The organism is Arthrobacter sp. TJ-265 (assembly GCF_058269135.1).
Map to the genome: position 1 here is coordinate 1,122,486 of NZ_JBZCND010000001.1, position 57,540 is coordinate 1,180,025.

54 protein-coding genes, 4 tRNA genes and 1 pseudogene (2 of these 59 running past the window's edge) are annotated in these 57,540 nt (G+C 70.3%); 33 read left to right on the plus strand and 26 right to left on the minus strand.

The genetic code is table 11. The features are described from left to right. The 17 genes from AC4D2E_RS05395 to AC4D2E_RS05475 all read right to left on the minus strand — a co-directional run. A protein-coding gene (locus AC4D2E_RS05395; protein WP_104165239.1) for a fumarylacetoacetate hydrolase family protein crosses the window boundary here: on the minus strand, window positions 1-51 show its 5' end (the start). 1,149 nt of this gene lie to the left of the window's left edge; only the first 51 of its 1,200 coding nucleotides appear in the window; its start codon is at window positions 49-51; its stop codon lies off the left edge, out of view. Beyond that, window positions 48-1,535: an aldehyde dehydrogenase (NADP(+)) gene (locus AC4D2E_RS05400; protein WP_490951883.1), complete on the minus strand. Its 1,488-nt coding sequence runs from the start codon at window positions 1,533-1,535 to the stop codon at window positions 48-50. Before AC4D2E_RS05400 ends, AC4D2E_RS05395 begins: the two co-directional genes overlap by 4 nt. A gap of 20 nt (window positions 1,536-1,555) precedes the next feature. Next, window positions 1,556-2,860 (minus strand): enolase C-terminal domain-like protein, encoded by a 1,305-nt coding sequence (locus AC4D2E_RS05405; protein WP_104165236.1) that lies wholly within the window; start codon window positions 2,858-2,860, stop codon window positions 1,556-1,558. Between the two features lie 33 nt (window positions 2,861-2,893). Next, window positions 2,894-4,174 carry a TRAP transporter large permease gene (locus AC4D2E_RS05410; protein ID WP_490951884.1) on the minus strand — a complete coding sequence of 427 codons (1,281 nt, stop codon included), beginning with the start codon at window positions 4,172-4,174 and terminating at the stop codon, window positions 2,894-2,896. 10 nt (window positions 4,175-4,184) lie between these two features. Beyond that, on the minus strand, window positions 4,185-4,799 hold the full coding sequence (locus AC4D2E_RS05415) for a TRAP transporter small permease (RefSeq protein ID WP_490951885.1): 615 nt from the start codon (window positions 4,797-4,799) through the stop codon (window positions 4,185-4,187). Next, window positions 4,796-5,845, minus strand: coding sequence for a sialic acid TRAP transporter substrate-binding protein SiaP (locus AC4D2E_RS05420; protein WP_258069684.1), 1,050 nt, complete (start codon window positions 5,843-5,845; stop codon window positions 4,796-4,798). Before AC4D2E_RS05420 ends, AC4D2E_RS05415 begins: the two co-directional genes overlap by 4 nt. 29 nt (window positions 5,846-5,874) lie before the next feature. Beyond that, a complete protein-coding gene (locus tag AC4D2E_RS05425; RefSeq protein WP_490951886.1) occupies window positions 5,875-6,933 on the minus strand; it encodes an Ldh family oxidoreductase in 1,059 nt (352 codons plus the stop codon). Between the two features lie 53 nt (window positions 6,934-6,986). Further along, window positions 6,987-7,286, minus strand: a complete 300-nt coding sequence (locus AC4D2E_RS05430) for a DUF8462 domain-containing protein (RefSeq protein WP_490951887.1) — start codon at window positions 7,284-7,286, stop codon at window positions 6,987-6,989. Between the two features lie 1,095 nt (window positions 7,287-8,381). Continuing rightward, a complete protein-coding gene (locus AC4D2E_RS05435) occupies window positions 8,382-10,508 on the minus strand; it encodes a 3-hydroxyacyl-CoA dehydrogenase NAD-binding domain-containing protein (RefSeq protein ID WP_490951888.1) in 2,127 nt (708 codons plus the stop codon). After that, entirely contained in the window at window positions 10,505-11,743 is a 1,239-nt protein-coding gene (locus tag AC4D2E_RS05440) for a thiolase family protein (protein ID WP_490910512.1), read from the minus strand. Before AC4D2E_RS05440 ends, AC4D2E_RS05435 begins: the two co-directional genes overlap by 4 nt. 106 nt (window positions 11,744-11,849) lie before the next feature. Further along, window positions 11,850-13,157 (minus strand): HRDC domain-containing protein, encoded by a 1,308-nt coding sequence (locus AC4D2E_RS05445; protein ID WP_490951889.1) that lies wholly within the window; start codon window positions 13,155-13,157, stop codon window positions 11,850-11,852. A 66-nt stretch (window positions 13,158-13,223) separates the two neighbouring features. Beyond that, window positions 13,224-13,850, minus strand: coding sequence for a DUF3000 domain-containing protein (locus tag AC4D2E_RS05450; RefSeq protein ID WP_490952326.1), 627 nt, complete (start codon window positions 13,848-13,850; stop codon window positions 13,224-13,226). A gap of 62 nt (window positions 13,851-13,912) precedes the next feature. Further along, entirely contained in the window at window positions 13,913-14,992 is a 1,080-nt protein-coding gene (locus tag AC4D2E_RS05455) for a threonine aldolase family protein (RefSeq protein WP_490951890.1), read from the minus strand. Window positions 14,993-14,999: 7 nt separating this feature from the next. Beyond that, complete coding sequence (locus AC4D2E_RS05460) at window positions 15,000-15,707, minus strand: SDR family NAD(P)-dependent oxidoreductase (protein ID WP_490951891.1); 708 nt, start codon at window positions 15,705-15,707, stop codon at window positions 15,000-15,002. After that, window positions 15,704-17,068 carry a DUF6421 family protein gene (locus AC4D2E_RS05465; RefSeq protein WP_490951892.1) on the minus strand — a complete coding sequence of 455 codons (1,365 nt, stop codon included), beginning with the start codon at window positions 17,066-17,068 and terminating at the stop codon, window positions 15,704-15,706. Before AC4D2E_RS05465 ends, AC4D2E_RS05460 begins: the two co-directional genes overlap by 4 nt. A gap of 229 nt (window positions 17,069-17,297) precedes the next feature. Next, complete coding sequence (gene msrB, locus AC4D2E_RS05470; RefSeq protein ID WP_104165219.1) at window positions 17,298-17,723, minus strand: peptide-methionine (R)-S-oxide reductase MsrB; 426 nt, start codon at window positions 17,721-17,723, stop codon at window positions 17,298-17,300. 14 nt (window positions 17,724-17,737) lie between these two features. After that, window positions 17,738-18,226, minus strand: coding sequence for a hypothetical protein (locus tag AC4D2E_RS05475; RefSeq protein ID WP_490909444.1), 489 nt, complete (start codon window positions 18,224-18,226; stop codon window positions 17,738-17,740). A gap of 97 nt (window positions 18,227-18,323) precedes the next feature. Between AC4D2E_RS05475 and AC4D2E_RS05480 the strand changes: the two genes are divergently transcribed. Next, on the plus strand, window positions 18,324-19,592 hold the full coding sequence (locus tag AC4D2E_RS05480) for an alpha/beta hydrolase family protein (RefSeq protein WP_490909443.1): 1,269 nt from the start codon (window positions 18,324-18,326) through the stop codon (window positions 19,590-19,592). Here AC4D2E_RS05480 and AC4D2E_RS05485 read toward each other — a convergent pair. Next, window positions 19,576-20,016 (minus strand): SufE family protein, encoded by a 441-nt coding sequence (locus AC4D2E_RS05485; protein ID WP_490909442.1) that lies wholly within the window; start codon window positions 20,014-20,016, stop codon window positions 19,576-19,578. The genes AC4D2E_RS05480 and AC4D2E_RS05485 overlap by 17 nt on opposite strands. After that, window positions 20,013-20,930: a sulfurtransferase gene (locus AC4D2E_RS05490; protein ID WP_490909441.1), complete on the minus strand. Its 918-nt coding sequence runs from the start codon at window positions 20,928-20,930 to the stop codon at window positions 20,013-20,015. The genes AC4D2E_RS05485 and AC4D2E_RS05490 overlap by 4 nt, the downstream gene beginning before the upstream one ends. Window positions 20,931-21,181: 251 nt before the next feature. Here AC4D2E_RS05490 and zapE point away from each other — a divergent pair, with 251 nt between their 5' ends. Next, window positions 21,182-22,216, plus strand: a complete 1,035-nt coding sequence (zapE, locus tag AC4D2E_RS05495; RefSeq protein WP_490909440.1) for a cell division protein ZapE — start codon at window positions 21,182-21,184, stop codon at window positions 22,214-22,216. Window positions 22,217-22,317: 101 nt separating this feature from the next. Here the strand turns inward: zapE and AC4D2E_RS05500 are convergent, their stop codons facing one another. The 5 genes from AC4D2E_RS05500 to AC4D2E_RS05520 form a co-directional block, all read right to left on the minus strand. Continuing rightward, a complete protein-coding gene (locus AC4D2E_RS05500; RefSeq protein WP_490951893.1) occupies window positions 22,318-22,569 on the minus strand; it encodes an antitoxin in 252 nt (83 codons plus the stop codon). 165 nt (window positions 22,570-22,734) lie between these two features. Next, a tRNA-Gly gene (locus tag AC4D2E_RS05505) sits at window positions 22,735-22,808 on the minus strand. Between the two features lie 29 nt (window positions 22,809-22,837). Then, window positions 22,838-22,909, minus strand: a tRNA-Val gene (locus tag AC4D2E_RS05510). A 33-nt stretch (window positions 22,910-22,942) separates the two neighbouring features. After that, window positions 22,943-23,013: transfer RNA gene (locus AC4D2E_RS05515), tRNA-Cys, on the minus strand. Between the two features lie 52 nt (window positions 23,014-23,065). Beyond that, window positions 23,066-23,139: transfer RNA gene (locus AC4D2E_RS05520), tRNA-Gly, on the minus strand. A 195-nt stretch (window positions 23,140-23,334) separates the two neighbouring features. Between AC4D2E_RS05520 and AC4D2E_RS05525 the strand changes: the two genes are divergently transcribed. The 5 genes from AC4D2E_RS05525 to rpe all read left to right on the plus strand — a co-directional run bounded on the left by AC4D2E_RS05525 (window position 23,335) and on the right by rpe (window position 28,127). Then, a complete protein-coding gene (locus AC4D2E_RS05525) occupies window positions 23,335-24,210 on the plus strand; it encodes a cytochrome (RefSeq protein WP_104165208.1) in 876 nt (291 codons plus the stop codon). Between the two features lie 93 nt (window positions 24,211-24,303). Then, window positions 24,304-24,921 (plus strand): peptide deformylase, encoded by a 618-nt coding sequence (def, locus tag AC4D2E_RS05530; protein WP_104165207.1) that lies wholly within the window; start codon window positions 24,304-24,306, stop codon window positions 24,919-24,921. Beyond that, window positions 24,918-25,862, plus strand: coding sequence for a methionyl-tRNA formyltransferase (gene fmt, locus AC4D2E_RS05535; RefSeq protein ID WP_490951894.1), 945 nt, complete (start codon window positions 24,918-24,920; stop codon window positions 25,860-25,862). The genes def and fmt overlap by 4 nt, the downstream gene beginning before the upstream one ends. After that, window positions 25,859-27,430, plus strand: coding sequence for an RsmB/NOP family class I SAM-dependent RNA methyltransferase (locus tag AC4D2E_RS05540; protein ID WP_490951895.1), 1,572 nt, complete (start codon window positions 25,859-25,861; stop codon window positions 27,428-27,430). Before fmt ends, AC4D2E_RS05540 begins: the two co-directional genes overlap by 4 nt. 34 nt (window positions 27,431-27,464) lie before the next feature. After that, a complete protein-coding gene (gene rpe / locus AC4D2E_RS05545) occupies window positions 27,465-28,127 on the plus strand; it encodes a ribulose-phosphate 3-epimerase (RefSeq protein ID WP_104165201.1) in 663 nt (220 codons plus the stop codon). Between the two features lie 41 nt (window positions 28,128-28,168). On the opposite strand, the gene AC4D2E_RS05550 is transcribed toward rpe, so the two are convergent. After that, window positions 28,169-28,876 carry an acVLRF1 family peptidyl-tRNA hydrolase gene (locus tag AC4D2E_RS05550; protein WP_490951896.1) on the minus strand — a complete coding sequence of 236 codons (708 nt, stop codon included), beginning with the start codon at window positions 28,874-28,876 and terminating at the stop codon, window positions 28,169-28,171. Between the two features lie 95 nt (window positions 28,877-28,971). On the opposite strand from AC4D2E_RS05550, the gene AC4D2E_RS05555 reads away from it, so the two are divergent. From AC4D2E_RS05555 to nusB, 13 genes are all read left to right on the plus strand, one after another. Beyond that, a complete protein-coding gene (locus AC4D2E_RS05555) occupies window positions 28,972-30,441 on the plus strand; it encodes a replication-associated recombination protein A (protein ID WP_490951897.1) in 1,470 nt (489 codons plus the stop codon). Window positions 30,442-30,728: 287 nt separating this feature from the next. Further along, complete coding sequence (rpsD, locus tag AC4D2E_RS05560) at window positions 30,729-31,355, plus strand: 30S ribosomal protein S4 (RefSeq protein WP_043445565.1); 627 nt, start codon at window positions 30,729-30,731, stop codon at window positions 31,353-31,355. A 158-nt stretch (window positions 31,356-31,513) separates the two neighbouring features. Continuing rightward, a complete protein-coding gene (locus tag AC4D2E_RS05565) occupies window positions 31,514-31,888 on the plus strand; it encodes a DUF948 domain-containing protein (RefSeq protein WP_490951898.1) in 375 nt (124 codons plus the stop codon). Window positions 31,889-31,912: 24 nt separating this feature from the next. Beyond that, window positions 31,913-32,194, plus strand: coding sequence for a hypothetical protein (locus AC4D2E_RS05570; RefSeq protein WP_258069683.1), 282 nt, complete (start codon window positions 31,913-31,915; stop codon window positions 32,192-32,194). A gap of 172 nt (window positions 32,195-32,366) precedes the next feature. Further along, entirely contained in the window at window positions 32,367-35,045 is a 2,679-nt protein-coding gene (alaS, locus tag AC4D2E_RS05575) for an alanine--tRNA ligase (protein ID WP_490951899.1), read from the plus strand. A gap of 8 nt (window positions 35,046-35,053) precedes the next feature. After that, window positions 35,054-35,671: a Holliday junction resolvase RuvX gene (ruvX, locus tag AC4D2E_RS05580; RefSeq protein ID WP_490951900.1), complete on the plus strand. Its 618-nt coding sequence runs from the start codon at window positions 35,054-35,056 to the stop codon at window positions 35,669-35,671. After that, window positions 35,668-36,921 carry an endolytic transglycosylase MltG gene (gene mltG, locus AC4D2E_RS05585; protein ID WP_490951901.1) on the plus strand — a complete coding sequence of 418 codons (1,254 nt, stop codon included), beginning with the start codon at window positions 35,668-35,670 and terminating at the stop codon, window positions 36,919-36,921. The genes ruvX and mltG overlap by 4 nt, the downstream gene beginning before the upstream one ends. After that, window positions 36,922-37,803, plus strand: a complete 882-nt coding sequence (locus AC4D2E_RS05590) for a shikimate dehydrogenase (protein ID WP_490951902.1) — start codon at window positions 36,922-36,924, stop codon at window positions 37,801-37,803. 32 nt (window positions 37,804-37,835) lie between these two features. Beyond that, window positions 37,836-39,044, plus strand: a complete 1,209-nt coding sequence (aroC, locus tag AC4D2E_RS05595; protein WP_104165187.1) for a chorismate synthase — start codon at window positions 37,836-37,838, stop codon at window positions 39,042-39,044. Then, window positions 39,044-39,670 (plus strand): shikimate kinase, encoded by a 627-nt coding sequence (locus AC4D2E_RS05600; RefSeq protein WP_490951903.1) that lies wholly within the window; start codon window positions 39,044-39,046, stop codon window positions 39,668-39,670. Before aroC ends, AC4D2E_RS05600 begins: the two co-directional genes overlap by 1 nt. Next, window positions 39,660-40,754, plus strand: coding sequence for a 3-dehydroquinate synthase (gene aroB, locus AC4D2E_RS05605; RefSeq protein WP_104165183.1), 1,095 nt, complete (start codon window positions 39,660-39,662; stop codon window positions 40,752-40,754). Before AC4D2E_RS05600 ends, aroB begins: the two co-directional genes overlap by 11 nt. Before the next feature lie 133 nt (window positions 40,755-40,887). Beyond that, window positions 40,888-41,451 carry an elongation factor P gene (efp, locus tag AC4D2E_RS05610; protein WP_104050627.1) on the plus strand — a complete coding sequence of 188 codons (564 nt, stop codon included), beginning with the start codon at window positions 40,888-40,890 and terminating at the stop codon, window positions 41,449-41,451. Then, window positions 41,448-41,858, plus strand: coding sequence for a transcription antitermination factor NusB (gene nusB / locus AC4D2E_RS05615; protein WP_104165182.1), 411 nt, complete (start codon window positions 41,448-41,450; stop codon window positions 41,856-41,858). Before efp ends, nusB begins: the two co-directional genes overlap by 4 nt. 180 nt (window positions 41,859-42,038) lie before the next feature. Here the strand turns inward: nusB and AC4D2E_RS05620 are convergent, their stop codons facing one another. Continuing rightward, window positions 42,039-43,316 (minus strand): PrsW family intramembrane metalloprotease, encoded by a 1,278-nt coding sequence (locus AC4D2E_RS05620; protein WP_490951904.1) that lies wholly within the window; start codon window positions 43,314-43,316, stop codon window positions 42,039-42,041. 102 nt (window positions 43,317-43,418) lie between these two features. On the opposite strand from AC4D2E_RS05620, the gene pyrR reads away from it, so the two are divergent. The 13 genes and pseudogenes from pyrR to AC4D2E_RS05685 all read left to right on the plus strand — a co-directional run. Further along, window positions 43,419-44,000, plus strand: a complete 582-nt coding sequence (gene pyrR / locus AC4D2E_RS05625) for a bifunctional pyr operon transcriptional regulator/uracil phosphoribosyltransferase PyrR (RefSeq protein ID WP_490952327.1) — start codon at window positions 43,419-43,421, stop codon at window positions 43,998-44,000. After that, a complete protein-coding gene (locus AC4D2E_RS05630) occupies window positions 43,997-45,022 on the plus strand; it encodes an aspartate carbamoyltransferase catalytic subunit (RefSeq protein WP_490909425.1) in 1,026 nt (341 codons plus the stop codon). The genes pyrR and AC4D2E_RS05630 overlap by 4 nt, the downstream gene beginning before the upstream one ends. Further along, a complete protein-coding gene (locus AC4D2E_RS05635; RefSeq protein ID WP_490951905.1) occupies window positions 45,019-46,398 on the plus strand; it encodes a dihydroorotase in 1,380 nt (459 codons plus the stop codon). Before AC4D2E_RS05630 ends, AC4D2E_RS05635 begins: the two co-directional genes overlap by 4 nt. Then, the gene (locus AC4D2E_RS05640) at window positions 46,386-46,982 is read left to right on the plus strand and encodes a PH-like domain-containing protein (RefSeq protein ID WP_490951906.1); all 597 of its coding nucleotides are present in this window, start codon (window positions 46,386-46,388) and stop codon (window positions 46,980-46,982) included. Before AC4D2E_RS05635 ends, AC4D2E_RS05640 begins: the two co-directional genes overlap by 13 nt. Beyond that, window positions 46,979-48,217: a glutamine-hydrolyzing carbamoyl-phosphate synthase small subunit gene (carA, locus tag AC4D2E_RS05645; RefSeq protein WP_490909422.1), complete on the plus strand. Its 1,239-nt coding sequence runs from the start codon at window positions 46,979-46,981 to the stop codon at window positions 48,215-48,217. Before AC4D2E_RS05640 ends, carA begins: the two co-directional genes overlap by 4 nt. Continuing rightward, window positions 48,217-51,525: a carbamoyl-phosphate synthase large subunit gene (gene carB, locus AC4D2E_RS05650; RefSeq protein ID WP_490909421.1), complete on the plus strand. Its 3,309-nt coding sequence runs from the start codon at window positions 48,217-48,219 to the stop codon at window positions 51,523-51,525. Before carA ends, carB begins: the two co-directional genes overlap by 1 nt. Then, a complete protein-coding gene (pyrF, locus tag AC4D2E_RS05655) occupies window positions 51,515-52,363 on the plus strand; it encodes an orotidine-5'-phosphate decarboxylase (protein ID WP_490951907.1) in 849 nt (282 codons plus the stop codon). Before carB ends, pyrF begins: the two co-directional genes overlap by 11 nt. 172 nt (window positions 52,364-52,535) lie before the next feature. Then, window positions 52,536-52,874, plus strand: coding sequence for an integration host factor, actinobacterial type (gene mihF, locus AC4D2E_RS05660; RefSeq protein WP_490951908.1), 339 nt, complete (start codon window positions 52,536-52,538; stop codon window positions 52,872-52,874). Window positions 52,875-52,884: 10 nt separating this feature from the next. After that, window positions 52,885-53,454 carry a guanylate kinase gene (gene gmk, locus AC4D2E_RS05665; RefSeq protein WP_181033535.1) on the plus strand — a complete coding sequence of 190 codons (570 nt, stop codon included), beginning with the start codon at window positions 52,885-52,887 and terminating at the stop codon, window positions 53,452-53,454. A 45-nt stretch (window positions 53,455-53,499) separates the two neighbouring features. Next, window positions 53,500-53,760: a DNA-directed RNA polymerase subunit omega gene (rpoZ, locus tag AC4D2E_RS05670; protein WP_104119687.1), complete on the plus strand. Its 261-nt coding sequence runs from the start codon at window positions 53,500-53,502 to the stop codon at window positions 53,758-53,760. A gap of 25 nt (window positions 53,761-53,785) precedes the next feature. After that, window positions 53,786-55,000: pseudogene (coaBC, locus tag AC4D2E_RS05675) on the plus strand (bifunctional phosphopantothenoylcysteine decarboxylase/phosphopantothenate--cysteine ligase CoaBC); the annotation flags it as partial. A 45-nt stretch (window positions 55,001-55,045) separates the two neighbouring features. Further along, window positions 55,046-56,257, plus strand: a complete 1,212-nt coding sequence (gene metK, locus AC4D2E_RS05680; protein WP_104165167.1) for a methionine adenosyltransferase — start codon at window positions 55,046-55,048, stop codon at window positions 56,255-56,257. A 25-nt stretch (window positions 56,258-56,282) separates the two neighbouring features. Beyond that, on the plus strand, window positions 56,283-57,540 hold the 5' portion of the coding sequence (locus AC4D2E_RS05685) for a primosomal protein N' family DNA-binding protein (RefSeq protein WP_490951909.1). Its footprint extends 968 nt past the window's final position; the window shows 1,258 of its 2,226 coding nt (coding positions 1-1,258); it begins with the start codon at window positions 56,283-56,285; its stop codon lies beyond the right edge, outside the window.

Consider the following 57,540-nt stretch of genomic DNA (forward strand, 5'->3'; position numbering starts at 1 on the left):
GGCCTCCGGGGTGTCCTGGGGCAGGACTGCTTCTGGCTCGACCAGCGTCATGGGGTTCCTCCTGCTGGTTCCATGCTTCCGTTCACCCGACGAGCGATCCCCCAAGGGTTTACGTTCTGCAGCGCCGGTGGAAGGGCAGCGTCGGGCACATCCTGATAGGCCACCGGACGCATGAAGCGGTTGATCGCGGCGGTGCCGACCGAAGTCGTGCCCGGTGCCGTCGTCGCAGGGTACGGGCCGCCGTGCTGTTGCGCATAGGAGACCGTGACACCTGTAGGCCAACCGTTCCACAGCACTCTGCCGGCGATGCTTGTCAGCGTGGAGAGCAGTTCCCCGGACGGATCGCCCTCGTCCGCGTGGATGGTGGCCGTCAGTTGTCCCTCCATCTGCGCTGCAAGTGCCGGCAGGTCGGCGACGTCGCGGTATCTGACAACCACGGTTGCAGGACCGAACATTTCCCGGTGCAGCACCTCTGGGTCCGAGGCGACGGACTCCGCATCGACCAGCAGGACGGTCGGTGTCGGTATTTCACTGTCAGTACCCGATACCAGGGCCCGGACCCCGGTGAACGAAGCTACCTCGTCGCGTGCCTTGCCGAAGGATTCGCGCAGGCCGGGGGTGAGGAGCTTGGCCAGCGGCGCCTCGTCGAGCGCCGTCCCCAGGGTGTCGCGCAGCTGCTCCTCGGACGCGGAATCCGGGACGAAGAGCACGCCGGGTTTGGTGCAGAATTGTCCCATGCCCATGGTGAAGGATCCGGCGTAACCGGTGAGGATTTCTTCGGCCCGGGAGTCCCAGGCGGTCGGCAACACGAAGACCGGGTTGATGCTGCCCAGTTCCCCGTAGAAGGGGATCGGTACGGGTCGCGCATTGGCCCGGTCGAAGAGCGCGCGGCCTCCGGTTGTGGAACCCGTGAACCCGATGGCCTTGATGAGAGGATGGTCCACCAGCGCCTCCGCGGCCGGGCGACCGTCGACCAGCGAGAACAGGCCCGCCGGGGCGCCGGCGTCGGCCAATGCGGCGACCACGATTTCCCCGGTCCGCAGCGCCAGCTTCCGGTGTCCCGGATGGATTTTATGCAGTACGGCGCATCCGGCTGCGAGGGCGGAGGCGCTGTCGCCACCCATGACGCTGAACGCGAAGGGGAAGTTGGACGCCCCGAAGACACCGACCACGCCGAGCGGCACATTGACCCTCCGGATGTCCGGTCGTGGACCCATGCCCCAGTCCGGATCGGCATGGTCCACGGTGGCGTCGAGGGCGACCCCGGTGCGGACCTCATCGGCGAACAGGTCGAGCTGGAATGCGGATCGCTTCACTTCGCCCTGGAGACGTACCTCGGCAAGATTCGTGTCGGTGGCGGCGAGGGCGACCAGTTCCTGTGAATGGGCGCGGAGGGCATCGGCGATCGTGTTCAGTCGGGCAGCACGCGTCGAGGGCGATTCGTCGGCGATGCTGAGGAACGCGGCGTGGGCTTGCCGCGCGGCGCGGTCCACCTGTTCGGCAGTGGTGGCAATGGTCAGGGTGGATGTGCTCATGGAAATGTCCTTCCGAGACTTCAGCGGGCGTTCAGTTCCTGCCACACGGCACCGTTTGGGTACGACCAGCGTGAGGTGGATTCGGGCAGCATCTCGGCTCCGACACCGGGAAGCTTGGGTGCCTGGTACCGGCCATTGGAGACAACTGCCGGTTCTGTGAAGTGCTCATGGAGGTGGTCGACGAACTCGATGACGCGGTCCTCCATCGTGCCGGTGATGGCTGCATAGTCGAAGAAGGAGAAGTGCTGCACCAGTTCGCACAACCCGACCCCTCCGGCATGCGGGCAGACCGGGGTCTCGAAACGTGCCGCGAGCAGCAGGTTCGCGATGTTCTCGTTGACACCGGCCACCCGGGTCGAATCGATCTGCATGATGTCGATGGCCCCGGCCTGAAGCATTTGCTTGAAGATGATGCGGTTGTGAACAGCTTCACCGGTCACGACCTTGATGGGGTGGACGGCTTTGCGGATGGCAGCGTGGGCGAGGATGTCGTCAGTGCTCGTCGGTTCCTCGATCCAGTAGGGCGCGAAGTCCTGGAGTTGGTTGACCCAGTCGATGGCTTCCTGCTCCTCCCAGCGCTGGTTGGCGTCGATCGCGATACGGACGTCCGGTCCTACTGCTTCTCGCGCTAGGGACAGCCGCCGGCGATCATCCTCGATGCTGCCGGCAACCTTGAGCTTGATCATGCCGAAACCATCGGCGACGGCTTCCTTTGACAACCGGACCAGCTTCTCGTCGCTGTAACCGAGCCAGCCTGGGGTGGTGGTGTAGGCGGGGTAGCCGTGTGCCGTGAGTTCGGCGATGCGTGCTTCCTTGCCCACCTGTCCTTCCCGCAGGATGTCGGCGGCATCCTCGGGGGTGAGGGCATTACGGATGTGGGTGAAGTCCACGGCGCTGATGATTTCTTCCGAGGACATTTCGCTGAGCAACAGCCACAGCGGTTTCTCTTCGCGGCGTGCCCGGATGTCCCACATGGCGTTGATCAACCCGCCGCACGCCATGTGGGATACACCCTTTTCGGGGCCGAGCCAGCGCATTTGGGAGTCATGGATGAGACGGCGGGAGGAATCTCCGAGGTTGTTGACCAGTTCGTCGGTGTCCCGGCCAACGAGGAGTTCGCCGTAGCTGTCCATGGCGGCGGTGACAATGTCATTGCCGCGGCCGCAGGTGAAGACGAGCCCGTACCCGCTCTCGCCGTCGTCGGTCTTGATTTCAACGTAAGCCGCCGAGTAGTCGGGGTCGACGTTGACGGCGTCCGAGCCGTCGAGTTCCAGTGACGTGGGAAAGCGGACATCGGTGGTGCGGACAGATTCAATCTTTGACATGAGGAGGTTCCTTGAAGGTCAGGAGGAGGCGGTCTAGAGGAAGCCGAGCAGTACCGGCAGAGCGAGCGTGACGGCCGGAACGAAGCTGATGAGCAGCAGGGTCACAACCATGGGAGCGAAGAACGGCAAGATTCCCTTGATCACGACAGGCACCGGTGCCTTGGTGACACTTGAGAGGACGAACAGCACCAGTCCCACGGGTGGGGTGATCAGCCCAATCAGGAGGTTGAAGATGACCATGATGCCGAAGTGGACTGGGTCTATCCCGAAGGTTTCAGCGACGGGAAGAAGCACGGGGACCAGGATCAGGATCGCGGCCGTCGGTTCTAGGACACAGCCCACCAGGAGGAGCAACACGTTGACGAGGATCAGGAACACGATCGGCTGGTTCGTGATCTCCAGGATGAGATTCGCGGCGACCTGTGGTGCCTGTTCCCGGGCAAGGACCCACCCGAACAGCGCCGCAGCTGCGACGATCAGGAGGACCGAGCCGGAGGTCTCGACGGTGGTCAGCAGGGTGCGGTACAGCTTCCGCCAGGTGAGTGCCTTATAGACGACGGCCAGGATGGCGATGTAGATGACTCCGATGCCGCTGGCTTCCGTGGGCGTGAAGATGCCGCTGAGGATGCCGCCGAGGATCACGACGGCAGATCCGAGGGCCGGGACGGCCGCAAGGGCTGTCTTGCCGCGAAGGGCCCAGGTCGATCTGGGCAGACGGAGTTCGTTCCTTTCCCGCATGAGGATCCATACTGTGGTGCACAGCGCGGTCACCAGGATCAGCGCGGGAACGATTCCCGCCATGAAGAGCGCTCCGACGGACACCCCTGCCGTGACCGCGTAAATTACGGCTGGGATGCTCGGCGGGATCATGGGAGCGATCAGGCTCGAGGCCCCGGTGACTCCTAGCGCGAATTCACGCTTGTAGCCGCGCTGAACCATAGCCGGCACCTGGACGCGGCCCATCGCTGCCGCGTCTGCAATCGCGGCCCCGCTCATCCAAGAGAATCCGAAACTGGTGGCCACGTTCACGTAACCCAGACTGCCCCGGAGGTGCCCGATCCCCGCTACAGCGCCGTCGTACAGCTTGTCGGTCACGCCCGAGACATTGGCCAGGTTCCCCAACAGAATGAACATTGGAACCGCGAGGATGGAGAAGCTATCGACTCCCGAGACGGTCTGCTGGACAGCGGTACCGAGACGTACCGAGGGGTCCGTAAGCACATATCCGAGGGACGGGATCAGGAGTGCGAATGAGACGGGTACCCGTAGGGCGAGGAGCAGCAGCAGGCTGATCACCATGATAAGTAGAGTCATATCGGGTTTCCTACACCGCTTCCCGTTCGAGGTTTTCCATCGCGTCCGGCACGAGCTCCGGATGGCGGATATTCAGGTACATGTGCACCAGGGCGTGGAAACAGATCAGCGTGAATCCCACCACCGCCGAGCTGTAGACCAGACTCATTGGCAATGACGTCGCCGGGGCCTGAAGGCGCGCCGCTTCGGCGGCAAATTCCGCCCCGGCGAAAGCCATCATCCCCGAGGCGATGATCACCATGGCCAGGGCAAAGGTGTCGAGGACGACCGTTCCCTTTCGCCCCAGTTTGCTTGCGACGATATCGACCGCGATGTGGATACGGCGCGCCATCACGAATCCGGCGGAGACGAAGGTGAACCACAGTAAGCCGAACCGCGCCAGCTCTTCGGTCCAGCTGAACGGCGAGTTGAAGATGTAGCGGCTGACGACTTGCAGGATGATCAGGCCCAGCGTGCCCACGAGGAACGTGCAGGCAGCGAGCCTCTCGGTGACGACGAGGTACCGGTACAGGCTGTTTCGTTGCTCCGGAAAGTCCGGGTCGTCGGGTTCCTGCGGAACCCGTAGCCCGGTAGCGAGGTTGTTCTCATTGCCCGAGGTTGGATACGAGCCGACCTCTTCGCTCATCGCGCCGTCTGGATCTGCTCGTAAAGGTCACCCCAAGGCTGTTCGCGCATGACTTCCCCTGCTGAAGCGGCAAGAGATTCACGGTCGACGTCTTCGTTGACCTGGATGCCGCTGCCGGTCTTCCATTCCTCGAGGATGGACTGTTCCTGCTCCTCGACGCATTCGCGGGTGGCGTCTGCGGCGGTCTGCATGGCGCCTTCGAGTGCGGTGCGCTCCTCGTCGGACAGACCTTCGTACACGGTGCGCCCTGTCGTGATCTCGACGCCTTGGATCATGTGGCCGGTCAGGTTGATGTAGTCCTGGACCTCATTGAACTTCGCTGTGGAGATGGTGGGGACCGGGTTTTCCTGCGCGTCAATGACACCCTGCTGAAGCGCCAGGTACACCTCGTCGAGTGCCATGGGGGTCGCAGTGCCACCCATGGCACTGATATTGGTCAGGTACAGGGGCGCGTTGGGAGTCCGGATTTTCAGACCGTTGAAGTCGGCGGCGGTACTAATCTCCTTGTTCGCTGTCACGTGGCGGGTTCCGTAGTACCAGTTGGAGAGCACCTTGATGTCGGAGGATTCATACAGATCGTCGAACACAGTCTGCATTACTTCGCCGTTAGCTGTCTCCACGAAGTGGTCCACGTCTTCGAACAGGTATGCCGCATCGAGAACGGCCGCGTTCTCCTCCCAGACGCCCAGGAAGGACGGACCCGCCACGGCCATGTCGAGGCTGCCGGAGGCAACCTGTTCCAGCAATTCGGATTCGTTGCCCAATTGGGCGGATGGGAAGCTCTGAATCTGCAGGCCGCTTCCCTGCAACTCCTCCTTGAGGGTGGCGACGCCGCATTCCTCAACCGGGTGCCCTGCATCGTAGACGTGCGCCAGCCGGAGAGTCTTGGCGTTCGTATCTACTTCTTCCACACTGTCCCGATCGACGGCCGTGCCGACACCGCATCCGGACAGCAGTAGAGCGGCCGCCGCGGCAACGCTCAGGACCATCCTCCGGTTGGCGTGGGAACCTGCGGAATTGCTGGTGGGGTTAGTTTCGAGCTTCATTGCTGAATCCTTCCGAAAGATACTGATGGTCAGGTTGCTGGTCGGGTTGAAAGGGGTAAGAGGGACAGCTCGTCGGCTAGGGAGGTCAGTTGATTGATGGTCGAGAGCGGCAAGGAAACAGCGTCTGCAGCACCCGCCTCGCGCCGACGTTCTGGATCTCCCGGGGCATCCACGGGCCGGCCTGCAGGACCAGAGCTGCGTACGCGGTCCTGAAGGATAGCTACCCTCGCCGCCGTCCGTGCGCTGCCGGCGAAGGCAGCCGTGTCGAGGCCGACGACCAGGTGTCCGTTATTCATTCGCGACGCTGGGTTGGACCAGATGTCGACAGTCTCGAAAGCGAACGTAGCGTCTGTCAGGGATGCCGCGAATGCCTCGAGCAGAACGGCCACTGCGGAGCCCTTGTGGCCGCCGAAGGGGATCATGGATCCCTTTTCCGCCTCTTGTGGGTCCGTGGTCGGGTTGCCGGCGGCGTCGACCGCCCAACCCTCCGGCAACTGTGTGCCTTCATTCTTCGCGGCAATCACCTTGCCATAAGCACCGTTGCTAGTTGCCAGGTCGGCCGTGAGCGGCCACCCGGACGCGCTGGGTGCGCCGAAGGTCAACGGATTCGTGCCGAGGACCTTGCTGGTTCCACCGTGGGGTGCAACCACTGGTCCGGTGGATGAGGTGATGAAGGCCATGAATCCCGCCTCTGCGAGCTGATCACTCCAGAACGCCCCGGCACCATAGTGACTGCTGTTATGGACGGCGACGGCAGCGATACCTTCCCTGCGACCAACGTCGATGACGCGATCCACAGCAGCCTGCATGGCGACTTGACCCAGTGCAGCGTCTGCGTCGAGTACTGCGACGCTGCCCTGGTTTCGAGAGAACTTCAGGCTGGGTACCGGGTTGATGCCGCCCAGCCTTAGCGCCTCGCAGTACAAGGGGAGACGGAGCAATCCGTGCGAGTAAATGCCACGCTGGTCCGCCTGAACCAGGGAGCGCGCAGTGAGGGCTGCGTCCTGGTGAGGAACGCCCCGAGCCTCCAGTGCGTCGGTGGCCAAGCGAACAAGGTCCTGCGGAGGAAAGAGCTGATGGGTGCTCATCGGCGAACCCCCTTCGTATATAGGAAGTGGTGTGATCCTATATGCATAGTGCGTCAGATCACAACCACTGACGACCATGAAAACGTTTCACCACTGGTGGGAAAGACAAAAGCCGCCCGGTGACCACCCCCGCACCACGGGGGGACGATGCCTTTGTGGACAAGCTGTGCTCGGGCTGGGCCGAGTACGGTGACTTTGACGCCGAGTCGTCGAGCGATCCGACTGGTGCGGGACCCGGTGTCCCCGTCGTGCGCGATGGCTCGGAGATACACGCGTTCCGTGCGTGTTGCGCGGCCCCAGCGGGAGGAGAAGAAGCCGGCGTCGAGCTGACTTCGCCCGATGAGCACTGCCACCTCGGCATCTTCCTCCGTAAGGGCGTGCTGGGGGTGAGTCTACGGCCGGCTCCGGACACCCCGACCTATCTGACGGCCCTGCTGCCGGTCACTGAGGGGGGTTGCGGTGCATGCGGAGCTGACCCGGCACGCCGACGCTGAACGAGCGGCGGGGATGAGCGGAGCCGTGGTCAGGCCACGGCCGACGCACTGGTGGAGCGAACTACCGGCACCCCAAAAGGGTCCTCCCGGGTCGAGGTGCAGCTGATCACGACGGACTGCACCCTGTTCCAGGGTGAGAGTGACCCGACCCGGCTTCCCGGCAGCGGGATCGTCCCGGCTGGCTGGGCCCGGAACCTCCTCACCACCGGGCTGGCAGGACAGATTTCGGGGCGAGCAGCAAAGAACGGGCAGAGCTTCGAGGTGTTGCTCCGACGCCTCCACACCGCCCCCGGTAGCGGGGAACTGGTGGCTGCCGAGTCCCGAGCCCGGCTCCTCCCGGCCGGGCAGCGCAGCTTCATCCAGGCCCGCGTCCCCCTGTGCAGGACCCCGTACTGTGGTGCGCCACTACGACCACATCGTCCCCTGGCGTGACGATGGGCCCACCAGCCTCGCCCACGGCGCCGGGCTGTGTGAAGCCTGCAACCACATGAAGGAACTCCCCGGCTGGAGGACGACCGCGCCTCCTAACAGCAGTCCCGGGGCCCGGCATGCCCCGGGATCAGTACGCCGACCGCCACACCTACAGATCCACCGCGCCTCCCTGCCTTAGCAGCAGCCCGCACGAACGCGAACACCAGGGAGAATAAGCGCACGGTCTGGAGAATCGGCCCACCCGCCGACATCGCTGAGCCGTGCGCCGGGCGATCACAGTACTCCGGCATACCCCTACGCGCGACGCTCACGACGGGCCGAACTACTGCTCGCCTGACCACTCGTGGAGGGCGCCTGAAGAAATTCACTACCGGGGAACCGCGACCCTCGCCCCGTCTCCGATGCGCCACCCCTGCCTACACCCCGATGCAAGAGGTACAACAAGCGGAAAAGGCCCTGACCTGTTGATCGGGGCCTTTCCTGTCCGTCAGACACTGCGCAGGGCCGATGCCGGGCGCTGTATCAGCCCTGGTGGAAGGTCTTCCCGAGAACGCGCTCGGACGCGCCGACGCGATCGAGATAGGGGGTGATGCCGCCCAGGTGCATGGGCCAGCCGGCACCCATGATCATGCAGAGGTCGATGTCCTCGGGGGCCGCGACGACGCCCTCGTCGAGCATGCGCCCGATCTCGTCCGCCAGGGCGTCCTGCGTGCGGCGCAGCACCTCCTCCGAGGAGGACGGGCTGTCTCCGCGGTCCATGAGCGCCAGGGTCTGCTCGGGAACCACGGAGGAGCCGTCCTCCTGCTTCTCCCACAGGCCCTTCACGCCGGCATCGATCAGCTTCTGCTGGTTCGCGGAGACGTGGAAGCGGTTGCCGAACGCGGTGTGCAGCGACTCCTGCACGTGCTGCCCGACGGGCAGGCCCACGAGGGCGAGCAGCCGGAACGGCGTCATGGGCAGGCCCATCGGCCGGAGGGCGTTGTCCGCGGTCTCCGCGTCCGTCCCCTCGTCGAAGACCGCGGTGATCTCGCCGAACATGCGGCCGAGGATCCGGTTGACGACGAACGCCGGCGCGTCCTGCACGAGGACCGCGTTCTTCTTCAGGCCCTTCGCGAGGACGAAGGCGGTCGAGAGCACGGCGTCGTCGGTCTTGGGTGCGCGGACCACCTCGAGCAGCGGCATGGCCGCCACCGGGTTGAAGAAGTGGAAGCCGACCACGCGTTCGGGGTGCACCAGGTCCGCGGCCATCTCGGCCACGGACAGCGAGGACGTGTTGGTCGCGAGGATGCACTCGGGCGAGACGACGGCCTCGACCTCCGCGAAGACCTGCTTCTTGACCGACATCTCCTCGAAGACAGCCTCGATGACGAAGTCGGCGTCCGCGAAGACGTCCTTCGACACGGAGCCGGAGACGAGTGCCCTGGTGCGGTTCGCGGCGTCCTGCGTCAGGCGCTTGCGCTCGAGCATCTTGTCGATCTCCGCGTGGACGTACGCGACGCCCTTGTCCACGCGGGCCTGATCGATGTCCGTGAGGACCACCGGGGCCTTGAGCTGCCGGGCGAACAGCAGCGCGAGCTGGCTCGCCATGAGCCCGGCCCCGACGACGCCGACCTTCGAGACCGGGCGGGCGAGCTTCCGGTCCGGGGCGCCGGCGGGGCGCTTGCCGCGTTTCTGCACCAGATCCAGGAAGGCGTACACCGTGGCATGGAACTCGGCCGTCTGCATGAGTTCGGCGAGGGCCGTGCACTCGGCAGCCGCCGATTCCTTCCGGGACAGCGTGAGGCCCGCCTCGAGCAGGTCGAGCACCCGCGACGGCGCCGGAGCGGCGTTGCTGGTCTTCGCCTCCACGAATCGACGGCCGGCCGCGACGGCGCCGGACCACTCGGCGTCGTCGTACCGGGCGAGACCGGCACGCCGCTGCTCGACGGCGTCCGCGGCCTCGCCGCCGTTGACCACCCGGGCGGCCCAGAGGAGGGACTGCTCGATGTAGTCGGCGGGCTCGAAGAGGGCATCCGCGATCCCGAGGTCGTAGGCGGCCCGGCCGTTCAGGCTCCGGTTGTTGCTCAGCGGGTTCTCGATCATGACCTTGACCGCGTTGGCCGGGCCGATGAGGCGGGGGAGTCGGTAGACGCCGCCCCAGCCCGGGACGAGGCCGATGAAGGCCTCGGGCAGGCCGATGCCGTTGGCGCCCGAGGAGACGGTGCGGTAGGTCGCCGCGAGGGCGATCTCCAGGCCGCCGCCCAGGGCCACGCCGTTGACGAAGGCGAAGCTCGGCACGCCCAGGTCCGCGAGGAGGTCGTACGCCTCGTGGCCGAGCTCGGCCATGAGGCGGCCGAGGTGCTCCGACCTGACGCTCTTGACCGTGCTGAGGTCCGCGCCGGCGACGAGGAAGTAGGGTTTGCCGGTCACGGCGACGGCGGAGATCTCCCCGCGCGCCGCGCGGTCCTTCAGGCCCTCGAGCGTGCGGCCGAACTCGATCAGCGTGTTGGGCCCGAGGGTGGTGGGCTTCGCGTGGTCGAGGTCGTTGTCGAGGGTGATGAGCGCGAGCACCCCGGCGCCCTCGGGCAGCGTGATGTCCTGGACATAGGAGTGGGTGACGATCTCGGCGGGAACCAGCGCGGCCAGTTCGTCGTAGCGTTCGAAGCTCATGCTGCATCCTGTCCGTAGTGCTCGTGGTGGGGGTTCTCCCAGATGACGGTCGCGCCCATGCCGAGGCCGATGCACATGGTGGTCATGCCGTAGCGGACCGAGGGGTCCTCCTCGAACTGGCGGGCGAGCTGGTTCATGAGGCGGACACCGGAAGAGGCGAGCGGGTGCCCGACGGCGATGGCGCCGCCGTAGCGGTTCACGCGCGGGTCGTCGTCGTCGATGCCGAAGTGGTCGAGGAAGCTCAGGACCTGGACGGCGAAAGCCTCATTGATCTCGAACAGGCCGATGTCGGAGATGTCCAGCCCGGCCTGGCGCAGCGCCTTCTCCGTGGCGGGGACGGGCCCGATGCCCATGACCTCCGGTTCGACACCGGCGAAGGCGTAGGCCACCAGGCGCATCCGCACCGGCAGGCCCAGTTCCGCCGCCGCGTCGGCGGAGGCGAGGAGGGCCGCGGTGGCGCCGTCGTTCAGTCCGGCGGCGTTGCCGGCGGTGACGCGCCCGTGGGCGCGGAACGGCGTCCGCAGCGTCGCGAGGTCCTCCACGGTGGTGCCGGGACGCGGGGGCTCGTCGACGCTGTTGAGGGTCCAGCCCGCGCCGGTCTTCTTCCCGGCGACCGGCACGAGATCGGGCTGGATGCGCCCGTCCTCGTAGGCCGTGGCGAGCTTCTGCTGGCTGCGCACGGCGTAGGCGTCCGTGCGGTCCTTCGTGATACCCGGGAAGCGGTCGTGGAGGTTCTCGGCGGTGTTGCCCATGTTCAGGGCCGCGGGGTCCACGATGCGCTCGGACATGAAGCGCGGGTTCGGATCCGCGTCGGCGCCCATCGGGTGGTTGCCCATGTGTTCGACGCCGCCGGCGATGACGACGTCGTACGCACCGAACGCGATGCCGGACGCCGTGGTGGTCACGGCCGTCATGGCGCCCGCACACATGCGGTCGATGGCGAAGCCGGGGACGGTGCGGGGGAGCCCCGCCAGGAGGGCGGCCGTCCGGCCGATCGTGAGCCCCTGGTCGCCGGTCTGCGTGGTGGCCGCGATCGCGACGTCGTCGATGCGTTCGGGCGGCAGGGACGGGTTGCGGCGCAGCAGGTCGCGGATGCACTTCACCACGAGGTCGTCGGCGCGCATGCCGGCGTAGATGCCCTTGTCGCCCGCCTTGCCGAAGGGGGTCCGTACTCCGTCGACGAAGACGACGTCGCGGACGGCGCGTGACGCGCGTGCCGTTCTGCCCGTGGGCATGGTCCCGGTTTCTAGGCTCACCTGGTACTCCTCTTCGAGATGTTGATCCGCGAACATGTTACTGGTCAGTAACATAGCGTGCAAGCGGCCGCCCGGGTGAGATCGGCTAGTCGGCAGCCGCGTCCTGGTTTCCCTGTCCGCCCTTGGCGGGCAGCGGATCCGGGTCGAGGAAGGCGACCGTGATGATCGCGGCGACCTGCTCGATCTGCCACGGACGTGCACCGAGATCGGCGAGGGCCGCCGCGACGGACTCGAGCGAGATCTCCGCGGGCGGGCGCCAGGCGAGACGGCGCAGGTAGTCCGGCGTCAGCAGGTTCTCCACCGGCATCCCCAGCTTCTCGGCGCGCTGCGTCACCCGGGGCCGGGCGGTCTGCAGCCGGGCAGCGGCCTCGGGGTCCTTCTCCGCCCAGACACGGGGTGGGGGCGGAGCATTCGAGGAGACGTGCAGGGGCGGGAGGTCGGTGAGCTTCCCCGCCTCGTTGAGGCACCGGATCCAGCGCGGGGCCTCCTTCTGTGCCGCCCGGCCGTGGAAGCCCTTGGTCGCCAGCAGCTGGGGGACGGTGGTCGGCATGGCCTTGGCCGCGGCGATAATGGCGGAGTCCGGGATCAGCCGGCCGGGAGCGACGTCGCGGCGCTGCGCGAGGTCCTCCCGCTCGAGCCACATCTGCCGCACGGCGGCGAGCTGCCGCCGGTCACGCAGCTGGTGCAGCCCGGAGGTGCGGCGCCAGGGGTCCACGCGCGGCTCCGCGGGGGGAGTCCGGCGGATGTGCTCGAACTCCTCCTCGGCGATCCCGAGCTTGCCGTCCTCCTCGAGGAGCGCGGCCAGCTTGTCGCGCAGTTCGGTGAGGACCTCGACGTCGAGCGCCGCGTAGCGGAGCCAGGGCTCGGGGAGCGGCCGCTTCGACCAGTCCGCGGCCGAGTGCTCCTTGGCCAGGCTGAAGCCGAGCTGCGATTCGATGACGGCGGCGAGACCCACCCGCGGCAGTCCGGCCAGCCGCGCCGCGAGCTCCGTGTCGAAGAGCCGGTCCGGCCACATGCCGAGCTCCGAGAGACAGGGCAGGTCCTGGCTGGCGGCATGCAGGATCCACTCGACGCCGTCGAGGGCCTCGTCGATGATGCGGAGGTCGTCGAAGGGCTCCGGGTCGATGAGCCAGGTGCCCGCTCCCTCGCGGCGGATCTGCACGAGGAAGGCGCGCTGCCCGTACCGGAAGCCCGAGGCCCGCTCGGCGTCGACACCCGCCGGTCCCGTCCCGGCCGCGAGGGCCGCCGCCGCGCGTTCGAGCCCGGCCTGGGTGTCGATGACCAGGGGCACGCCGTCGCGCGGTTCGGTGAGGGCGAGGGATTCGGGGATGCCTGTGTCGGCGGGATCGGATGCTTCGATGCGGTCCGTCTGTTCGGAAGTGTGGGAACTCATGGTGTTTTCAGTCTATCCCGGAGCATTCCGCGGCCCGACGGCCCCTCCCGCGTTTCGCACGCGGCCTCAGGACCGTCGGTGCGGAAGGTGGGCGACGCCGGCGGGCAGGGGCGGAAGGCCGGCGAAGGTGCACACCATGTCCGTCCAAGCCTCGAGGTGGCGCTGCACGTCGGAGGTGTCGGGTGTCCAGGAGGCCCGGAGTTCGATGTCGATGGTGTCCGGGCGGTCCCCCAGCATGCCGTAGCTCTCGGACAGGATCCTCGTGGCGGTGCCGCCCGCGCTGTGGTGGCGGGCGCCGCGGTTCTGCAGGGCCTCCACGAGCCAGGTCCAGGCCACGGAGCCGAGCAGGGCGTCGTTGCCCATGTCCGCCTCGAGCTGGGCGCGGATGTACGTCACGATCCGGAACCGGCCGTTCCACACCTCGGAGCCCGCGGGGTCGTAGAGGAGGATGAAGCGGCCCGTGGCCAGTTCCTCCGGATCGGGCGCGACGACGAGGGAGCGTGCCGGACCGTGGACGGGGGTGAGCGGTGGGAGGGTCGCCTCGAACACCTCGGCACCGAGGGCGACGGCGAAGGGGGCCAGGCGGGAGGGTGCGGGAACCTCTTCGAGGCGGATCTCGCTGCGGCGTGCCGCCCGCCGGAGGCCCGCGAGGGCGTCGAAGAACTCGGCAGGAAGCTGCGACACGCCACCGATTGCACTCACTCCCGCAGGCTATGCCCTGGGGGCGGGCGCGCAGCGGCGGCGCGCCGGGACCGTCAGGCGGACGCCTCCCGGCGGATGGCGTCGATGAGGGCGTCCACGTCCTCCTCGGTGGTGTCGAACGAGCACATCCAGCGGACCTCGCCCGTGGCCTGGTCCCAGTCGTAGAACCTGAAGCTCTCGCGGATGCGGTCCGCGGCGCCGGGGGGCAGGATCGCGAAGACCGCGTTCGCGGTGGTCTCCTGGGTAAGGGTCACGCCGGGGATCCCCCGGACCCCCTCCGTCAGGCGGGCCGCCATGGCGTTCGCGTGGGACGCCGAACGGAGCCACAGGTCGCCGTCGAGCAGGGCGATGAGCTGGGCGGAGACGAAGCGCATCTTCGACGCGAGCTGCATGTTGAGCTTGCGGAGGTACTCGAGCCCGGTGGACGCCTCCTGGTTCAGCACGACGACGCACTCGCCGAACATGAGGCCGTTCTTGGTGCCGCCGAAGGACAGGATGTCCACGCCGGCGTCGCGGGTGAAGGCCCGGAGGGGCTGGCCGAGCGCCGCTGCGGCGTTCGCGAGCCGGGCGCCGTCCATGTGGAGGCGCATCCCGCGGGCATGGCAGTGGTCGGCGATGGCCTTGATCTCGGCGACCGAGTAGAGCGTCCCGAGCTCCGTGGTCTGCGTGATGGAGACGGCCAGGGGCTGCGCGCGGTGCTGGTCGCCCCAGCCCCAGGCCTCGCGGTCGATCAGCTCGGGCGTGAGCTTGCCGTCCGGCGTGGGCACGGTCAGGAGCTTGATGCCGCCCACGCGCTCGGGTGCGGCGTTCTCGTCGACGTTGATGTGGGCGGTCTGCGGGCAGATCACGGCACCCCAGCGCGGCAGCATCGACTGCAGGGAGAGCACGTTCGCTCCGGTGCCGTTGAAGACCGGGTAGATGGAGATCCCCTCGCCGAAGTGGTGCTCCATCACCTCCAGCAGCCGCGCGGTGTACTGGTCCTCGCCGTAGGCGACCTGGTGCCCCTCGTTCGCCGCGGCGATGGCCGCGAGGACCTCGGGGTGCACCCCCGAGTAGTTGTCCGACGCGAAGCTGCGCTGGGTGCGGTCGTGCAGGGGAGCGGGCGGGGCCACGGGAGTCAGGGTGTCGGTCACCGTCCCATTATCCCCGAACCGCGTCGATGCGGGTCCCGTTGACCTCCGCGGCCGGCGCCCCGGCCAGGCCGGCGAGGATCGCCGCGAGGTCGTCGACGTGTGTGTGGCCCTTGAACGCCCGCTCCGGGTGCTGCCCGCGCATCGCGTCGTCCACGAGGGCCCTGACGACGACCGCGGTCGCTGCGGCCGTCGTGCCGTCCCGGGCGAAGCCGTCGGCGACGGCCTGGACCCAGGCGTCGACGGAGGCCTTCACCGCGGCATAGGACGCGTTGGCCGCGGTGGGCGCGGCGACGGCCGTGGCGGACACGGCGGCGAGCCGGCCGCCGTGCTCTGCCAGCTGGTCGTAGAACGCCCGGCTCGTGTTGAACAGGGTCACGAAGACCGAGCGGTGCAGGAAGCCGTAGTCCTCGGCGGTCTGCGTGGTGATGCCCTTGCCGCCACGCCAGCCGCCGACGAGGTGGAACAGTGCGTCGGCGCCGCCGTGATCGGTGCGCACGCGGTCGGCGAGGGCCAGGACCGCGGCCTCGTCCGTGAGGTCGTACACCTGCCGGTCCACGCCGTCGAGGTCCGCGAACGCCGCGTCGAGGCGGCCGGCATGGGACCCGACGGCGACGACGGTCAGTCCGTCCGCCACCAGCCGCCGGGTGAGGGCGACGCCGGCTGCGCTGGTGGCGCCGGCGACGACGGCCGTGCGGGTACCGACGTCGTCGCTCACGCCGCGTCCGCCGTGATGCCGGCCGTGGACTCGATGACGGGCTTCATCTTCCGCTCCAGCGCCTCGAAGAACATGGACAGGGGGAACTCGTCGTCGAGGACGGCGTCGGTGAGCGCACGCGGCGGACCGAGAAGCTCGAGCGCATCCGGTCCCTTCGCCCACACGGAGGCGGGATGCGGTGTGACGGTGGCCGAGACCAGCTCGTAGGCGGCGAGCCAGTGCGCGATCTTGGGGCGGTCGATGGACCGCCAGTACAGCTGCTCGATCTGCTCGCCGAGGGCGACGACGACGTCGGCCACCTCGTCCCAGTCGATGGTGAGCTTGGTGTCCGTCCAGTGGAGGACGTGGTGCTGGTGCATCCACGCGAACAGGAGCTGGCCGCCGAGGCCGTCGTAGTTGCGCACCCGGGTGCCCGTGATGCTGAAGCGGAAGATGCGGTCGAAGATCACGGCGTACTGCACGAGCCGGGCGTGCCTGCGGGCCTCGGGCGAGGCGTCCTCGTCCTTGGCGATCCGCACCGACTCGCGGAACGCCGTCAGGTCGCAGCGCAGTTCCTCAAGCGAGTACAGGAAGAACGGCATGCGCTGCTTGATCATGAACGGATCGAACGGCAGGTCGCCGCGCATGTGGGTGCGGTCGTGGATGAGGTCCCACATCACGAAGGTCTCCTCCGCGAGCGCCTGGTCCTCCAGCAGCTCGAGTGCCTCGCCGGGCAGGTCGAGGCGCGTGATCCCGGCGGCGGCGCGGACCACCCGCCGGAAACGCGCGGCCTCGCGGTCCGCGAAGATGGCGCCCCACGTGAACGTGGGGGTCCGGCTCACGGCGACGGTCTCGGGGAAGAGCACCGCGGAGTTCGTGCTGTAGCCGTCCGTGAAGTCGAGGAACCTGATCGGGACGAAGAGGGCATTGGAGTAGTCACCTGCTTCGAGTTCGGCGACGAACTCCGGCCACAGCACCTCGACGAGGACGGCCTCGACGAGCCGGTTGGTGCTGCCGTTCTGGGTGTACATGGGGAAGACGACCAGGTGCTGCAGGCCGTCCGTGCGGTCCAGCTGCGGCTGGAAGGCGAGCAGCGGCTCGAGGAAGTCGGGGACGGCGAAGCCGCCGGCGCGCCATGCCTCGAAGGCCGTCACCGTGCGGGCGAGGTAGTCGGCGTCGTGGGGGAACAGGGGTGCGAGCTCCTCGACGGCGGCGATGATCCGGAGGGTGTGGTCCGAGGCCGCCGCGTGGTGCTCGGCATCCGGGATGGACCCGTCCTTGACCTGCAGGAGTCGCAGCTCGTGGGCCGCGGCCTTGAGCGCCTTCCAGGCGTCGGTGTGCTGCGGCGTGCGGTTCGCTCGAACGAGGGGAGTGACGGTCATGGCTCCTGCTTTCTCCGGCCGGGACAACGGGTGGTGCGTATGGGGGAGCCTAGCAACTTGAACAGGAACTCTTAGCCACAAGCGGCCCGAGCATCAGACTTCCTTGCTCTCAACATCAGTTCGGAGTACAGGAGGGCCAGCCGGCCTTCACAGCACCCGGGAACGCAGGAAGGCCGGCCCCGGAGGACCGACCTTCCTGCACCACCCGCGCACCAGGGCGCCCGGGTGGCTACTCGGCGGGAACCAGCTTCATGGAGATGGAGTTGATGCAGAAGCGCTGGTCGGTCGGCGTGTCGAAGCCCTCGCCCTTGAACAGGTGCCCGAGATGCGAGTCGCAGCGGGTGCACCGCACCTCGATGCGCTCCATGCCGAGCGAGCGGTCGTGCAGGTAACGGACGGTGCCTTCCGCGAGCGGTGCCCAGAAGGAGGGCCACCCGCAGTGCGAGTCGAACTTCTCGTTGCTCGTGAACAGTTCGGCACCGCAGGCCCTGCACTCGTAGGTGCCCGCCGTCTTGGCGTCGTAGTACTCGCCCGTGTACGGGCGCTCGGTGCCGGCGTTCCGCAGGACCTGGAACTCCTGGGGAGTCAGCTCCTGCCGCCATTCGTCGTCGGACTTCTCGATCTCTGGCCGGTAGCTCTCACGTTCAGTGGTCATAGCCTCTGCAACGCCTACGAGTCACCAATAAATCCCGACCCCGAGTACAGGTGCAGCACGGCGATGCCGAGCTTGGCCTGGGCCTTGCTGGCCCAGTCGGTGTGGAAGGTGTCCGCCACGGCGTGGGGGCGGGTGATGACCACCGCCTGGGCGGCTCCGCTCGCCTTCGCCTCCTGGATCATGGCGTCCACGGGATTCTCGCTCGTCGTCCGCCCGCGGGCCGTGAAGCCCTCGTCCAGGAGCAGCTGCAGCGAGGTCTCGAGGGCCTCGCGGGCCGTGGCCTCGTCGTGGCGGCGGTCGTCTGCGGAGAAGGTGCGGAACGCCTCGCCCACCTCGAACAGGCTCAGGTGGCGGAAGAACTCTCCCAGCACCGATTCGTTCGCGTCCTCGGGGATCAGGACGACGATCTCCACCAGTTCGTCCTCTCCGCGCAGGGTCTGCAGGTTGCGGAGATCCGGGCCGGTCAGTGCTTCTTCGCTCAGCACGAGGATTGTCTGGGTCATGGCGCCACTGTACTGCGCGGTCCTGCTCGCCATCCGAGGGGGACCCGCGGCGGCTGTGAATCGACGACCCTCGGCGCCGCAGGGTAGAAATGGAACCATGACATCGATGACGCCGCCGGCCGCCGCGCAGCAGGGGACCGCACCGTGGCTCAAGTGGACAGCGCTCGGCGTGGGCGCGGGGGCGGCCGTCGCATCCTCCGCGGCCGGAGCCGTCTCCGGACTCGCGGTGTATTTCGCGCGGCAGGTCGTCACGCCGGCGCGCGCCCGCGACGAGAACCTCGACATCCTCGCCGTCGTCGGATCCGCCGGGAACCAGACGGTCATCCTCCCCGCCACCGACGACACGACCGTGGAGGGGACCTACAGCCTCTACTTCGACCGTGGGGCCGGCCATGCCCGCATCGGTGCCATCCGGTCCTACGTCCCCCGTGAGGGCACCGTGGAACGCTGCGTCGACAGGGTGGACGCGGGCGACCTCGCCGCGGCCACGCGCGGCTGGTGGAGCGGCGCCGTCTACCCCTCGCCGTCCGCGGTGGGCTTCGCGGACGAGGAGGTGCACATCCCCGTCGAGGGCGGGGCCGCCCCCGCCTGGCTGGTCCGCGCCGAGGCACCGTCCGGCACCTGGGCGATCATGGTGCACGGCCGCGGCGCCACGCGTGCGGAGGCGTTGCGCGCGCTCGCTCCGGCCCGACGCCTGGGCATGACCAGTCTGGTCATCTCCTACCGGAACGACGGCGAAGCCCCCGCGGCACCGGACGGCCGCTACGGCCTGGGCATGACGGAATGGCACGACGTCGACGCCGCCATCGACTTCGCGATGACGCACGGCGCCCGCGACGTGGTGCTCTTCGGGTGGTCGATGGGCGGGGCGATCGTCCTGCAGACCGCGGACCTCTCACGCCACCGCAGCCGGATCACCGCGCTCGTCCTGGACGGGCCGGTGATCAACTGGATGGAGGTGCTCGCCCACCACGCCGCCCTCAACCGGATCCCCGCCCCCGTGGGGCGGCTCGGCCAGTACCTCCTGGCAAGCGAACGTGCGCGGAGGATCACGGGCCTCGCCGCCCCGCTGGACCTCAAGAGCATGGACTGGATCACGCGTGCGGAGCAGCTGACCCTGCCCACCCTGATCCTCCACAGCGAGGACGACGAGTTCGTCCCCATCGGCGCTTCGGCCGAGCTCGCGGCGAAGAATCCTGCCTTCGTCACGCTCGAGCGGTTCCACCGGGCCCGGCACACGAAGGAATGGAACGTGGATCCGCAGCGGTGGGAGTCCGTCGTCGAACGCTGGCTGGACGGCCTCCTGTTCGGCCGGACCCTCCCCGGCGGGAAGATGCCCGACCCGGCGGCTACTGAGCGTCCCTGATCTTCCGTTTGATCCGCCCCAGCATCGCGGACATGCCGCGCATCCGCAGGGGAGTGATGGCGCGGGTGAGGCCGAGGCGGTCGGGGACGTCGTCCGGCACCGCGAGGACCTCCGCGGCCGGCAGGCCGTCGAGCCCCTCGAGCAGGACGCCGGCGAACCCGCGCGTCGTCGGGGCCTCCCGGGGCGCCGAGAAGAAGAGGTGGACGGGCCGCTCCGGTCCACCGCCGATCTCCATGGTGAGGAACAGCGGGCTCTGGCACTCGACCACCTGCTCGAGCAGCTCGGGGTGGTCGCTGTACCGCTCGGGCAGCCCCGGGAGCCCGGTGGAGAACTCGAGGAGGAGCTGCAGGCGGTCCGGCTCGGACAGGGCCTGGAAGTCGTCGATGATCTCGGCGAGTTTCGCCGGGACGGTCTCCGCGGTCATCGTGCCGACGTCCGCGATCCGGCCGGCAGCTCGCCGGGCTCGGTGCCGCGGACGATGGGCACGCGGACGGCGTTGCCCCACTCGGTCCACGAGCCGTCGTAGTTGCGGACCCTGTCGAAGCCGAGCAGGTGCGTGAGGACGAACCAGGTGTGGCTCGAGCGCTCCCCGATCCGGCAGTACGCCACGACGTCGTCGCCGTCCTGCAGCCCCGCCTCGTCCCGGTAGATGGCGTCCAGTTCGGCGCGGGAACGGAAGGTCCCGTCCGGGGCGGCGGCCCGCGCCCACGGCACGGAGCGGGCGGTGGGGATGTGGCCGCCGCGCAGGGCACCCTCCTCCGGGTAGGCCGGCATGGTGGTGCGGGCACCCGTGTACTCGTCGCCGGAACGGACGTCGATCAGCGGGTTGCCCAGGTGGTCGAGCACATCGCTGAGATAGGCGCGGATCGTGGCGTCGTCACGGTCCACGATCGGGTAGTCGACAGCAGTGATCCCGGGCTTGTCCGTGGTCAGCGGACGGTCCTCCGCCACCCACTTGTCCCGGCCGCCGTCGAGCAGGCGGACGTCCTCGTGGCCGAAGAGCGTGAAGACCCAGAGCGCGTAGGCGGCCCACCAGTTGCTCTTGTCGCCGTAGACGACCACGGTGGAATCCCGCGAGATGCCCTTGGACGCCATCAGGCGTGCGAAGCCCTCACCGTCGATGTAGTCCCGCGTCACCTCGTCGTTGAGCTCCGTGTGCCAGTCGACCTTCACGGCCCCGGGGATGTGACCCGTCTCGTACAGCAGGACGTCCTCGTCCGACTCGACGACGACGAGCCCCTCAGCGCCGAGGTTCGCGGTGAGCCAGTCGGTCGAGACGAGCCGCTCGGGGTGGGCGTACTCGGCGAACTTGTCCTGCGGATCGGGAGCCAGGGTCATTGCGGCCTTTCGCGTAGCTGTCAGCTGTCCGGGCACGACCGCGACGTCCTGAGGACGGGCGGGCGTGGTTTCCTCTAGCCTAACGACGCGGCCGGGCAAATGCTTCCGGGACGGCCGCGCGTCAAGGGCCGTCGGGTGCGGGTCCCGGGGGCATCACGCGGACGGGGGTGCCGTAGTCTTGCGTTGCGGAACGGCACCCTGCGGGCGTGCCGCCGCCACCACCAGCCGGAGAGAGAAAGCGGTCCACGTCCGTGCCAGTCATCGAACACCTCACAGAGCGCAGCCCCAGGGTCTCCGTCGATGAGTTGCTGGGCGGCTTCTACCCGTCACCCCGCTTCGGTGAGGTGTCCTTCGACACCTACCGTCCGGATCCGCAACAGCCGTCGCAGGCGGCCGCGGTCTCGAAGCTGCGCGACTTCGCGTCCTCCGTGGACGAGCCGAAGCCGTCGGGCCTCCGCAAGCTGTTCGGCGGAGGGAAGAAGACCGAGACGCGGGCGGGTATCTACCTCGACGGCGGTTTCGGCGTGGGCAAGACCCACCTCCTGGCGTCCCTGTGGCACGCGTCGTCCGGGCCGAAGGCCTTCGGGACGTTCGTCGAGTACACGAACCTGGTCGGGGCGCTCAGTTTCCGCAAGACCGTCGATGCGCTGAGCAGCTACAGCCTGGTCTGCATCGACGAATTCGAACTCGACGATCCGGGCGACACCGTCCTGATGTCACGGCTGATGCGCGAGCTCGCGGACGCCGGGGTCAAGCTCGCCGCGACGTCCAACACCCTGCCGGGGTCCCTGGGGGACGGGCGGTTCGCCGCCCAGGACTTCCAGCGGGAGATCCAGGTGCTCGCCGACCAGTTCGACGTGGCCCGCATCGACGGTGAGGACTTCCGCCACCGCGGCCTGCCGCAGGCCCCCGACGCGATGGACGACGCCGGTCTGCGCGAGAGGGTCGCATCCTACGCGGGCGGGGTCCTCGCCGAGGACGAGTTCGGGGATCTGCTCCGGCATCTCTCGGACGTGCACCCCAGCCGTTACCGGCAGATGCTGGACGGCATCGACGCCGTCGCCTGGCACAACGTGGAGACGATCACGGAACAGGCGGTCGCGCTGCGCTTCGTGGTCCTCGCGGACCGGCTGTACGACCGCGACGTGCCCATCATGGCGAGCGGCACGACCTTCGATCACCTCTTCACCGAGGAGATGATGCACGGCGGCTACATGAAGAAGTACTACCGCGCGGTCTCCCGCCTGACGGCCCTCGCGCGACAGGGCAGCGACGTGGCGTCCTAGCCCCGGACGGGCCGACGGGCCGACCGGTCAGGGCCTCGACGCAAGAAGCGCCGGTACCGCCTCTCGGCGGGACCGGCGCTTCCTCATTGCCAGGCTGGGTACTACACGGCCGGCGGGGAGGTGGGGCCGAAGCCGCCCTTGCCGTCCTTCTTGTCGACCTTGTCGACCATCTCCGAAGCCTTCGTCTGCACTCCGATGATGTGGCGTGAGTACTTGCCATGGGTCCTGCTGTCGACGAAGCCGCCAGCCTTCCCGATGCCGTTCTTCACCTTGTCGGAATTGTCGCCAATCAGTTCGGTCGCCTTACCCGCGAGGGTGCCGGCCTTGCCCTTGAGCCCGTCAAATAAACCCACGGACACCTCCTTTCGGTCGTGGAAACGCAGTCCGTTTCCGCTGCACCCAGCATAGGTCAGGACCGGAAGGAGAGGGGAACGGGGAGCGGCCGGTTCGCCGACGGCGGAGCACAAAAAAAGCCCGGTCCTCGCCAGGACCGGGCCAGGGCCGACAACCGGCCTGAGAGCGGACGACGGGATTCGAACCCGCGACATCCACCTTGGCAAGGTGGTGCTCTAGCCAGCTGAGCTACGTCCGCAAAAAAGCGCCCCCGAGGGGGCGCCGTAGTGGGCGATACTGGGATCGAACCAGTGACCTCTTCCGTGTCAGGGAAGCGCGCTACCGCTGCGCCAATCGCCCATTGCCATGGGTGTTTCTGCTCGTTCTGCACCGAGGTGGGGACGGGATTCGAACCCGCGTATACGGCTTTGCAGGCCGCTGCCTCGCCTCTCGGCCACCCCACCATGATCGGATCTCTCCGACCACCGGACGGATCCGGCCATACAGGGACTTGCGAGCGGACGACGGGATTCGAACCCGCGACATCCACCTTGGCAAGGTGGTGCTCTAGCCAGCTGAGCTACGTCCGCAAAAGAAGAACAAACCCGAAACCTCCGCTCGATGCCGTACATTTCGCGGTGTTTCTTCGTTTTCCAACGAGAGAAAACTCTATAGGACGTTCGGGGGTTCGTCCAATCGGCAGGGGCGCCGTCCCGGCGGGGGAGCGGCCCGGACCGGTCCGGGCCGTCACCGGACGTGTCGGAGCCACCTGAGAGACTGGAGTCATGACCGCCCCGCTCCTCGCCCACGCGACACCGCACGGCCGGATGTACGCCCGCTCCACGTCGGAGCAGCCCGCCGTCCCGTCCATCACCACCGTCATCTCGCAGCTCCCCACCTCCCTCGGCGGCTGGTACGGCCACATGGCCGCCAGTGCCCTCTCGCGGGACCCCCGCCTGCCGGCAGCCCTGGGGAACGCCTCGGAGCTGCGCACCGCCGTCCGGGAGGCCGCGTCGGCCGCGGAGCGCTATCGCGACGAGGCCGCCCTGCGCGGCACGCGGGTGCACCACTACTGCGAACAGGTGGCGCTGCGAGCCCTCGGGCGTCCCGACGAGCTCGACGCAGCCCGCCTCGCCCTCGAGGAGCAGGGCGAGGGCGGTTTCGCGCAGCGGTTCGACGAGTGGTGGGACCTCTACGACGTCCGTCCCGTGGAGCCCGAGCTGACGGTCTGGAACAGCGAACTCGGCTATGCGGGAACCCTGGACCTCGTCGCGACGATCGGTGGACGTACGTGCCTGATCGACTACAAGACCAAGAACACCGACCGCGACGGTTTCGTGAAGGCGCTGGACGACAAGGTGGTGATGCAGCTCGTGGCGGGCATGAAGGCGGAGGAGTCCCTCGTCGACCCCCGGAAGGGCGAATGGCGGCCGTGGGCGCACGGGGACCAGCCGCTGCTCCTCGGGGTGGCCGTGGGCCAGACCGAGGTGCGGGCCATGAGGGCCAACCCGTCCGTGCTGAAGAACCACTGGCTGCGGTTCTGCGCACTCCGCCGGGCGTGGGAAGCGGGGCTCGACGCCGAGGAGGCGGGGCGCGCGCTCCTGCCGCTCGGTCCGCCGCCCAGCCGGTCCGTCCCCGCCGAACCCGCCCTGCCCGCCTGAGGTACAGCCTGATCCCGGCCGTGACCGCGCGGCACTAGGATTGACGGGGACTCCGAAGCATCCGAAGTGACCGAAGCGAGGAACAGAGCACCGATGGCCGTCCTGAGTATCCGCATGATCGGCGATCCGATCCTCCGCACCCCCGCCGCGGAGGTCACCGAGTTCGGGCCCGACCTCGCGCGACTGGTCGAGGACATGACCGAGACGATGATCGACGTGCAGGGGGCCGGGCTCGCGGCGCCGCAGGTCGGCATCGGACTCCAGGTCTTCACCTACCGGGTGGACGGCGTCCAGGGGCACGTGGTGAACCCTGTGCTCGAGGTCGGCGGCGCCTCCCAGGGGGAGTCCGACGTCGAGGGTTGCCTCTCCGTGCCCGGCCTCGGGAGCTTCGTCGACCGGTCCGACTGGGCGCGCGTCACGGGCAAGGACGTATCCGGAGCGGACGTCGCGGTGGAGGGCACGGGCATGCTCGCGCGCGCCTTCCAGCACGAGACCGACCACCTCCGCGGGACGCTGTACATCGACCGGCTCGCGGGCGAGGACCGGAAGAATGCGCTCAGGGCCATCCGGAGTGGCGACTACAACCAGGTCACCTCACGGACGGCGGTGGAGCGCTCACGGTCCCTCGGATCGAGCTTCACCCGCCCCCCGACGCCGGTGACGCCGGTGGCCGGTCGGCGCGCCGGCGCCGCGGACCGGACCGCCCGATGAGGGTCCTCTTCGCGGGGACGCCCGGGGTCGCCGTGCCGTCGTTGCGGGCGCTCGTGGACGCGGGCTTCGACGTCGCCGCGGTCCTCACGCGGGTCGATGCACCCGTGGGACGCCGGAAGGTCCTGACGCCGAGCCCGGTCGCCGCCGTCGCCGAGGAACTCGGGCTGCCCGTCCTCAAGGCGAACCGCTTCACCCCGGAACTGATCACGCAGCTCGGTGCCCTCGGCCTCGATGCCGCGGCGATCGTCGCGTACGGCGGCATCGTCCCGCCGGCAGGACTGGCCGTCCCGCGGCACGGCTGGATCAATCTTCATTTCTCGGTCCTCCCGGCCTGGCGGGGTGCCGCGCCCGTGCAGCACGCGGTCCTCGCAGGGGACGACGTCACGGGTGCGAGCACGTTCCTCCTCGAGGAGGGTCTCGACACCGGACCCGTCTTCGGCGTGATGACGGAGACGCTCGACCCCGGCGCCACGAGCGGCGAGGTCCTCGACCGCCTGTCCCACAGCGGCGCGGTCCTGCTCGTGCAGACGCTCTCCGGTCTCGAGGCGGGCCGGGTCACGGCGACTCCCCAGACGGGTGAGGCCAGCCTCGCCCCCAAGCTCACGATCGACGACGCGCGGATCGACTGGTCGCAGCCGGCCGTCGCCGTGCGCCGCCGTATCAATGCCGTGACCCCCGAACCCGGGGCGTGGAGCACGCTCGACGGGCAGCGGGTGAAGCTCGGACCCGTCACCCCACCGGGCGGCGATGAACGACTCGCGGACGGCGGGCGGCCCACCGTCCCGCCGGGCCGGATCGACGTCGTCGGCCGGCAGGTCCTGGTGGGGACAGGCACCCACGCGCTGGTCCTCGGGGACCTGCAGCCGGCCGGGAAGAAGATGATGAGAGCCCTCGACTGGGCCCGGGGCGCGGCGACGCGCGGAGAGCTGGTGTTCGAGTGAGTACGACCGGAGGAACGAACAGGGGATCCGGCGGGCGCGGTGAGCGCAGCCGGGGCGCCGCGGGCAAGGGTCAGGGTACCGGTCAGGGAGGGGGCACCCGGCGTCGCGACGACCAGGGCCGGGAACGGAACCGAGGCGGCGACCGGCAGTTCTCCCAGGCCGCGCCGTCCCAGCGCACCCGCCGCGCGGACCCCGCACGCCTCGTCGCGTTCGAGGTCCTGCGCGCCGTCGCCGGCGAGGACGCCTACGCGAACCTCGTCCTGCCGACCAGCATCCGCCGGCACCGCCTCGACCGTCGCGACGCGGGCTTCGCGACGGAGCTCACCTACGGAGCCCTGCGTGGGCAGGGCACCTACGACGCCGTGCTGGCCCGCTGCGTCGACCGTCCGCTGGACCAGCTCGACCCTGCCGTCCTGGACGCCCTGCGGCTCGGCGTGCACCAGCTCCTGGCGATGCGGGTTCCTGCCCACGCGGCGCTGGACCAGACCGTGGGCCTCGTCCGCGCCGTGATCGGCGCGGGACCCTCCTCGCTCGTGAACGCCGTGCTCCGCAAGGTCACGGCACATGATCTGGACGGCTGGATCGCCGTCCTCGTCGAGGACCTGACGGACCCGACCGCCATCGCAGCCCTGACCTACAGCCACCCCGAGTGGATCGTCCGCGCGATGCGCCAGGCGCTCGTGGCCCACGGCCGGGACGTCTCGGAGATCGATGCCCTGCTGGCCGCCGACAATGCGGCGCCCGTGGTCCACCTCGTCGCCCTGCCGGGGCTCGGCACGCTCGACGACGCCCTCGAGGAGGGGGCGGAGCCGGGCCGGCTGGCCCCGGGATCGGCCTCCTACTCGGGCGGCGACGTCAGCAGGCTCCCCGGCATCGCCGCGGGCACCCTTCGCGTGCAGGACACGGGATCGCAGCTCGTGGCGCGGGCCCTGGCCGCCGTCGACCTCCACGGACGCCGGGCGGACGGCCCCGAGCAGTGGCTGGACCTGTGTGCGGGCCCCGGCGGGAAGACCGCCCTGCTGGCGGCGATCGGACTCGACGACGGCGTGCACCTGACCGCGAACGAACCGGTCCCGCACCGGGCCCAGCTGGTGAGGCAGGCGCTGCGGCCCCTGCCGGAGGACTCCTGGACCGTCCGCGTGGGGGACGGGCGCGACGTCGGGCGGGAGCAGCCGGAGGGCTACGACCGCGTGCTCGTCGACGCGCCCTGCACGGGCCTGGGCGCCCTGCGCCGCCGTCCCGAGTCACGCTGGCGCCGGAAGCCCTCGGACCTCGTGGGCCTGGCGCCCCTGCAGCGTGAGCTGCTCACCTCCGCCCTGGACGCCGTCGCCCCCGGCGGGGTCGTGGCCTACGTGACCTGCTCGCCGCACCACGCGGAGACGGACGCCGTCGTCGACGACTGCCTGCGCAAGCGCCCCGGCTTCGAGCGCCTCGATGCGGGAGCCGCGCTCGACGCCGTGAGCGTCGGGGGAGCGCTCGATGCCGGGCACGGGACGAGTGCGCAGCTCTGGCCCCACGTGCACGGCACGGACGCGATGTACCTCGCGCTGATCCGCAAGAATCCCTGAGGACGTCAGGGCAGAGGCAACGAAAGGAACGGCAGTGACGCACCTCCGTATCAATCCGAGCATCCTCTCGGCGGACTTCGTGAACCTGGAGGCCGAACTGCAGCGCATCGCGTCGGCCGACGCCGTGCACGTGGACGTCATGGACAACCACTTCGTGCCGAACCTGACGCTCGGACTGCCGGTGGTCCGGAGGATCCAGGCGGTCAGCCCGCTGCCGCTCGACGTGCACCTCATGATCGAGGACGCCGATCGCTGGGCGCCCGCCTACGCGGAAGCCGGTGCCGCGTCGGTGACGTTCCACGCGGAAGCCGCGGCTGCACCGGTCAGGCTGGCGCGGGAGCTGCGGGATGCCGGCGCGAAGGCCGGCATGGCGCTGCGGCCGGCCACGCCCGTGGAGCCCTACCTGGACATGCTGGGTGAGCTCGACCTGCTGCTCGTGATGACGGTGGAGCCGGGGTTCGGCGGGCAGTCCTTCCTGGACCTGACCCTGCCGAAGATCCGCCGCGCCGCCGAGGCCGTCCGGGGTGCGGACCGGCCGCTCGCCATCCAGGTGGACGGGGGCATCACGGAGGAGACGATCCTGCGCGCCGCCGACGCGGGGGCCACGGTCTTCGTGGCCGGTTCCTCGGTCTACGGGGCGGACGACGCCGCTGCCGCGATCACCGCGCTCCGGGCGGCAGCGGTCCGGGAGGGCTGAGGCGCCGCCCGACGGCGTCGCGGTCGGTGTCATGCTCCCGATCAGGTGGTTTCGGCGGGCGGGTCGGTCACCGTGATCCGGACGGACAGGGCGGTGCGTGCCGCCTCCTTGAGGACAGCGAAGCGGGGATCCGGCACCGTGAGGAACGGGACCTGCGGGAGGCCCGCGAACCGTGAGAGGACGGGCTCGCCGAGGGCACTCGTCGCCAGGGTCCTGTCGCCGCCGAGCTGCAGGCACGACGGCGGGTGGGCTCCGAAGAGGACGGCGGCGCGGGCCGCGGTCTCCTCCACGAGGGCATCGGCCTGGTTGGCCCGTCGCCGCGCGAACCGCTGCTGGGACCAGCCGCCCGCTGCCGTCCGGCCCTGGACGTAGCGCGTGCCCGTCTTCGAGGACACGATCCCGCCGTTCCGCGCGACGCCCACGGAGTAGCCGCCGCGCCGGATGAGCAGGATCCCCACCGTGCCGGCCGGGTCGACCGCGGAGAGCAGGTCCGCGACGAGCCCTGCGCTCTCCACCGGCCCATCGGATACCGGGCTCGATGCAGGGCCCGGTACGGGGCGCGGGAGTGTGCCCGGCGGCAGGGGCGGGGTCAGGACCGCGATGCAGCCGTTCGCAGCGGTCACGGTGACCGAGCCGTCCGCGCGGCCCGGGACGGCCTCCGCGCCGAAGGGGCCGTTGCGGACCTCGAAGCGTGCGAGCCACCCCTCGAGGCGCTCGGCCTCGACGAGGACGGACCTGCTGGGGGACATCGGCTTCCTCTCGCGACGTGGGCGACCGGCCGCCATCCGTCGGGAGGGGCCTCGGCGGGTGCTGCGCGTCAGTGGCCCACAGTAACGTTGGGGCCGTGAATGATCTATTCAGTGCCGCGGCCGACGACGACGAGTCGGACGACGCTCCCGCCGGCGGCACGCGCGGTTCGGCGGGCCTGCGGCCGCGCAGCCCGCTCGCCGTGAGGATGCGACCACGCAGCCTGGACGAGGTCGTCGGCCAGCAGCACCTGCTGGGCCGGGGATCGCCGCTGCGGACGCTCGCGGGGGAGCACGATCCCGGCGCCCACGCCGCGCCGTCGTCCGTGATCCTGTGGGGCCCGCCCGGGACGGGCAAGACGACGCTCGCCCACGTGATCGCACGCGGCCAGGGCCGGAAGTTCGTGGAACTGTCCGCCATCACCGCCGGCGTCAAAGACGTGCGCCGCGTCATGGACGACGCCCTGACCTCCCGCGACCTGTACCGGCAGACCACGGTCCTGTTCCTCGACGAGATCCATCGCTTCAACAAGGCCCAGCAGGATGCCCTGCTGCCCGGGGTGGAGAACGGCTGGGTGGTCCTCATCGCGGCCACCACGGAGAACCCGTCCTTCTCGGTCGTGTCGCCCCTCCTCTCGAGGTCGCTCCTGCAGACCCTGCGTCCCCTCGACGAGGCGGACATCCGGGGCCTGCTCCAGCGGGCCGTCGGCGACGACCGCGGACTCGCCGGGACGGTCGAGCTGTCGGAGGAGGCCCTCGAGCATCTCGTGCGCCTGGCCGCGGGCGACGCACGGCGCGGCCTGACCGCCCTGGAGGCGGCCGCCGGCGTCGCGCAGTCCGAGCGCGATGCCCCGGCGGGCGAGCACGGGCGGCCCGGCTCGCCCGCCGACGACGAGGACGACGACGACCAGGAGGGGCGGGAGGTCCTGCCCGTGCCGGTCACGCTGCAGCACGCGGAGAAGGCCGTCGACGTAGCCGCCCTGCGGTACGACCGCGCGGGCGACCAGCACTACGACGTCGCCAGTGCGTTCATCAAGTCCTTGCGCGGGTCCGACGTCGACGCCGCCCTGCACTACGTGGCGAAGATGCTCGAGGCCGGCGAGGACCCGCGGTTCATCGCCCGTCGGCTGATGATCTCGGCGTCGGAGGACGTGGGGATGGCGGACCCGACGGCGCTGCAGACGGCGGTCGCCGCGGCCCAGGCCGTGCAGCTCGTCGGCATGCCCGAGGCCCGGATCATCCTCGCCGAGGCAGTGGTGCACATCGCGACCGCGCCGAAGTCGAACGCCGCCTACAACGGCATCAACGCCGCCATCGCGGATGTGCGTGCGGGTCGGGGCCAGGGCATCCCGGCGCACCTGCGGGACGCGCACTACCCCGGCGCCTCCCAGCTCGGTCACGGGAAGGGCTACGTCTACTCCCACGACGAGCCGCACGGCATCGCGCTGCAGCAGTACGCGCCGGATGATCTGGTGGGCCGGAACTACTACGAGCCGACGGACCGGGGAGTCGAACGGGACATCGGCTCCCGGCTGTCGCGACTCCGACGGATCATCCGCGGCAAGTGAGGACGGGACCCCCGTACGGCGGTCGGGTCGGCGGGATTCGGTCCGTCGGCCCTCGCGCTGCTACCATTGGACGCTGACTGGCAAGTCGTCGTGTACCAGCCTTCCCCCGCGCCCTGCAGCAGGTTCCTGCTGCTGCGTGCGGGTCGCAGGCCAGGGTCGCGGCGGACTGTAGTACCGGGAAGCGGCCAATCCCGGCTCTCCGCAAGTGGAGGCCAGCGACACCGGAAGTGCGGACGCCCCCGTGGCGCAGGTCCGCTTCTTCGCCGCAAAAACATCGAAAGGTAGACGTGGCTAACAACACACGTGCCCGCCGGAAGGTCCGCATCTCGCGTGCCCTCGGCATCGCCCTGACTCCCAAGGCCGAGAAGTACCTCGAGCGCCGGCCGTACGCGCCGGGCCAGCACGGCCGCGCGCGCCGCAAGCAGGACAGCGACTACGCCGTCCGCCTGCGCGAAAAGCAGCGCCTGCGCGCCCAGTACAACATCCGCGAGGCGCAGATGGCGCGCGTCTTCGAGGAAGCGCGCCGTACCTCGGGCCTGACCGGTGAGAACCTGATCGAACTGCTCGAGATGCGTCTCGACGCCCTCGTGCTCCGTGCCGGGTTCGCCCGGACGAGCGCCCAGGCCCGTCAGCTCATCGTCCACCGCCACATCATGGTCGATGGCGCCCGCGTCGATCGCCCGTCGTTCCGGGTGGCCGAAGGCCAGCTCATCCACGTGCACAGCCGCAGCGAGACCATGGTCCCCCTGCAGGTTGCCGCCGCAGGTGCGCACCGCGACGTCCTCCCCGCCGTCCCCGGCTACCTGGACGTCCAGCTCGACAAGCTCCAGGCGCGCCTCGTGCGTCGCCCGAAGCGCTCCGAGGTCCCCGTGACCTGCGAAGAGCAGCTCGTCGTCGAGTACTACGCACGCTAGACGTCGACGTCCGCGGGTCCCCCCGCGGTCCTGAACGACAAGCGTGGCCGAAGAGCCCGCGGCACCCGCCGCGGGCTCTTCGTTCTGTAAGGTACTAGGAGCACGAAATTCCCTCCCGCCCCTTCCGGCGGTGCCCCCATGCGTAAAGGAGACCGCCCATGTCAGGTGGAGATATTGCTGGCCTGATAGCCGCGGGCGTGTTCGCCGTCCTGGTCCTGCTGCTGGCCGTTCCGATCTGGAAGCTCGGACGGGTGTTCGACGAGCTCCGCACGGCCATCCGTACCGTCACCGACGAGACGACGCCGCTGATCGAAGAGGTCACGAGCACCGTGAGCACCACGCACCGGCAGCTGAAAACGGTGGACGGGATCACCTCGAACGTCTCCGACGCGTCGGCGAACATCTCCGCGCTGTCCTCGCTGATCGCCGCCACCGTCGGCTCCCCGCTCATCAAGGTCTCGGCGTTCTCCTACGGCGTCCGCTCGGCCTTCGCCGGCCGGACCTCATCCGCACGCCGACGCCGCAGCCGCTAACCCAACGACGAACCGGAGACAACAATGATCAGACGAGCATTCTGGCTGGCAGCCGGCATCACGATCGGCGTGGTCGCGGTGCGCAAGGTGACCCAGGCCAAGGCCAACCTCGGCCCCGAGGGCCTGAACCGGGCGGTCGGGCAGATCAGCGACAGCATCGCCGATTTCGCCGATGCCCTGCGCTCGGCCATGACCGAGCGGGAGGACGACCTCCGCTCCGCCCTCGGCGTGCCGGCACCCGAGGCTGCCGCCGCCAGGGACGCCGCCGCGGACGCGGTCCCCGCGACGCGCCGCTCCCTCCGCTAGGACGAAGCACTGCCGGCGCCGGGGAGTCCGTCCGCCGTCGTCGCGCCCTGCCGGTCCGTGCGATCGAGCGGCAGGGCGGACCCCGCCCCGCCTCCGACCGTGACCCGCGCGACCGCGCCGGGTCCCACTTCCCGTCCGGGCGCCCGGACCACCCACTGAAGGATCTGACCCCATGAAGTCCCACGAGATCGCCGGCCGCTGGCTGAGCTACTTCGAGAAGAACGGGCACACGGTCGTGCCCTCGGCGTCGCTGATTTCCTCAGACCCGTCCCTCCTGTTCACGGTCGCCGGGATGGTGCCGTTCATCCCGTACCTGACCGCCCGCGAGACACCTCCGTACAGCCGTGCGACGAGCGTCCAGAAGTGCATCCGCACCGGCGACATCGAGGAGGTCGGCAAGACCGCCCGGCACGGGACCTTCTTCCAGATGTGCGGCAACTTCTCCTTCGGGGACTACTTCAAGGCCGATGCCATCCGCATGGCGTGGGAGCTGCTGACCAGCGACGTCGCCGACGGCGGGTTCGGCCTGCCCGCCGAGAAGCTGTGGATCACGGTGTACCACGAGGACGACGAGGCGCTGGAGATCTGGCGCGACGCGGTCGGCGTCCCGGCCGGGCGCATCCAGAAGATGGGCAAGAAGGACAACTACTGGTCCACCGGCCAGCCCGGCCCCGCCGGTCCCTGCTCGGAGATCTTCTACGACCGCGGGCCCGCCTACGGCGCCGAGGGCGGCCCGGAGGCCGACGACGACCGGTACGTGGAGATCTGGAACCTCGTCTTCATGCAGTACCAGCGCGGCGAGGGCACCGGCAAGGACGACTTCGAGATCCTCGGCGAGCTGCCCAAGAAGAACATCGACACGGGCCTCGGGCTCGAGCGCCTCGCGATGATCCTGCAGGGCGTCGAGAACATGTACGAGACGGACCAGGTGCGTCCCGTCCTGGACCGCGCCGCGGCGCTCAGCGGGAAGACGTACACCAGCTCCGAGTCCCCGCAGGACCCGCACCACACCGACGACGTCCGCCTCCGGGTGGTCGCCGATCACATCCGCTCCTCGCTCATGCTCATCACCGACGGCGTGACCCCCTCCAACGAGGGCCGGGGCTACGTGCTGCGCCGGCTCATCCGCCGCGCGGTCCGCGCCATGCGGCTCCTCGGTGTCGAGAAGGCCTGCCTGCCCGAGCTGCTCCCCGCCTCGCGGGACGCCATGAAGGGCGTCTACCCGGAGGTCGACGCCGACTTCGAGCGCATCAGCCGGATCGCATACGCCGAGGAGAAGGCGTTCCTGCGCACCATCGCGTCGGGCACCGCACGCCTCGAGGAGGCCGTACGGGAATCCCTCTCCGAGGAGCGTCCACTGTCGGGCCAGGACGCCTTCACGCTCCACGACACCTACGGTTTCCCCATCGACCTGACGCTCGAGATGGCCGAGGAGGCCGGGCTCGCCGTCGACGCCGAGGGTTTCCGCTCGCTCATGCTCGAGCAGCGCCAGCGCGCCCAGGCCGACGCCCGCGGCAAGAAGGCCGGCCACGCCGACCTCTCCGTGTTCACCGAACTCCTCGGCCGCGGCCAGACCGTCTTCACGGGCTACGACGAGCTGACCTCGGAGGCCACGATCGTCGCCGTCCTGGACCACGGCCAGTCCGTCCCGAGCGCCCTCCAGGGGAGCGAGATCGAACTCGTCCTCGACCAGACCCCGTTCTACGCCGAGGCCGGCGGGCAGGCGGCCGACGTCGGACTCGTCACGGGCGACGGCTTCGTGGTCGAGGTGCTCGACGTCCAGCGTCCCGTCAAGGGCCTGAGCGTCCACCGCGCCGTGGTGCGCGAGGGCGAGGTGTTCCAGGGTGCCGTGGTGACGGCCGCCGTCGACCGCCGGCGCCGCCACGCGGGGGAGCAGGCGCACTCGGGCACGCACATCGTCCACGCGGCCCTCCACGAGATCCTCGGCCCCGAGGCGCTGCAGCGCGGCTCCTTCAACAAGGCCGGCTACCTGCGGTTCGACTTCTCCTGGGGTGAGGGCATCAGTGCCGGCGCCCGTTCGGAGATCGAGGAGGTCTCGAACATCGCGATCCGCAACAACTACGAGGTCGAGACCAGGATCATGTCCCTCGCGGACGCGAAGGCGCTCGGCGCCACCGCGCTGTTCGGCGAGGCCTACGGGGACACGGTGCGCGTGGTCGAGATGAACGCCGAGTTCTCCCGCGAACTGTGCGGAGGCACGCACGTGCCCTCGACGTCGCTCATCGGCAGCCTGACGCTGCTCGGCGAGCAGTCCGTCGGCTCGGGCAACCGCCGCATCGAGGCCCTCGTGGGGCTGGACGCGTTCCGGCACCTCGCCGCCGAGCGGGCGCTCGTCACCGAGCTCTCCGACATGCTGAAGGTGCCCTCGGCCCAGCTGCCCGAACGCCTGTCGGCCACCCTCAGCAAGCTCAAGGCCGCGGAGAAGGAACTGGACCGGCTCCGCCGGGAGCAGCTCGCCCTCGCCGCGGGGTCGCTCGTCGACACCGCGGTGGACGTCGACGGCGTGCGCCTGGTCGCGCACGACGCCGGTGAGATCGGCGGCGCGGACGAACTGAGGACCCTCGTGCTGGACCTGCGCGGCCGCCTCGGGTCCGAGCCCGCCGTGGTCGCTGCGACCGGCGTCGCGCAGAACCGCCCGCTCGTCCTGGTCGCGACCAACGAGGCGGCGCGGGCCGCCGGGGTCAAGGCCGGTGCCCTCGTGCGGACCGCCGCGAAGATCCTCGGCGGCGGCGGCGGCGGCAAGGACGACGTGGCGCAGGGCGGCGGTTCGGACCCCACGCGCATCCCCGACGCGCTGGCGGCGATCCGCACAGCGGTGGCGGAGCGCTGACGGCCCCCGTGGAGGAGAACGGCGGAGGAGCGGCGTCGGGCACTCCCGAGGGCCCCCCCTACCCCCTCGGCCCGAAACTCGGCGTCGACGTCGGGCAGGTCCGTGTGGGCCTCGCCGGGTGCGATCGCGACGGCCTCATCGCCACGCCGATCCGCACGCTGAAGCGCGACGCGCGGAAGAACAGCGACGTCCGGATCCTCGTCAGGGACGCCGTCGAGCGCGGCGCCGTGCAGATCATCGTGGGACTCCCGAAGAACCTCAGCGGACGGGAAGGCGCGTCCGCTGAGATGGCGCGGGAGTACGCCGCCCTCCTCGTGGAGGAACTCGCCCGGCAGTCCTATCCGGTACCGGTACGCCTCGTGGACGAGAGGCTGAGCACCGTGTCGGCCCACCGTTCGCTGCATGCCGCTGGTCTCGGCAGCCGTGATCATCGTAAGGTGGTAGATCAGGTGGCTGCCGTCGAAATACTCCAGCACGCCATCGACACGCAACGTTCACGTGGACGGGATGTGGGCGATCCGGTTCCTGTGCGAGCAGCGACGGGTGCCCAGGGCCCGCTGCTGACCCCTACAGAGGAGCCAGTCATCAGACACAGTTCGCCCAGCAGGAGGGAATCCGAGTCGTGAGCGACCGCCATTCCGCACCCCAGGGCGCCGCAGACGATGCGGCGGACCACTCCGCAGACCACCCCGACGACGGCTACTACGACGAGGCCCACGAGGACTCCTACGCCCATCCCGAGCCCGTCGAGGAGTTCTTCGTGGCGCAGGACGTGCCACGCCACGGCAGCAAGCGGCAGCCCTCGAAGGCGAAGCGGCGCCGCCGCGTCCGCCGCACCGTCGTCATGCTCGTGGTCCTCGCACTGTTCGCCGGCACCGTGTACGGTGCCGCCCTCATGCTGCGCGACGCCCTCGGCCTGAACGAGGTCACGGACTACGCGGGCCCGGGCGGTGAGGAGACGGTCTTCACCGTCCCCGAGGGCGCCGGTGCGCTGGCGATCGGGACCGGACTGGAGACCGCCGACATCGTCGCGGACTCCGGGACGTTCGTGGAGGCGCTGGGCGCCATCGCGGAAGGCCGTGAGGTCCAGCCCGGCGAGTACGAGATGCGCCTGCAGATGTCGTCCGCCGCCGCCGCCGAGGCGCTTCTCGGCGAGGACCCGACGATGGTCTCCTACGCCGCGATCGCCCGCGACCTGCGGCAGGGCGAAGTCTTCGACATCCTGAGCGAGTCCACGGGCATCCCGCGTGCGGAGTTCGACGCCCTCGCCGAGGACCCGGCGCAGTTCGGGCTCCCGGCCCAGGCACTCTCCCTCGAGGGGTACCTGCACCCGGGCGAGTACCGCTTCGACGTCGAGGCGACCGCCACGGACATCGTCACCGAGCTGATCACGGCGACGACCGACCGGCTCACCCAGGACGGCGTCACCGACCCGGACGAGCAGTACGAGATCCTGACCGTGGCGAGCATCGTGCAGGCGGAAGCGCAGGAAGGCGACTACGCCACGGTCGCCGGGTCCATCTACAACAGGCTGACGCCGGGCAACACGGAGACCAACGGGCTGATCCAGTCGGATGCCACGGTGACCTACGGGCTCGGGACGCGCACCTATCAGCTGACGGAGGAGGAGAAGAACGACACCTCCAACCCGTACAACACGTACGCCAACCCGGGACTCCCGAAGGGGCCGATCGGCTCTCCGAGCGACGAGGCGATCGACGCGACCGTCAATCCCGCGGACGTCCCGTTCTACTTCTGGGTGACGGTCGACCTCGACACGGGGGAGACCAAGTTCTCGGAGACCTACGCCGAGCACCTGCGCTACGTCGCCGAGTACGACGCCTGGTGCGGCGACAATCCCGGACGGTGCCAGTAGGTGGTACCGGCCGGGACCACCGCGGCCCGGGGATCCCGGGCCGCCGTGATCGGTTCGCCGATCGCGCACACGAAGTCCCCCCTGCTGCACAGGGCGGCGTACCGGGCGCTCGGCATCGACTGCTCCTACTCCGCGATCGACGTCGATGAGGCGCGCATCGGTGCGTTCGTCGACGACGTGCGTGCCGACGGCGCGTGGCGCGGATTGTCAGTGACGATGCCCCTCAAGGGCGCGATCGCACGGCTGGTCGACGTCACGACGGCGCCGGCGTCCGTCCTCGGCGTCGTCAACACGGTCGTCGTCGGCGACGGTCCCCACCCGACGCTCACCGGCCACAACACCGACGTCGCCGGGGTGGCCCACGCCCTCGCGGCGGCCGGCGTCGTGACGCCACGACGCGCCGTCGTCCTGGGCGGCGGAGGCACCGCCGCCGCCGCCGTGGCCGGACTGGCGCAGCTGGGGGCCGACGCGGTGTCCGTGCTCGTCCGCCGTCCCGCAGCCGCGGCGGACCTCCCGCGCATCGGTGCGGCCCTCGGCGTGGAGGTCGCCCTCGTCCCGTGGTCGCTGGCGGCCGAGGTGGTGCCGGCGTCCGACGTCGTCATCTCGACCCTGCCGCCGCGCGCCGCGGACCCGCTCGCCCGGGAGCTCACGGCGCAGGCCGGCTTCCGCACCGGCGGGACGCTGCTCGACGTCGCCTACGACCCTTGGCCGAGCCGGCTCGCGGCGGTCTGGCGTGAGGCCGGCGGGCGCATCGTGCCCGGCCTCGACATGCTGATCCACCAGGCCGTCGAGCAGGTGGCACTGTTCTTCCCCGGGGCCGGTGGGGACCGCTCCGGCGTCCTGCGCGTGATGTATGACGCAGTGGGTGGCATGCGGCGCTGAGGTGGACTGCGCCGCATGGCAGTATGGAAGCCATGTTGCGTTGGTTGACGGCAGGAGAATCGCACGGCCCCGCCGTGGTCGGCATCATCGAGGGCATGCCCGCGGGGGTGGGTATCACGAGCGGCGACATCCAGGACGCGCTGGCCCGTCGCCGGCTCGGGTACGGGCGTGGTGCCCGCATGAAGTTCGAGCGGGACCAGGTGCGCATCATGGGCGGCGTCCGGCACGGGCTGACCCAGGGCGGCCCCGTCGCCATCGAGGTGGCGAACACCGAATGGCCCAAGTGGGAGCAGATCATGTCCGCCGACCCGCTGGGGGAGCAGGACGCCGCGGAGCTCGCCGATTCGGCCCGCAACGCCCCCCTGACCCGGCCGCGCCCCGGGCACGCCGACTTCACCGGCATGCAGAAGTACGGATTCGACGAGGCCCGTCCCGTCCTGGAACGCGCCAGCGCCCGCGAGACGGCGACCCGGGTGGCGCTCGGCGCCGTCGCCGCGAAGTTCCTCGAAGGCCTCGGGATCCGCCTCGTCAGCCACACCGTGGCCGTCGGATACGTCTCGGTGCCGGAGGACGCCGTCCTGCCGACGCCGGGCGACGTCATCGCCCTCGACACCGATCCGCTGCGCTGCTTCCACCGGGACACCTCGGATGCGATGGTCGCGGAGGTCGACGCCGCCCACAAGGAGGGCGAGACCCTCGGCGGTGTCGTCGAGGTGGTCGCCTACGGACTCCCGCCGGGCCTCGGCAGCTACGTCCACTGGGACCGCCGGCTCGATTCACGCCTGGCCGCGGCCCTGATGGGCATCCAGGCCATCAAGGGTGTGGAGGTCGGCGACGGCTTCGACACCGCCGCGCGGCGCGGCACCGCGGCCCACGACGAGATCGTGCGCAACGAGGAGGGCAAGATCGTCCGGGCCAGCAACCGCGCCGGCGGGATCGAGGGTGGCATGAGCATCGGGGACACGCTCCGCGTCCGCGCCGCGATGAAGCCCATCGCCACCGTGCCCCGGGCGCTGAGGACCGTCGACGTCAGCACCGGCGCCGCCGCCCGTGCGCACCACCAGCGCTCGGACGTGTGCGCCGTCCCCGCAGCCGGCGTGGTCGCCGAGGCGATGACGGCCCTCGTGCTCGCGGAGGCGGTCACCGAGAAGTTCGGCGGCGACTCCCTGGCCGAGACCGCCCGCAACCTGCGCAGCTACCTCGAGAACATCCCGGAGTTCCTGGACTCCGCCGGGGCCTGATGCAGCGGGATCGTCCCGTCGTCCTCGTGGGCCCCATGGCGGTCGGCAAATCGGCGGTGGGCAGGATGCTCGCCGAGCGGATCGGCGCGCGGTTCATCGACACGGACCGGGTGATCGTCGAGCGGCACGGCAGCATCGCCCGGATCTTCGCCCGCCGGGGCGAGGAGGCCTTCCGTGCCATCGAGGCGGACGTCGTCCGGACGGCCCTCGCCGAGGACGCCGTCGTCTCCCTGGGCGGCGGGGCCGTCCTCCACCCGCAGACGCGGGAGCTGCTGCAGGACACCACGGTCGTGTTCCTGGACACCGACCTCGCGGCCGTACTCCCGCGCATCGGCGCGGATTCCGGCAGGCCGCTGCTGGCCGGGCGGCCGGCGGAACGATGGCAGGAGCTCTACGACGAGCGGCGGCCCGTCTACGCCGCGCTGGCCACCGCCGTCGTCGACACCCGTGGCCTCTCCGTCCGCGCGGTCACCGCGGCTGTGCTCCGGGCCCTGCCGACCCTGCACGGCAGCGACGGTCCGCGCAGCGACAGCGCCCCGACGACACACGACTCGACACACGACTCGACACACCACTCGACACACCACCTGGACCACGAGAGCGGGACGACACCCCATGGACACTGAGACCCCCACCATCATCCCGGTCACCGGGAGCACGCCCGGCGACGCGTACGACGTCGTCGTCGGCCGCGGACTCCTCGGGCGGCTGCCCGCGATCCTCGGGGAGCGCGTGCGGCGCGTCCTGGTGATCCACCCGCGGGCGCTGCGTGCGACCGGTGACACCGTCCGCGACGAGCTCGCCGACGCCGGCTTCACCGCCGTGACCGCGGAGATCCCCGACGCGGAGGAGGGCAAGCACATCCAGGTGGCCGCCTTCTGCTGGCAGGTCCTCGGCCAGAACGACTTCACGCGCTCGGACGCCGTGGTCACCGTCGGCGGGGGATCGGTGACCGACCTGGGCGGATTCGTCGCGGCGACCTGGCTGCGCGGGGTCCGCGTGGTGCACCTGCCCACGAGCCTGCTCGGCATGGTGGACGCCGCCGTCGGCGGGAAGACCGGCATCAACACCGCCGAGGGCAAGAACCTCGTGGGAGCCTTCCACCCGCCGGCCGCCGTCCTGGTGGACCTCGACGCGCTGGGCACGCTGCCGAAGAACGAGCTCGTGACCGGACTGGCCGAAGTGGTCAAGTGCGGGTTCATCGCGGACCCGGTCATCCTCGACCTGATCGAGCAGGACCAGGCCGCCGCGACGGACGCGGCCTCGCCCGTGCTGCGGGACCTCGTGGAGCGTGCCATCCGCGTGAAGGCGGACATCGTCTCCGAGGACCTGCGGGATTCGGGCCGCCGCGAGTACCTGAACTACGGCCACACCCTCGCCCACGCCATCGAGCTCGCCGAACGGTACTCGTGGCGCCACGGCGCGGCGGTCTCGGTGGGCCTCGTGTTCGCCGCGGAACTCTCGCGGATGGTCGGACGGCTCAGCGACGCGGACGCCGACCGCCACAAGAGCATCCTCGAGTCCCTCGGCCTGCCGGTCACCTACCGGCGTGACCGCTGGGCCTCGCTCCTGGACGGGATGCGCCGCGACAAGAAGTCCCGCGGCGACCTCCTCCGCTTCGTGGTGCTGGACGGCATCGGCAAGCCGGGCATGCTCGAGGTCCCCGACACCTCACTGCTCTTCGCGGCCTACCAGGAGATCGCGTCCTGACCCCTCCCTGACCGCCTCCGCGGGGTCCCCGTGGCGCACGGGGTAGACTGGTCTCTGGACTTTTGGCGCGCCTCCGCGCGCCCGCTGTGCCCCGGCCGGCCGATCCATCCGAGAACCCGACGAAAGTGAATCTGTGGCGACCACGAACGACATCAAGAACGGCACTGTTCTGAAGCTCGAAGGCAACCTTTGGAACGTCCTCGAATTCCAGCACGTCAAGCCCGGCAAGGGTGGCGCCTTCGTCCGCACCAAGCTCCGCAACATCCTCTCCGGCAAGGTGGTCGACAAGACCTTCAACGCCGGCCTGAAGATCGAGACGGCCACCGTGGACCGCCGCGACTACCAGTACCTGTACAAGGACGGCGAGGACTTCGTCTTCATGGACACCACGGACTACGACCAGATCACGGTCCCGGGCAAGACCGTCGGCAACGCCGCGAACTTCATGCTCGAGAGCCAGATGGCCACGATCGCCATGCACGAGGGCTCCCCGCTGTACGTCGAGCTGCCCGCCTCCGTGACGCTGGAGATCACCTACACGGAACCCGGCCTGCAGGGCGACCGCTCCACCGGCGGCACCAAGCCCGCCACCGTCGAGACCGGCCACGAGATCCAGGTCCCGCTGTTCCTCGGCACCGGCACCAAGGTCAAGGTCGACACCCGCACGGGCGAGTACCTGGGACGCGTCAACGAGTGAGCGCACGCAGTAAGGCCCGGCGTCGGGCCCTGGACATCCTCTTCGAGTCCGCGCAGCGCGACATGCCGGCCCTCGAGGTCATCCGTGCGCGCCGCGAGAAGACGGACATGGTCATCGCGGACTACACGGTGGACGTCGTCGAGGGCGTCCTCGAGCGCCAGGAGGAGATCGACGAGTTCCTGAGCACCTACTCGCAGGGGTGGACGCTCGACCGCATGCCGGCGGTCGACCTCATGATCCTGAGGATCGGCAGCTGGGAGCTGCTCTACAACGACGACGTCCCCGACGGCGTCGCGGTCAGCGAGGCCGTCGAGCTCGCGAAGATGCTCTCCACCGACGAGTCGCCGAAGTTCGTCAACGGCCTCCTCGGGCGGCTGCAGCAGCTCAAGCCGACCCTGCTCGCCTGAGCGCCCCCTCGTAATCCCCCGGAAGCTCCCGCAGGCCGTCGACGGCCTCCGGGAGCTTCCGTGCTCCCGGACCCGGACCCGGCCCTTCGGTGCGCAGGTGCGGTGGGTGTCGCCGTCGGACGGACCACAGCTGCGCACCCGAGCCCTGAACGTGCACCGGTGCGGCACCGGCGCCCGCGCCTACCGGGCGGCCGAGGCCAGCTGGAAGATCCGGGCCCGCCGCTGCGACGCCTCGGCCAGCAGGGCGCGCTCCTCGGCCACGTAGTCGCCGTCGCGCCGTCCGCCCAGCATCCGCTGGCGCGTGTACGCGATGCGCGACCCCGTCCTGATGAACGCGCGCATGTCCTCCTTCGCCCCGACGGACTGCGCCCAGGCGAGGGCCCGTGACCGCCCGGGCCGGGTGGCGAGCATCTGCACCTCCTCGGGCGTGAACCACCCCGCCTGCGCGTAGTCGCCGAGGCGGGCCTCGGTGAGGCGCTGCTCGGCGCGCCGGAGGAGGACGACGGCGATCACGGCGGCGACGAACAGAGGCACCTGGACCACGAAGTAGAAGAGGAAGAAGTTGTCGAACAGGAGGATGGTGCCGCCGTTCCACAGCATGTGCCCGGCGATCGCCGGCAGGAGCCCGAGGACGAAGGCGCCGAGGATCCGGGCGTTCCCGCCGCCGCGGGTGAGCGCGTAGCCCAGGACGAAGCCGAGCAGGGCGGTGAACATCACGTGGGCGAAGGGGGAGAACAGTCCGCGCAGGACGAACACCCCCACGAGGGCGCCGGCGTTGCCGGAGTCCATCACGGCGGAGCCGAAGTAGAGGATGTTCTCGGTGAACGCGAAGCCCGCCGCGACGGTGCCGGCGTAGACGATGCCGTCCACGGGCCCGTCGAAGTGGCTCCGGCGCGTGTACACGAGGATCAGCACGCCGAGGCCCTTGGCGAACTCCTCCACGAGCGGGGCCTGCAGCACCGGGCCGATCACGTCGGCGGACGTCGTGGTGAGCGCGTCCCCCAGCAGCTCCACCACATAGGTGCCGAGCAGCAGGGTCACGGCGACGGACGCGCCGGCGCCCCACAGGAACGCGAAGAGCAGGGCCCCGCGCGGTTCGGGATCCCACCGGTCGATCCAGCGCAGCCCGAGCAGGCAGATGCCCAGCGGCACCAGGGCGAGGATCCCGCAGAGGATGAAGGCCGACGGCCCGAGGGACAGCGAGAGGACGAGGAGGACGCCCGCGACCACCAGGGCCGCGACGAGCACGAGGAGGACGTCGAGCACGCGGCGGCGTCGCGGCGGCCGGTTCCACACCGGGTGGAAGGGGTCGCCGGCACCACGCATCGGGGCCGCCCGGGGGTGCCGCTCGGTGGTGTCGCCCCACCATCCCTGATCGCGTCGCCCGTGCCACTGCTGCTCCTGCCGCATGCGGTCGGGGCCGGCCGGTGGGCCGTAGCCCTGGTTGTTCATCGCCATGATCCAACCCTAGGGGCAAGCGCCGCTGTGGTAGTTTTGAAGCCGCAGCCACCCTTTAAGTTCCGTCCAGTGAGGCGGGGAAGGAGGAAGCGTGTTATGACCATGCCTGCCTCGGAATCCGGCATCACCAAGCGCGTTGTTCTCGCAGCAGCAGACATAGACCGGGCACTCACGCGCATCGCCCACGAGATCCTCGAGGCGAACAAGGGCTCGCGTGATCTCGTGCTCCTCGGCATCCCCCGCAGGGGTTTCCCCCTCGCCCAGCGCCTCGCCCAGAAGATCGCGTCCGTGGATTCCTCGGTGGACCCGGACCTCATCACGGGTCAGCTCGACGTCACCATGTACCGCGACGACCTCCGCCGCAACCCCACGCGCTCGCCCCTCGCGACCCAGCTGCCGCCGTCGGGCATCGACGACAAGGTCGTGGTCCTCGTCGACGACGTCCTCTACTCGGGGCGCACCATCCGGGCGGCCCTCGATGCCCTCGCCGACCTGGGCCGACCACGCGCCGTCCGCCTGGCGGTCCTCGTGGACCGGGGGCACCGCGAGCTCCCCATCCGCGCCGACCACGTGGGCAAGAACCTCCCGACGTCGTCCCGGGAACGCGTGCGCGTGCATCTCGCGGAGATCGACCTGATCGGCGGTTCCGCCGTGAACGAGGTCGTCATCGAGGACCGCGCGTGAAGCACCTGCTCAGCACGCAGGACCTCTCCGCGAGGAACGCCCTGCGGCTGCTGGACGTCGCCGAGGAGATGGCGGCGGTGGGGGAGCGGGAGATCAAGAAGCTCCCCGCGCTGCGTGGCCGGACCGTGGTGAACCTCTTCTACGAGGACTCCACCCGCACCCGCATCTCGTTCGAGGCCGCGGCGAAGCGCCTCTCCGCGGACGTCATCAACTTCGCGGTCAAGGGATCCTCGGTGTCCAAGGGCGAGTCGCTGAAGGACACGGCGCAGACCCTGGAGGCCATGAGCGCCGACGCCGTCGTCATCCGCCATCCGGCCTCGGGCGCACCGGCGCGGCTCGCGGCGTCGGGCTGGATCGACGCCGCCGTCGTCAACGCCGGGGACGGGACGCACGAGCACCCCACCCAGGCCCTGCTCGACGCCTTCACGCTGCGCCGGCACTGGGCGGGGCTCGGGGGCATGCCCAGTGCCGGGAGCACCCTGGCCGGCATGAAGGTCCTGATCGTCGGGGACGTCCTCCACTCCCGGGTGGCGCGCTCCAACGTCTGGCTCCTGACGACGCTCGGCGCGGAGGTCCTCCTCGCCGGCCCGCCCACCCTGCTCCCGGTCGGTATCGCGTCCTGGCCCTGCACCGTGTTCTACGACCTCGACGACGCCCTCGCCCAGCGGCCCGACGCCGTGATGATGCTCCGCCTGCAGGCCGAGCGCATGAACGCCGCGTTCTTCCCCTCGACCCGCGAGTACTCACGGCGCTGGGGGTTCGACGACGGGCGGCTCGCACTGCTGGACACGATGGGCCTGGACGACACCGTGATCATGCACCCCGGGCCCATGAACCGGGGCCTCGAGATCTCCTCCGCCGCCGCGGACTCGCCCCGCTCCACCGTCCTCGCCCAGGTCCGCAACGGCGTCTCCGTGCGCATGGCCGCGCTGTACCTCCTCCTCTCGGGGGACCCGCACGACGAGCACGACGACGAGACCGACGACCCGACCGCCCTGATCCCGGAAGGCCGCACCCTGTGACCACCCGCACCACCGACCCCATCCCCTCCGCCTACCTCATCCGGGGCGCCGCCGTCCTGGGCGGCGACGTCCAGGACGTCCTCGTCCGCGACGGGGTCGTCGCCGCCGTGGGCGCCGCAGCGACGGCGGAGGCGCCGTCGGACGCCGGGACCGTCGACGCGGAGGGGCTGATCGCCCTGCCCGGCATGGTGGACCTCCACACCCACCTCCGCGAGCCCGGCCGGGAGGACGCCGAGACGGTCGAGACCGGCTCCCGCGCCGCCGCGCTCGGCGGATTCACCGCCGTGCACGCCATGGCCAACAGCTCTCCCGTGGCCGACACGGCCGGCGTCGTCGAGCAGGTGTACCGCCTCGGCCTCGCCTCCGGCTGGGTCGAGGTACGCCCGGTCGGGGCGGTGACCGCCGGCCTGGGCGGCGAGCGGCTCGCGGAACTCGGCGCCATGGCGGAATCCCGGGCGGCCGTCCGCGTCTTCTCGGACGACGGCATCTGCGTCCACGACCCCGTCCTCATGCGCCGCGCCCTCGAGTACGTCAAGGCGTTCGACGGCGTCATCGCGCAGCACGCGCAGGAACCGCGCCTCACCGAGGGCGCCCAGATGAACGAGGGCGAGGTCTCGGCCGTGCTCGGCCTGGCCGGCTGGCCGGCCGTCGCGGAGGAGAGCATCATCGCCCGCGACGTCCTGCTCACCCAGCACGTTGGCTCCCGCCTGCACGTCTGCCACGTCTCCACGGCCGGATCCGTGGAGATCATCCGGTGGGCGAAGGCCCGCGGCATCGATGTCACCGCCGAGGTCACCCCGCACCACCTGCTCCTGACCGACGAGCTCGTCCGCAGCTACGACCCGGTCTACAAGGTCAACCCGCCCCTGCGCACGTCCGACGACGTCCACGCGCTGCGTGCGGCCCTCGCCGACGGCACGATCGACGTCGTCGGCACCGATCACGCACCGCACCCGAGCGAGCACAAGGAATGCGAGTGGGCGCAGGCCGCCATGGGCATGACGGGTCTCGAGACCGCCCTGTCCGTCGTCCAGCACACCATGGTGGAGACCGGCCTGCTGGACTGGGAGGGCTTCGCCCGGGTCACCTCGACCGGCCCGGCCCGCATCGGCCGGCTCGGACACCAGGGCCGGCCGATCGCCGCGGGGGAGCCGGCGAACCTGATCCTCGTCGATCCGGCCGCGCGCTGGACCGTCGATCCGTCCACGATGGCCACCAAGGGCCGCAACAGCCCCTTCCGCGGCCTCGAACTGCCCGGCAGCGTCCGAGCCACCTTCTACGCCGGGCACCCGACCGTCCTCGACGGGCGCCTCGCCTCCCCCCGACCCGCGTCCGGAACGCCCGCCACCGAAGGGGCCGCCGCATGGAATCCCTAGGCTGGGTCGCCCTGACCCTCGGCATCATCGCCGTGATCGTCACGCTCATGGGACTCGGGTGGCGCAACCGGCTGCGTCGGCAGTCGGACGTCCCCGAGCCCCCGGAACCGTCCGCGGACCTGGGACCCGTCCTCTACGAGGCCGAGGGGCAGTACGTCGCGACGACGACGGCGGGGGACTGGCTCGACCGCATCGCGGTCCACGGGCTGGGCCTGCGCGGCAACGCCGTCGCCTCCGTCCACGAGGACGGCATCCTGATCACCCGTACGGGCGCCCGTACCGTCTTCATCCCGCGCGGCGACCTCACCTCGGTGCAGCTCGCGGGCGGCATGACGGGCAAGTTCGTCGAGAAGGAGGGGCTCGTGATCCTCACCTGGCGCCTCGGCACCCTCGGCGTGGACACCGGGTTCCGCACGCGCCACGCCGCGCACAAGGCCCAGCTCCTCGCCGCCACCGCCGCTCTCGTCCCGGTCCGCCCAGCGCCCCCGGGCACCACCCGCGCCGACACCACCGACTCCACCGACTCCACCGACTCCACCTCCGACCGCACTCCACCGACCCCCGAAGGCAGGGAACACCTGTGAGCCACGCTCCAACAACGGCCCCGGTCCACCGACAGGCACCCGCAGTGCTCGTCCTCGAGGACGGCCGCACCTTCCGCGGCCGCGCCTACGGGGCCGAGGGCACCACGCTCGGCGAGGCGGTCTTCGCCACCGGCATGACCGGGTACCAGGAGACCATCACCGATCCGTCCTACGCCCGCCAGCTCGTCGTCCAGACGGCACCGCACATCGGCAACACCGGGGTGAACGCCGACGACGCCGAGTCGCGGCGCATCTGGGTGGCCGGGTACGTCATCCGCGACGCGGCACGCCGTCCGTCCAACTGGCGCTCCGAGCAGAGCCTCGACGACCAGCTGCGCGAGCAGGGGATCGTCGGGATCGAGGGCGTCGACACGCGCGCCGTGACCCGGCACCTCCGCGAGCGCGGCGCCATGCGCGCCGGGATCTTCTCCGGCGCGGATGCCGCCCTGCCCGCGGACCGCCTCCTCGACCAGGTGCTCGCGCAGCCGTCCATGGCGGGCTCGCGGCTCGCCGAGGAGGTCAGCATCGACGAGGCGTACGTCGTCGAACCCGCCGACCACGGCTGGACCGGCGGGACGGTGGCCACCATCGCCGCCCTGGACCTCGGCATCAAGACGATGACGCCCCGGCACTTCGCCCAGCGCGGCGTCCGCACGGTCGTCCTGCCGGCCGCCGCGACGTTCGACGACGTCCTGGCCGCCCGGCCGGACGGAGTCTTCATGTCCAACGGGCCCGGCGACCCCGCGACGGCCGACGCGCAGGTGGACCTCCTGCGGCGCGTGCTCGATGCACGCGTGCCGTTCTTCGGCATCTGCTTCGGCAACCAGATCCTCGGCCGCGCGCTCGGCTTCGGCACCTACAAGCTCCGCTACGGCCACCGGGGGATCAACCAGCCCGTCCTGGACCGCCGTACCGGCAAGGTCGAGATCACCTCCCAGAACCACGGGTTCGCCGTCGACGCGCCGCTGGACGGCCCCGTCGAGGCGCCCGCCGGCAGCTACGGGCGCGTCGAGGTCAGCCACGTGTGCCTGAACGACGACGTCGTCGAGGGACTCGCGTGCCTGGACATCCCGGCCTTCTCCGTCCAGTACCACCCCGAGGCGGCGGCCGGTCCGCACGATTCGGCGTACCTCTTCGACCGTTTCATCGACCTGATGCTGTCCCAGAAGGACCGCCCGGGCGCCCGGCCCGGCCACGGCAGCACACACCCCGGCACAACCCAGGAAGAGAACTGATGCCCCGCAGAACCGACCTCAAGAGCGTCCTCGTGATCGGCTCCGGGCCGATCGTCATCGGGCAGGCCGCCGAATTCGACTACTCGGGAACGCAGGCGCTGCGCGTCCTGCGCGAGGAGGGCCTGCGGGTCATCCTCGTGAACTCGAACCCGGCCACGATCATGACCGATCCGGAGTTCGCCGACGCGACGTACGTCGAGCCGATCACCCCGGACGTCGTCGAGAAGATCATCGCGAAGGAACGCCCGGACGCCCTGCTGCCCACCCTGGGCGGCCAGACGGCGCTGAACACGGCGATCGCCCTCGACAAGAACGGCGTCCTGGAGAAGTACGGCGTCGAGCTGATCGGCGCGAACATCGCCGCGATCGAGCTCGGCGAGGACCGCGAGAAGTTCAAGGGCGTCGTGGCGCGGTGCGGCGCGGAGTCGGCCCGGTCCTCGATCATCCACACGATCGACGAGGCCCTGGCGGCCGCCGAGGACCTCGGCTACCCGATGGTGGTCCGGCCGTCCTTCACCATGGGCGGCCTCGGCTCCGGCCTCGCGTACACCGAGCAGGACCTGCGCCGGATCGTCGGCCAGGGCCTGCAGTACAGCCCCACGAGCGAGGTCCTCCTCGAGGAGAGCATCCTCGGGTGGAAGGAGTACGAGCTCGAGATGATGCGCGACAGGAACGACAACGTCGTCGTCGTGTGCTCCATCGAGAACGTGGATCCCGTGGGCGTGCACACCGGCGACTCCATCACGGTGGCGCCGGCCCTGACGCTCACCGACCGCGAGTACCAGCGGCTGCGGGACATCTCGATCGCCGTGATCCGCGAGGTCGGCGTCGACACCGGCGGCTGCAACATCCAGTTCGCCATCGAACCCGACACGGGCCGCGTCGTCGTCATCGAGATGAATCCGCGTGTCTCGCGCTCCTCCGCCCTCGCGTCGAAGGCCACCGGGTTCGCGATCGCCAAGATCGCGACGAAGCTCTCCCTCGGCTACACGCTCGACGAGATCCCCAACGACATCACCCTGAAGACCCCGGCGTCCTTCGAGCCGACCCTCGACTACGTGGTGGTCAAGGTGCCGCGGTTCGCGTTCGAGAAGTTCCCCGCCGCGGACCCCACGCTGACCACCACCATGAAGTCCGTGGGCGAGGCCATGGCGATGGGCCGCAACTTCACGGAGGCCCTGCAGAAGGCCCTCCGCTCCCTCGAGCAGAAAGGGTCGCAGCTGTCCTTCGCGCCGGTCCCCGCCGGGGACGTCGACGCCCTCGTCGAGGCGGCCCGACGCCCCACCACCGACCGGCTGTCGCAGGTGCAGCGCGCCCTGCTCGGCGGCGCCACGGTGGAGCGGCTGTACGAGGCCACGGGGATCGACCCGTGGTTCCTCGACCAGCTCGTGCTCCTCAACGAGATCGCGGAGGAGGTGCGCTCGGCGCCGAACCTGACGGAGGACGTGCTGCGGCGCGCCAAGCGGCACGGGTTCTCGGACGACCAGATCGGCTCCCTCACCTCCACGCCCGAGGCCGTGGTGCGCGGGGTGCGGCACGCGCTCGGTATCCGCCCGGTCTTCAAGACCGTGGACACCTGCGCGGCGGAGTTCGCCGCCTACACGCCCTACCACTACTCGTCCTACGACGAGGAGGACGAGGTGGCGCAGCACGAGAAGCCCTCGGTGATCATCCTCGGCTCCGGGCCCAACCGGATCGGCCAGGGCATCGAGTTCGACTACTCCTGCGTCCACGCCACGATGGCGCTGCGGGAGGCCGGCTACGAGACGGTCATGGTCAACTGCAACCCCGAGACGGTCTCCACGGACTACGACATCTCCACGCGGCTGTACTTCGAGCCGCTGACCCTCGAGGACGTCCTCGAGGTCATCGCGGCCGAGCAGCGCACCGGCGGGGTCCTCGGCGTCTTCGTCCAGCTCGGCGGACAGACGCCGCTGAAGCTCGCCCAGGAACTCGCCGACGCCGGGATCCCCATCCTCGGCACGTCCCCCGAGGCCATCGACCTCGCCGAGCACCGCGGGGCGTTCAGCCGCGTGCTCGACGCCGGCGGCCTGATCTCCCCCAAGAACGGCACCGCGGTGTCCTTCGAGGACGCGAAGAAGATCGCCGACGCCATCGGCTACCCGGTGCTGGTGCGTCCGTCCTACGTGCTCGGCGGCCGGGGCATGGAGATCGTCTACGACGAGGCGAACCTCTCGCGCTACATCGCCAACGCCACGGAGATCACCGAGGCGCACCCGGTCCTGATCGACCGCTTCCTCGAGGACGCGATCGAGATCGACGTCGACGCGCTGTACGACGGCACGGAGATGTACCTCGGCGGGATCATGGAGCACATCGAGGAGGCCGGCATCCACTCCGGCGACTCGGCGTGCGTGCTGCCGCCCATCACCCTCGGAGCCGATGTCCTGCAGCGGGTCCGGGAGGCGACGCTCGCCATCGCCGAGGGCGTGGGCGTCCGCGGGCTCATCAACATCCAGTTCGCGCTGGCCTCCGACGTCCTGTACGTCCTCGAGGCGAACCCCCGCGCCTCCCGGACCGTGCCCTTCGTCTCGAAGGCCACCGGGGTGCAGCTCGCCAAGGGTGCCGCCCTGATCGGCACCGGGGTCACGGTCCCGGAGCTGCGCGAGCGCGGGCTGCTGCCGGCCACCGGCGACGGCGGCTCCCTGCCGCTGGACGCGCCGGTCTCCGTCAAGGAGGCCGTGCTGCCCTTCAGCCGCTTCCGCACCCCCGAGGGCACGGTGGTCGACTCCCTGCTGGGTCCCGAGATGCGGTCCACCGGTGAGGTGATGGGCATCGACAAGTACTTCGACACGGCCTTCGCGAAGAGCCAGGCCGCGGCGAACGCGGCCCTGCCGGTGCAGGGCAAGGTCTTCGTCTCCGTCGCCAACCGGGACAAGCGCGCCATCGTCATGCCGGTCAAGCGGCTCGTGGACCTCGGCTTCGAGATCGTGTCCACGGGCGGCACGGCGGACGTCCTGCGGCGCAACGGCATCCAGGCGACGACGGTCCGCAAGGTCGCCGAGGGTACGGGGGCCCACGGCGAGGGCACCGTCGTCGACCTCATCACCGGGGGCGGCATCGACATGATCATCAACACGCCGTCCGGCGGCCAGGCGCGCGGCGACGGCTACGAGATCCGGGCGGCCGCGACCTCCTACGGTCTCCCGGTGATCACGACGATCCCCGAGGTGGGGGCCGCCGTGCAGGCGATCGAAGCCATGCGCTCCTACGAGTGGTCGGTGACGAGCCTCCAGGAGCATGCGGCGAACCTCCGGGCGTCCACCGCGGCCCGCGATGCCTCCTGAGGCAGGCGCCGCCGCCCGCGCGCCCTTCGGGGAGCGGCTCGCGGCGGCCCGGGCGGCCCGGGGGAGCCTCTGCGTCGGCATCGACCCGCACCCCGGGCTGCTGGCGGCCTGGGGGCTGGAGGACTCCCCGGCGGGCCTCGAGCGGTTCTCCCTCACGGTGCTCGACGCCGTCGGTCCCGTCGCCGCGGCCCTCAAGCCGCAGGTCGCGCTCTACGAACGGCACGGTGCCCGCGGACTCGCGGTCCTCGAGACGCTGCTGGCCCGCGCGGCGGACGCCGGTGTCCTGACCATCGCGGACGCCAAGCGCGGTGACATCGGCTCCACCATGCGGGCCTACGCCGAGGCGTGGCTGGGGGAGGGTCGGCCGCTGGCCGCCGATGCGGTCACCCTGAACCCGTACCTGGGGTTCGAGTCGCTCCGGCCCGCCCTCGACCTCGCCGCCGCGACGGGACGCGGAGTGTTCGTCCTCGCCCTGACGTCGAATCCCGAAGGGCGCTCGGTGCAGCACGCCGGCGGTCCCGCGTCCGTGGCACGGTCCATCGCGCATGCGGCCGCCGCCGAGAACGCCGGCCCCGGACCCGGACACGTTGGACTGGTGATCGGCGCGACCATCGGCGACGCGGCGCACCGGCTGGGCCTGGATCTGCCCTCCCTCAACGGCCCCGTCCTCGCCCCCGGGGTCGGCGCCCAGGGCGCCGGGCGCCATGAGCTGGAGGCCGCGTTCGGCGCGGCCCTGCCGTTCGTGCTGCCGACCTCGAGCCGTGCGATCCTCGCCGCGGGCCCCGACGCGGCGACGCTGCGGGCGGAGGCGGAGCGCACGCGCGACGGGCTCGCATGACCGCGACGGCGCATTGATTTCGGAGGCGTACGCCCGGTAGGTTCGTTCCACCGGGCCTGCCGGGCCCCACCGACCCCGGACGACGACCAGGCGTATCCGTCGATCCACCTGACCCAGCCACACGACGAGCGGTCGCCGCCATTCGTGGTGCCGTCCAGCGTAGGGAGCACCCTTGAGCCTGAAGCCACTGACGGACGACGAACGAACACGGGCGCGCGAGAAGGCGACGGCGGCGCGGGCGGTCCGTGCGGACATCAAGTCCCGGCTGAGGACCGGTAAGCTTTCCGTGGCGGACGTGATCGAGAATCCCGACGGCGATGACGCCGTGGGCCGCCTGAAGGTCTTCGATCTCCTCAAGGCCCTGCCCGGCGTCGGCGACGTGCGCGCGACCGCCATCATGGCGGAGGTGGGCATCGCGGGGACCCGCCGCGTGCGCGGCCTCGGGATCCACCAGCGCAAGGCCCTCGTCACGTATCTCGAACAACACCAGTCTGGCTCGGCCAGAAAGTAAGGAAGCGGTAGTGTCACAGCCCCGGTTGACAGTCCTGGCCGGCCCGACGGCGGTCGGCAAGGGAACAGTCTCGACCTACATCCGGGACAACTATCCCGCCGTGTGGCTGTCGGTGTCGGCGACCACCCGCCCGCCGCGCCCGGGGGAGGTCGACGGCGTGCACTACTTCTTCGTCTCCCCGGACGAGTTCGACCGGCTCGTGGCCGAGGAGCAGCTGCTCGAGTGGGCCGTGGTCCACGGCCGCAACCGCTACGGCACGCTGCGCCGGACCGTCCAGGCCGCGATGGACGAGGGCCGGACCGTGCTCCTGGAGATCGACCTGCAGGGAGCACGCCAGGTGAAGGAGACCATGCCCGAGGCCAACTTCGTGTTCCTCGCGCCCCCCAGCTGGGACGAGATGGTGCGCCGGCTCGAGGGACGCGGCACCGAATCGGCCGAGGAACAGCAGCAGCGGCTGGAAACCGCTAAACTGGAACTTGCCGCCGAGCCGGAATTCAACCACACCGTCGTCAACGACACCGTGGAGCATGCGGCAGACGAGCTCGTATCACTGATGGGACTGCGTCCGCTGGAGCGCTGAAGCGCGCTGATCCGGCCGGTCCCGCCTTATTTTTTGGAGAACTCTGTGTCAACTCAGCCCGAAGGCATCATCAACCCGCCGATCGATTCTCTGCTGGAGGCCTCGGACTCGAAGTACGCCCTCGTGATCTACGGGGCCAAGCGTGCCCGCCAGATCAACGCGTACTACTCCCAGCTCCACGAAGGCCTCTTCGAATACGTCGGCCCCCTCGTCGACACCCGGCTGAACGAGAAGCCCCTCTCCATCGCCCTGCGCGAGATCAACGAGGGCATGCTGGTGTCCGCGCCCATGGAACAGTCCGAGTAGTCCCGGCAGCCCCGAGCACGGACAGCCGGTGCGCGTAGTCCTCGGTGTCGGAGGAGGGATCGCAGCCTACAAGGCCGCATCCCTCCTCCGTCTTTTCACGGAGTCGGGCCACGACGTCACGGTCGTCCCCACCGACGCCGCCACCCGCTTCGTCGGCACGGCCACCTGGGAGGCGCTCTCGGGCCACCCCGTGAGCAACAGCGTCTGGGACGACGTCGACAAGGTGAACCACGTGCGCCTCGGGCACGAAGCCGACCTCGTCGTCGTCGCGCCGGCCACCGCCGACGTCCTGGCGCGGGCCGCCGCGGGACTGGCGAACGACCTCCTGACGGGCACGCTCCTCATGGCGCGCGGCCCCGTGGTCATGGCGCCGGCGATGCACACCGAGATGTGGCAGCACGCGGCGACCCGCGCGAACGTGCGCACGCTCCGGTCGCGCGGCGTCACCGTCCTCGAGCCGGCGTCGGGGCGCCTCACCGGGTCCGACTCCGGCCCCGGCCGGCTCCCGGAACCGGCGGACATCCTCGCGGCGGCCCTGGCCGCCGCCGCACCCTCCGGGAGCGGCAGCCTGCAGGGCAAGCGTGTCACGATCTCCGCCGGCGGGACGCGCGAGGCCCTCGACCCGGTACGGTTCCTCGGGAACCGGTCCTCGGGCAAGCAGGGCATGGCGCTGGCGGAGGCGGCCCTCGCCCAGGGCGCCCACGTGACCCTCGTCCTGGCCCATGCGGAGGTCGCACCGCCCGCCGGCTGCGACGTGGTGCGCGTCGAGTCCGCCCTCCAGCTGCGCGACGCCGTCCTGGGCGCACTGCCCGCCACGGACGTGCTGGTCATGGCCGCCGCCGTCGCGGACTTCCGTCCGGCCGTGGTCACCGCCACCAAGATCAAGAAGAACGACGACGGGACGGACCCGGTCATCACCCTCGTCCGGAACCCCGACGTGCTCCGCGAGGCCGTGCTCGCCCGGGACGCCGGTGCGCAGCCGCTGGTCATCGCCGGCTTCGCGGCCGAGACGGGGGACCCCTCGGCCGATCCGCTGACGCACGCCCGCGCGAAGCTCGCCCGGAAGGGGTGCGACTTCCTGGTGCTCAACGTGGTCGGCTCGGACCGGGTGTTCGGCGAGGACACCAACGAGGTCACCATCCTCGACGCGGACGGGGGTGAATCACCCGCGGTGCAGGGCTCGAAGCGGGCTGTCGCCGACGCCGTGATCGCCCACGCCGCGCGCCTGCTGTCCCGCTGATCCCCCACGGGCCGGACTGTCCCTCCGACCAAGTAGAGTGAGCACGTGAATTCTCCCAGCATCGATTCCCCCCTGCGCCTCTTCACGTCGGAATCGGTGACCGAGGGCCATCCCGACAAGATCTGCGACCAGATCAGCGACGCCATCCTCGACGGGATGCTCGAGCAGGATCCGGATTCGCGCGTCGCGGTGGAGACCCTCGTGACCACGGGGCTCGTGCACGTCGCGGGGGAGGTCACTACCGAGGCCTACGTCGAGATCCCCCAGATCGTCCGCGAGACCATCCTCGGCATCGGCTACGACTCCTCGGCCAACGGCTTCGACGGCGCCCGCTGCGGTGTGTCGGTGTCCATCGGCCAGCAGAGCGCGGAGATCGCCTCCGGCGTCTTCACATCGCTCGAGACCCGCGAGGGCACGGGCGTCGACCCCTACGACGCCCAGGGCGCGGGGGACCAGGGCATCATGTTCGGCTACGCGAGCGACGAGACCTCCGTGCTCATGCCCGCCCCCATCTGGCTCGCGCACCGGTTGTCCGAGCGCCTCACCGCCGTCCGCAAGGACGGCACCCTCCCGTACCTCCGCCCGGACGGCAAGACCCAGGTCACCGTCGGGTACGACGGCGACCGCCCCGTCTCGATCGACTCCGTGGTCATCTCCTCCCAGCACTCCGCCGAGGTGTCCCTCGAGGAACTGCGTGCCGGTCTCGTCGAGCACGTGGTCACCCCGGTCCTGGCCGACTCCGACCTCGACGCGTCGTCGGTCCGCCACATCCTCAACCCCGGTGGCGCCTTCGTCATCGGCGGCCCCGTGGGCGACGCCGGACTGACGGGCCGCAAGATCATCGTCGACACCTACGGCGGCACGGCCCGCCACGGCGGTGGCGCCTTCAGCGGGAAGGACCCGTCGAAGGTGGACCGCTCCGCGGCCTACGCCATGCGCTGGGTCGCGAAGAACGTGGTGGCGGCCGGCCTCGCCCGCCGGGCGGAGATCCAGATCGCCTACGCCATCGGCATGGCGCAGCCGGTCGGTATCTACGTGGAGACGTTCGGCACCGAGACCGTCGATCCGCTCAGGATCGGTACGGCGATCCGCGAGGTCTTCGACCTCCGTCCGCTCGGCATCATCAACGCCCTCGATCTGAAGCGCCCCATCTACCAGCGCACCGCAGCCCACGGGCACTTCGGTCGCGAGGACGAGGGTTTCACCTGGGAGCGCATCGACCGCGTGGACAAGCTCAGGAGCTACTTCAACGCCTGACACGGGAGGGGGCGGCCGGAGCATCATGACGCACACCACCCGTGTGCCCGACGCGACGGACGGGCAGCTGTCGCTGCTGCACGGCTTCGGCGCGGCCCGGCTGCCGCAGGCCGATCCCGAGCGGGCGTCGTCACTGCCCATCGCCCGGGTCATCCTCGACGCGCAGCTTCCCCACCTCGACCGGTTCTTCGACTACGCGGTCCCCGCCGCCATGGACGCCGAGGCGCAGCCCGGCGTCCGGGTGAAGGTGCGCTTCGCCGGGCGCGAGCACGCCGGCTTCCTCGCGGAGCGGGTCCAGGAGGCCAGTACGGCGGCGACCCTCCTTCCGCTCGCGAAGGTCGTCTCCCCCCAGCAGGTCCTCACCCCCGAGGTCCTCGCCCTGGCGACGGCGGTCGCCGCGCGCTCGGTCGGGACCGTGAGCGACGTCCTGCGGTCCGCCGTACCTCCGCGCATGGCGCGGGTCGAGGCCGAGTTCGACGACCCGGGCGGTACCGGGGAGACCGCGCCGCAGCCTTCCGAATCCGCCGCCGACGCTGCCGACCCTTCCGACCCCGCTGCCCCGGCGGGCATGCTGCCCGTCGCCGTGGGACGGCCGTCCTCCGGCAGCTTCCTGCGCTACACGAATGGGCTCTCCTACCTGCAGCACCTCCGCTCCGGGGAGTCGCCCCGCGCGGTCCTGACGAGTCTCGGCGGGTACGGTGCCACGGCCTGGCACGAGGAGATCGCCGACGCCGTCGCGGCGGCCGCGTCCGCGGACAGGGGAGCGGTCGTCGTCGTCCCCGACCAGCGGGACCTCGCCCGCGTGGAAGCCTCACTCGTGGCCCGCCTCGGGGTGTCGGCGGTGGCCCGGCTGACGGGCGAGGACGGCGCGACGCCGCGGTACCGCAACTTCCTGCGCCTCCTCCACGGGTCGGCGACCGTCGCCGTCGGCACGCGGTCCGCCGCCTACGCGCCCGTGCGGAACCTCGGGCTCGTCTGCCTGTGGGACGACGGCGACGACCAGCACGTGGAGCAGCGCGCGCCGTACCAGCACGTCCGCGACGTCCTGCTGCTGCGCGCCGAGCAGGAGGGAGCCGCGATGCTGCTCTCCTCGTTCGGCCGCACCACCGAGGCGCAGCGCCTCGTCGACACCGGCTGGGCACACGCCATCCAGGCCGACCGCAACGAGGTCCGCCGAGCGGCGCCCCGCGTCATCCACGCCGCCGACGCCTACCAGATGGAACGGGATCCGCTCGCCGCCCAGGCCCGCATCCCCCACGCCGCCTGGGCGGCGGCGCAGGCGG

Coding starts and splice junctions, on each gene's coding strand:
- AC4D2E_RS05400 (WP_490951883.1), bottom strand. CDS start 1,535: ATGAGCACATCCACCCTGACCATTGCCACCACTGCCGAACAGGTGGAC.
- AC4D2E_RS05405 (WP_104165236.1), bottom strand. CDS start 2,860: ATGTCAAAGATTGAATCTGTCCGCACCACCGATGTCCGCTTTCCCACG.
- AC4D2E_RS05410 (WP_490951884.1), bottom strand. CDS start 4,174: ATGACTCTACTTATCATGGTGATCAGCCTGCTGCTGCTCCTCGCCCTA.
- AC4D2E_RS05415 (WP_490951885.1), bottom strand. CDS start 4,799: ATGAGCGAAGAGGTCGGCTCGTATCCAACCTCGGGCAATGAGAACAAC.
- AC4D2E_RS05420 (WP_258069684.1), bottom strand. CDS start 5,845: ATGAAGCTCGAAACTAACCCCACCAGCAATTCCGCAGGTTCCCACGCC.
- AC4D2E_RS05425 (WP_490951886.1), bottom strand. CDS start 6,933: ATGAGCACCCATCAGCTCTTTCCTCCGCAGGACCTTGTTCGCTTGGCC.
- AC4D2E_RS05435 (WP_490951888.1), bottom strand. CDS start 10,508: ATGAGCTTCGAACGCTACGACGAACTGGCCGCGCTGGTTCCCGCCGAG.
- AC4D2E_RS05440 (WP_490910512.1), bottom strand. CDS start 11,743: ATGCCCACGGGCAGAACGGCACGCGCGTCACGCGCCGTCCGCGACGTC.
- AC4D2E_RS05445 (WP_490951889.1), bottom strand. CDS start 13,157: ATGAGTTCCCACACTTCCGAACAGACGGACCGCATCGAAGCATCCGAT.
- AC4D2E_RS05465 (WP_490951892.1), bottom strand. CDS start 17,068: ATGACCGTCACTCCCCTCGTTCGAGCGAACCGCACGCCGCAGCACACC.
- msrB (WP_104165219.1), bottom strand. CDS start 17,723: ATGACCACTGAACGTGAGAGCTACCGGCCAGAGATCGAGAAGTCCGAC.
- AC4D2E_RS05475 (WP_490909444.1), bottom strand. CDS start 18,226: ATGACCCAGACAATCCTCGTGCTGAGCGAAGAAGCACTGACCGGCCCG.
- AC4D2E_RS05480 (WP_490909443.1), top strand. CDS start 18,324: ATGACATCGATGACGCCGCCGGCCGCCGCGCAGCAGGGGACCGCACCG.
- AC4D2E_RS05485 (WP_490909442.1), bottom strand. CDS start 20,016: ATGACCGCGGAGACCGTCCCGGCGAAACTCGCCGAGATCATCGACGAC.
- AC4D2E_RS05490 (WP_490909441.1), bottom strand. CDS start 20,930: ATGACCCTGGCTCCCGATCCGCAGGACAAGTTCGCCGAGTACGCCCAC.
- AC4D2E_RS05525 (WP_104165208.1), top strand. CDS start 23,335: ATGACCGCCCCGCTCCTCGCCCACGCGACACCGCACGGCCGGATGTAC.
- def (WP_104165207.1), top strand. CDS start 24,304: ATGGCCGTCCTGAGTATCCGCATGATCGGCGATCCGATCCTCCGCACC.
- fmt (WP_490951894.1), top strand. CDS start 24,918: ATGAGGGTCCTCTTCGCGGGGACGCCCGGGGTCGCCGTGCCGTCGTTG.
- AC4D2E_RS05550 (WP_490951896.1), bottom strand. CDS start 28,876: ATGTCCCCCAGCAGGTCCGTCCTCGTCGAGGCCGAGCGCCTCGAGGGG.
- AC4D2E_RS05565 (WP_490951898.1), top strand. CDS start 31,514: ATGTCAGGTGGAGATATTGCTGGCCTGATAGCCGCGGGCGTGTTCGCC.
- AC4D2E_RS05570 (WP_258069683.1), top strand. CDS start 31,913: ATGATCAGACGAGCATTCTGGCTGGCAGCCGGCATCACGATCGGCGTG.
- alaS (WP_490951899.1), top strand. CDS start 32,367: ATGAAGTCCCACGAGATCGCCGGCCGCTGGCTGAGCTACTTCGAGAAG.
- aroC (WP_104165187.1), top strand. CDS start 37,836: ATGTTGCGTTGGTTGACGGCAGGAGAATCGCACGGCCCCGCCGTGGTC.
- AC4D2E_RS05600 (WP_490951903.1), top strand. CDS start 39,044: ATGCAGCGGGATCGTCCCGTCGTCCTCGTGGGCCCCATGGCGGTCGGC.
- aroB (WP_104165183.1), top strand. CDS start 39,660: ATGGACACTGAGACCCCCACCATCATCCCGGTCACCGGGAGCACGCCC.
- AC4D2E_RS05620 (WP_490951904.1), bottom strand. CDS start 43,316: ATGGCGATGAACAACCAGGGCTACGGCCCACCGGCCGGCCCCGACCGC.
- pyrR (WP_490952327.1), top strand. CDS start 43,419: ATGCCTGCCTCGGAATCCGGCATCACCAAGCGCGTTGTTCTCGCAGCA.
- AC4D2E_RS05640 (WP_490951906.1), top strand. CDS start 46,386: ATGGAATCCCTAGGCTGGGTCGCCCTGACCCTCGGCATCATCGCCGTG.
- carB (WP_490909421.1), top strand. CDS start 48,217: ATGCCCCGCAGAACCGACCTCAAGAGCGTCCTCGTGATCGGCTCCGGG.
- pyrF (WP_490951907.1), top strand. CDS start 51,515: ATGCCTCCTGAGGCAGGCGCCGCCGCCCGCGCGCCCTTCGGGGAGCGG.